We start from the raw sequence: 56859 nt of genomic DNA, 5'->3' as shown, positions 1-56859 counted from the left end.
ACGGGCACACGGGGTGGGGGATCCCGTTGGGCTGACAGGGACGGGTGTGCGCGGAAGAACTTCCGCGCACACCCGTTTTCGGCGCGCGAATTGTGTCATCGGGCTCAGTCGAGGACAAGGGGGGCGCTGGTTTACTCCGTCGGATGGCCGGATCCGGCCACCTTGACCCGTGGGGAAGAAGTCCCAGGTGCGACGGGGTTTCATCTTTCAAACTTATCGAACGTGAGTTCGAAGAAGCCTCTGTTTTCCCCTGGCCTCTTGCGATCTACTCGTGTTCGATGATCATCTGTGGACGTTTGGTGTGAGAGTCGTGGAACGAGGTACGAATTCTGATGGCTGTGGGCCGGGGCGTGACTGACGAGGGCCGGGTGGTCTTCCAGGCCTGTGCTCCTGAGGAGCTGCCGGGGGCGGTGGCCACTGTGGCCGGGGTTGCCGGGCTGGTCGTTCTCGTTCGTGAGGGCGCGCCCGTGGGCGAGGTGATGGCCGACGCCCGACTCCTGTTGGGCGAGGAGCGGCTGGTCGCCCTTCGCGGGTGGCTCGACGGGTTCAGGGCGGGGGCGGTCAAGCGGGGCGAGTGCTCGAAGTCATAGAACGCAAACTTTGGCAAAGTTGTAGTCATTGGGGTCGATCGGTGGTTCTTCGATCTTCCCTAGCCATCGGAATTTGGTTGATGTTTTCCGGCCTTTTTCGGGGGTCCCCAATGGGGCAATTTTGCCAAACTATGCATCAATTGGGCCAAGTTTCGCTTATGGTTGGGGTATGTCGAAGGAAACCCCACTCACCGATCTTCACTACGACCTTCTCGACCGTGCCATGGACGAGCGGCGGCTGGCCCTGGGTATGCGATGGCGCGACCTCGCTGACAGGACGGGCCTTTCCGGGCAGGCGCTGCGCGACATCAGGCGAGGGCGCAGCGTGCCCCGGGACCTCACCGCTCGCAACCTGGAAGACGCCCTCGGCTGGGATCGCGGCTCCATCCAGCGTGTGCTCCAGGGTGACGAGCCCGAGGTGGTGGCCGCATCGCCCCCTTCGGGAGCGGCGGACGGGCTCACCTGGTGGGCCGACGGGGACGCGACGTGTTACGAACTCACGCGGACCATCGGCGGCAACCCCTTCTCCGCGCGTCTGGTGGTGCGGGACGGCCGGTCCCGGGAACAGGTGGAGAAAGAGCTGCGCAAGGTGGTGGAACTGGCACGGATCCAGCTGGAGAACTGACCCCCGTGACTCGGTGCCAGTGGGGTCCATCCTGCTTGGTGCTCGGATTCGGCCACCGGGACTCAGTTCCGGATCGTCCCAGGTGTGCCGGGGCCCGAGTGGTGATTCAGGTGGAAAACTGAACGGTTCGCCGATGGTTGTGGGCTTGTCCCTTGCGGATTGTCTCTGCCCGATGGTCATCTATGAGCATTTGGTCAAGCGAATGAAGAACGGGGGACGGGTCCTGATGGCCGTGGGTCAGGGTGTCACTGATGAGGCACGGGTGGTTTTCCGTGCCTGTACTCCGGAGGAGCTTCCGGGGGTCGTGGCCACCTTGTCGAGCACCTCCGAGACGGTGGTCCTGGTGCGTGAGGGTGTTCCGGCACCCCTGGTTCTGGCCGACGCCGAACTGCTGCTCGGCGCGGAGGCCGTCGCGGCGCTCCGGGGATGGCTGTCGTCCGCGCCCTCTGGGCATGACGGCGCTCAGGCGGCCGGGGAGTCCAGGTAGGCGTTCAGGACGTCGCCCAGCGAGTACAGCGGCCGGTTGGCCGACCCGCGCTGCTTCACGGTGATCCTGCCCCGGCGGGCGTAACCGCGTACGGCCGCGGCGCTCACGTCGTGACCGAGCACGCGCAGGGAGCGGGCGCCCTCGGCGGCGGTGACGAGCCGGTCCCCGGCGGCGCGCAGCAGGCGTTCACGGCCTTCGGCGACCGTGATCTCGGTCCCGCAGTCACGGCAGCGGGTGCGGTCGGCCCCGGCGCGGGCGTAGCAGGGTGTGCCGCAGCCCTCGCACACACCGGCCAGGACGCGTTCCGTGGGCAGGTCCACGGAACGCTCCGCCTGGGCCACGGCGGAGACGATCTCGTCGACGCATTCCGCGCCGATGTCGGAGCGGCGCAGCCACTCCACGAAGCGGCTCAGCCACCGGGCCATGGGGGCGAGATCGTCCTGGGGGAGTCGGCCGCCGATCTCCTCGTGCAGGAGTCGGCACCAGGTGGAGAGCGTGTTGCGCAGGACCGAGGCAGCCTCGGACGCCCGGGGATCATAGGCCAGCGGGGTCTCGGTTGAGCGGCGCCCCAGGTTTCCCGGTCCGGTGCGGTGCTGTCGGGCCAGCGTCAGGTCCAGGTCGACGGCCAGGCCGTCCTCGTCACCGACCTTGAGCAGGGCCAGGCGCAACCCGTTGGCGCAGCCGGCGCACACACGGGCGTCGTCAGCGATCGGGTTGGCGCAGGAGGGGACGTCACAGGGGATGAGCACGGGTCTCCGTTCACAGGCGAGCAGGCAAGCAAGAGCAAGTTAGCCAAACTTTGCAAAAGTTGCAAGGGTGATCGGAGTGTGAGGGCTGTGCTGATTCTCTTTGTGGTTAGGATTTTTCGCGCGTTTTGGCTGCTCTCCCTGGCTCTAGGGTCAGGCAAGTTGTGCAAACTTGGCGCCAGTTTTGTGGTGCGTGTCTCGCCGACGGCGCGGGCGTGTGACCTGTGATTCACGCGTGGCGCACGTGCGCTGGTGCGGCCGAGCGGCCGCATGTGGTCACCGGTACGGTTTCGGGCTCCCGGGGGCAACCGGGCCGGGTGTGTCGGCGTCTTGGGGGTGTCAGTGGAAGCACGGATCGGGGCTCTGCCGGGTCCCGGTGCCACCCGTTGCTCCGCACACCCCCATCAGCAAGGAAAACCGCATGTCCGATTCCCCCACCCCCTCCGGTTTCGCGGGCAGGCCCGTCTCCGCCCCCGGGGCCGGTCGGCCCGAGCCCTCCGCCGCGCCGCTCACGTATCTGGTCTGGGCGGTGGTGATCATCGGCGTGATCACCACTGTCACCGCGCTCGTCGCCTACAACGACATGAACAGGAGCTTCCTGCGTTTGGACGCGGAGATTCAGATCCAGGAGGCGCAGCTACGGGCCATCTTCGGTTGGTGGGTGCTGTTCACCGCGGCCTACGCCAGTCTCGGGGTCCGTCTCGTCCGGCTGGGCGCCACCACCCGTCCGGGGGAGCCGCGTGCTCTCTACTGGACGCTGGTCGCCGTGGCTGGTTTCCACGTGGTGGTCTCCGGATGGCTGCTCAACGGCGTCTGGGGCAACTGGATGGATGTGGTGTCCTTCCTGCTACCCGCCCTGATCCTCGGTGTCCTGGCCTCGGTCGGAACCCGGGCAGCGCTGCTCGGGTCGGCGGACCGGAGCTGATCCCGGTCGGAGGCCGGTAGACGAAGGGCGCCGCGCGTAGGGTTCCACGCGCGGCGCCCGGAGACTGCCGGGGGTGGTCAGCCCTTGAGGTCGACCGTCGCGCTCTCGCCGTCCCCGAACAGGCTGTCGCCGAGCTCGATGTGGTCGAACTCGGCGTCGGCCGGGATGTCGAAGACCACGGTGAAGTCACCGCTCTGGCCGGGGTTGAGCTCGCCCATCATGGGGCCGTCGTCCATGGCGATGGTCGCTTCGGTGTCGTGGCCGAACTGACGGCCCTCGGTGTCGTACAGCTTCTGGCCGTTGTTCTCGAAGTAGGTCGGCTCGTTGCCGATGTTCTCCGCGGTGATGGACACGGCGACGTACTGGCCGTCCGCGGTGTAGTCGTCCAGAACACTGCTGGCCTCGGCGATGCCGCCCTCCACACCGGTGACGGTGAAGGCCAGGTCGCCGAGCTCGATGCGCTCGTTGAGGCCGGCCATGTCACTGGCGGCCTCGTCCGCGTCACCCGAGTCGTCCGCGGTGTCGGCCGAGGCCGCGCCGTCGTCGGAGCGGCCGCTGTCACCGTCCGAGCCCAGCGCCATGATCCCGACGGCGACGAGGATGACCAGGATCAGTCCGCTGCACCCGAGGCACCCGAAGAGGGCGATGGGGGACTTCTTCTTCGGGGGCTGGGGCTGAGGCCCGGGGTACGGGGGATGAGTCATGGTGACCTTTTCCTTCTCGACTGGCTTGTCCTGCGCGGGAGCGGGGACCGGCGTCGCGAGCGGGGCGCGACCCAACGGGCCTCTGGGGCCCGGGCGGCCGGTGTTCCACGGGGGAACACTGCTCATATTGACGCTTCCAGAGAAGGATCGGATCCGTTCCTTTCAAGAAACTTTCGGAGTCCCTGAAAGTGACCTCGGCTTTCTCGCGGACGCAATGATCATGAAAAGGGTTGCCTGGTTGTCCAAAGCGTGACCTTGGTCGGCAAGCCCCAGGTGGCAGGGTTTTTGGCTTGTTGGTTTGTCTGTTGGCCGCTTGTGGACACGTAATTTTTCACTCCTTGGGACCCAGTTCCAGTGCGTGGTTGAGCGGTGTCGGATCGTCATTTTCACACTGGGCTTGCCGACTTGAGCTCCGGAATCGCATTTCAGAATGCGGACGCCGGGTGCGGGAAACACGAAGGGCGCCGTGCGACCGACTCCGTCGCACGGCGCCCCGACGGAGCGCGGATCCGGTCAGACGGTGGGCTCGCCCTCCCGGTCAGCGGCCTCCCGCTCAGCTGCATCGCTCTCGATCGCCCGCATCCGGCGGTCCGGCAGGAACCGGCCCAGCACCCAGTGCACGGTGAACGCGGCGACCAGGCCGATGACCCAGCCGTAGGAGGCCAGCGGACCGGCCACGGACAGCGCCGCGCCGGTACCGAAGGCGACCAGGGCGCGCCAGTTCCAGCCGCCCGAGTACCAGTACTCGCCTTCCCGGCTGAACAGGGCGGGCAGGTTGATCCGGGTGCGGCGCAGCAGCCAGTAGTCGGCCAGCAGGATGCCCGCCACGGCGCCGAGGATGCCGCCGACGGTCCCCAGCCACACGAAGATGTAGGTGTTCTCGTCCTCCAGGAGCTTCCACGGGAAGATCATGACCCCGAGGAAGGAGGTGATGAGCGCGCCGGTGCGGAAGCTGATCCACTTCGGCTTGAGGTTGGCCAGGTCGTAGGCGGGACCGACCAGGTTGGCCGCCACGTTGGTGGACACCGTCGCCAGCAGCACCACGAAGATCGCGAACAGCAGACCGATGCCGGACTCCATCTCGTTCACCACGTAGATCGGGTTCCAGATCGGCTCCTCGTAGACCGCCGCGGTACCCGCGGTCACCATCACCGCGATCAGGGAGAACAGCGTCATGGTCGTGGGCAGACCCAGGGACTGGCCCAGCACCTGCGCCCGCTGGGTGCCGGCGAAGCGGGTGAAGTCGCTGATGTTGAGGGTCAGCGTCGCCCAGTAGCCGATCACGCCCATCAGGGACGGGAAGAACAGCGCCCAGAAGGCCGGGCCCCAGTCCAGGGGCTGGTCGGATGCGAGCATCGGGCCGAAGCCGCCCGCCTCCACCGCCATCCACACCAGCAGGGCGATACCGCCGATGAGCATCAGCGGAGCGGCCCACACCTGGACCTTGCGCACACCCTCCATGCCCCACAGGATGATCGCCACCTGGATCAGCCAGAACAGGGCGAAGGACAGCCACAGCGTCCACGGGTTCCCGCCGACCTGCCCGGCGTTGATCCACCCGTCCCCGAACAGACGGCCGACCAGGATATACACGCCCTGGCCGCCGATCCACGTCTGGATGCCGAACCACCCGCAGGCGACCGCGCCGCGCAGCAGGGCGGGCAGGTTGGCGCCGCGCAGGCCGAAGGACGACCGCGCGAACACCGGGAACGGGATGCCGTACTTGGCGCCCGCGTGGCCGGTCAGCACCATCGGCACCAGCACGATGAGGTTTCCCAGAACGACCGCGAGCATGGCCTGGCGCCAGTCCAGCCCGGCCGCGATCAGGCCGCTGGCCAGCGTCCACGCGGGGATGCTGACCGACATGCTCACCCACAGGGCGGAGAAGCTGCCGGTGCCCCAGGTCCGCTTGGACATGGGCACGGGCTGGAGGTCGTCGTTGACGAACGGGCTCTCGGGCAGTGTGGTGCCCTCGGGCATCGACACCCGGCCGTCGGGGTGGACGACCTGCGAAGTCGATGCGGGTACGGATGCGGGCGGCTCGGGTCTGGACGGCTCGGGTTCGGACGGCACTGTGGGCAAGGGACACCTGTTTCGGTGGTGCTGACAGGGAGGGGCGTGCGCGGGCGCGGCACCGGGCCCGCGCGGCGAAACCTGAAGGCGAGACTTGTGGAGAAACCCGAAAAGTCTGGAACGGCTTCAGGCCATCGAATATCTTCGCACGTCATCCGGGGTGCACGGACTCCATGCGGTACAGGCCGCGCGGTCGGCCCCGATCGGGGGTCGGGACCGGCCGCGCGGACTCCGCTTCGACGCGGTGATTCTGGTGACTCAGGTGACGCGGTGGACCGACTTAGGTCGGGCTCGCCCCCGACACCGCCGGGATGACGTCACGGCCGTAGGCGCCGATCACCCCGTCGACATCGTCGTGCATCGCGTAGACCGCGAACTGGTCCACCCCCGCCGCGCGCAGCCTCGCCAACTTCGCCACGTGCTGTTCGGCCGTTCCGATCAGGCAGAATCGGTCCACGATGGCGTCGGGCACGAAGTCGGTGTCCGGGTTGTCGACCCGGCCGTGGTGGCTGTAGTCGTAGCCCTGGCGGGCCTTGACGTAGTCCGTGAGCTCCTGCGGAACCATGTCCGAGTGCTCGCCGTACCGGGACACGAGGTCGGCGACGTGGTTGCCCACCATCCCGCCGAACCAGCGGCACTGCTCCCGGCCGTGCGCCAGACCGGCGTCGGTGCCGTCGGTGACGTAGGCGGGGGCCGCCACGCACACCTTCACCTCGTCGGGGTCGCGTCCGGCGTCCGCCGCGGCCGCCCGCACCGCCCGGACCATCCACTCGGTCAGGTACGGGTCGGCGAGCTGGAGGATGAAGCCGTCCGCCTGACGGCCGACCAGGTCCAGCGCCTTGGGCCCGTAGGCGCCCATCCACACCGGAAGGGAGCCGTCACGCACCCACGGGATGTGCATGCTCGCGCCGTCCACGTCCGCCTCGCGGCCCTCCGCCAGGTTCTTGATCGCGGTCATCGCCTTGGACAGCCGGGCCAGGGTGGCGGGTTTGCGGCCCGCGACCCGCATCGCGGAATCACCGCGGCCGATCCCGCAGACCGTCCGGTTCCCGTACATGTCGTTCAGGGTGGCGAACAGAGATGCTGTCACCTCCCACGTGCGGGTGCCCGGGTTGGTCACCATGGGCCCGACCATCAGGTTCTCGGTCCGGTCCAGGATGCGGCTGTAGATGACGAACGGCTCCTGCCACAGCACCACCGAGTCGAAGGTCCACCCGTGGGTGAACCCCTCCCGCTCGGCGCGCACCATCCGCTCCACCAGCAGGTCGGCGGGCGGGTCCGTCTGGAGGACGAGTCCGAAGTCCATGTGCGCTCTCCTCAGACCAGGTACTGGCAGGTGGACCTGGGCACGTACCGGCCGTCACCGGCGCTGCCCAGGTAGGAACCGCGGTCCACGATCACGCGGCCGCGTGAGAGTACGGTGCGGGCCTGGCCCGTCACCTGTTTGCCCTCGTAGGCGGAGTAGTCCACGTTCATGTGGTGCGTCTGGGCGGAGATGATCTGCTCCGCGTTCGGGTCGTAGATCACCAGGTCGGCGTCGGCGCCCGGGGCCACGGTGCCCTTCTTCGGGTACATCCCGAACATGCGCGCCGGGGTGGCGCAGGCCAGTTCGATCCACCGCCTGCGGCTGATGTGCCCCTCCACCACGGCCTGGTGCAGCAGGTCCATCCGGTTCTCCACGCCCGGCATGCCGTTGGGGATCTTCGAGAAGTCTCCCGCGCCCATGTCCTTCTGGCCCACGAAGCAGAACGGGCAGTGGTCGGTGGAGACCACGGACAGGTCGTTGGTGCGCAGCGCCTTCCACAGCTGCGCCTGGTGCTCCTTGGGGCGCAGCGGTGTGGAACACACGTACTTGGCGCCCTCGAAGTCCGGCTCAGCGAGGTTGTCCGTGGACAGGAACAGGTACTGCGGACAGGTCTCGCCGAACACGTTGAGGCCCTTGTCCCGCGCCCGGGCCAGCTCCTCCACCGCCTCGGTCGCGGACACGTGCACCACGTACAGCGGAGCGCCCGCGACCCGGGCGAGCTGGATGGCGCGGTGGGTGGCCTCGGACTCCAGCAGGGCCTTGCGGACCTCGCCGTGGTAGCGCGGGTCCGTCTTGCCCTCGGCCAGGGCCTGCTCGACCAGGACGTCGATGGCGATGCCGTTCTCGGCGTGCATCATGGTGAGCGCGCCGTTGGCGGCGCCGCGCTGCATGGCCCGCAGGATCTGGCCGTCATCGCTGTAGAACACGCCCGGGTAGGCCATGAACAGCTTGAACGAGGTGATGCCCTCGTCCACGAGCACGTCCATCTCCTTGAGGGAGGACTCGTTGACGTCGGACAGGATGGCGTGGAAGGCGTAGTCGATCGCGCAGTTGCTGTCGGCCTTGGCCATCCACGCGTCCACCCCGGAGCGCACGGACTCGCCGGGCCGCTGGATGGCGAAGTCGACGATGGTGGTGGTACCGCCCCAGGCCGCGGCCCGGGTGCCGGTCTCGAAGGTGTCTGCGGAGTAGGTGCCGCCGAACGGCATCTCCATGTGGGTGTGGCCGTCCACCCCGCCCGGGATGACGTAGTGGCCGGTGGCGTCGATGGTCTCGGCGCCGCTGTCCGCCCAGGTCCGGGCCGGTTCGCTGCCGCGCAGGGCGAGGGCGGCGACCTTGCCGTCCTCGACGAGGACCTCGGCCTCCAGCTCCTCGGCCGCGGTGACGACCAGCCCGCCGCTGATCAGGGTTCGGGTCATGGCCTTACCCCTCCACCAGCGGGCCGTAGGCGTCCGGCCTGCGGTCCCGGTAGAACGCCCACTGCTGGCGGACCTCGTCGATCAGGTCGAAGTCCAGGTCGCGTACGACCAGCTCGGCCTCGGTGTCGGAGGCGACGTCGCCGACGAACTGGCCGCGCGGGTCCACGAAGTAGCTGGTGCCGTAGAAGTCGTTGTCGCCGTACTCCTCGGTGCCGACCCGGTTGATCGCCGCGATGTAGTAGGCGTTGGCCACCGCGGAGGCGGGCTGCTCCAGCTTCCACAGGTAGGCGGACAGGCCGCGGTGGGTGGCGGACGGGTTGTAGACCAGCTGGGCCCCGGCCAGGCCGAGCGCGCGCCAGCCCTCGGGGAAGTGCCGGTCGTAGCAGATGTAGACGCCGATCCGGCCGACCGCGGTGTCGAACACCGGCCAGCCGAGGTTGCCGGGGCGGAAGTAAAACTTCTCCCAGAAGCCCTTGACCTGCGGGATGTGGTGCTTGCGGTACTTGCCGAGGTAGCTGCCGTCGGCGTCGATCACGGCGGCGGTGTTGTAGTAGAAGCCGGGCTTGTCGATCTCGAAGACCGGCAGCACCATCACCATGTTCAGCTCCCGGGCCAGGGCCTGGAAGCGGGTGACGGTGGGACCGTCGGGGACGGCCTCGGCCCAGCGGTAATGCTCGGGCTCCTGCACCTGACAGAAATAGGGGGCGTTGAAGACTTCCTGGAATCCGATGACCTGTGCGCCCTGCGCGGCGGCGTCCCGCGCGTACTTCTCGTGGGCAGCCATCATGGATTCGGAGTCTCCGGTCCACTCGGTCTGTACGAGTGCGGCCCGGACGGTGTGCGGCATGGTTCCCTCGCTCCTCTTTGAGCGCCGCCCGGTTCAGGGGCGGCAAAGAACGCTTGGTGCATCCGCGTATGGCCTGTTCGCACCGGTGCGGACGGGGTTGTCGCCTGACCTGGGCCACCGTGTGCGAGCGGGTTGGCGCGCTGTAGAGGTCGCACCCTAGGTAAGAGAAGAATGGCGGGTCAATGTCCGACATCCCTACGGTGCCGATACGAATGAGTTACCCACATTCGCATTTGTGACTCCTGAGGATCAATGTCCTTTGTAGGGCGATATGGATTTGGTGGAACCGACAGGTTTCAGCGCCCTCAGGGGGCAGATTTCGTGTCTCAGCACACATGACGGAGGGCCACCGGACGGCTGCCCCGCGGCCCTCGGGGAGCAGGCAGGCTGTGCGGCGGCTGCATGCCGTCCTTCCCCGGGGATACGGGAGCACCGGTGGGATGCGCCGGCCGCCGCCGGAGGTTCGCAGGTCAGCCGGTGACGTCCACGTAGACCTCGTTGCCGCCCAGGAACTCGGCGCTCAGACCCATGTGGGAGATCTCCGAGGGGTCCCGCACGTCGAAGACGATGGTCACCACCTGGGGCTCGCCCGGGGAGATCTCCACGCCCAGGGGGACGCCGTCCTCGTGGTCCCGGGTGGCGTTGTAGTCCTCGGGGATCTGGCGGCCGGAGTAGGTGTACAGGTGCTGTTCGTCGCGCCAGAACTCGACGTCCTGGCTCCCGGCCGGTTCCACCTCGACGTGCATGACGACGTACTCGTTCCTGGGGGAGTGGTACTCGACCGAGGTGACGCCGGTCTCCACTTCCACGATGGTGAAGAGCATGCCCGCATGCTCGACCTGCTCGTCCAGCCCCGGCATGTCCGGGTTCGAACGCTCCTCGTTGCCGAGCCCGCTGCTGGTCCCGCCATCGGTCTCGCTGTCGGAAGTGGAACCGGGCCCGGAGCTGTCGTCGTCGTTGTCGGCGACGACGAAGAGGAGTACCCCGACCAGGAGGATGCCGACCATGAAGAGCCCGCCACAGCCCAGGCTGATCCACACCCAGGCGGAGGTTCTCCTGGCCGTCGGGTGAGGGGGATAGCCGACGTACGGACCACCCGGCGGCGGAGGCCCCGTCGGAGGCCGGCCACCGGTCGGCGGCATGCCGTACGGCGGCCTCTGATAGGGCCCGGGCCCGTTCGGCGGCGGCTGGTTCATCGGTTCCTTCTACTGTGGTGGCATGGCACGACTTCTCATCGTTCACCACACGGTCTCGCCCGCCACGCAGGAACTGCTGGACGCGGTGTCGGACGGTGCTCGTACCGACGATATCGAAGGCGTCCAGGTCCGCACGGAAGCGGCGCTCTCCGCCACCGCCGCGGATCTTTTGGCAGCCGACGCGGTGGTACTCGGCACCCCGGCCAACATCGGCTACATGTCCGGCGCCCTGAAGCACTTCTTCGACACGGTGTACTACCCCGCCCAGACCAGTGCCCAGGGGCTGCCGTACACGCTGTACGTGCACGGCGACAACGACACCTCGGGCGCGGTGCGCTCGGTGGAGGCGATCGCCAAGGGGATGGGCTGGAACCGGCACCGGCCCCCGGTCACCGTCACGGGCCGCCCCGGAGCTGAGGCTCGGGAGTCCTGCTGGGAACTGGGCGCGGTCACCGCCCTGGCAGCTCTGGAGCGCGCGCAGGAGAGCGCCTGACATCGGTGCGGGCGGGCTCCCTCAGGGGAGGTTCTCACCGACGGGAACCGCCCAGCGCAGGTTGAGGGTGCGCTGGCAGTTCCGGCACTTCTGGTTGACGCCGCCGTTCCAGCTTCCGCAGTAGTTGCAGTACACGGGAAACCTTTCGTGTCGTGTCTGCCCTTGAGGTTAAAGGGGAAACAAGCGCTTCACGTGGTGTTTTGCCGTGTACATGGTCCGAGTGCGGGTCCGGGCCGGTGGAGTGTGACGACCGGACCGGCCGTCACGCTCCGTGGAGGGGAAAATTCCATGCACATACCATTCTCTGACCACTTATGGGAGAGTGGGGACAGCCTCGCTGTAGGAGGATTGGTCGGCGATCTCCCGTTTTCTTCGCCTTTTCGGTCCTGTAGTCAGCGGAGTGAACTGGACACCCGGCATTCCGGTTGTACATAAGAGGAGTTCTGGTGAGTCCCCACCCCCCGTCACCCGCTCAACTGACCTACGTGACCGAGGAATCGGTTGCCCCGCCCCGGCCCATTCGTGTTCTCGTGGTGGACGACCACGCGCTGTTTCGGCGCGGACTGGTCTCGGTCCTCAACGACGAGGACGACATCGACGTGGTCGACGAGGCCGGGGACGGTGACGAGGCGGTGGTGCTGGCCACCGAGCTGCGGCCCGACGTGGTGCTGATGGACGTGATGATGCCGAACTCCACCGGTATCGAGGCCTGCCCCCGCATCCGCGCGGCGGTGCCCGAGGTCAAGTTCGTCATGCTGACGATGAGCGAGGACGAGGCCGACCTGTTCGAGGCGCTCAAGGCGGGTGCCACCGGTTACCTGCTCAAGGAGATCGCCGTCACCGACATCGCCCGTGCGGTCCGGGCGATCGCCGAGGGGCAGTCCTTCATCAACCCGGCGATGGCGATCAAGCTCATCGGTGAGTTCGCGGAACTGGCCAAACAGGAGAAGACTCCGAAGGCCGCCCCCGCCATCCCCGAGCTGACCCCCCGGGAGACCGAGGTGCTCAAGCTGCTGGCGCGGTCCCTGAACAACCGGGAGATCGGCGAACGCCTGTTCATCACCGAGAACACCGTGAAGAACCACGTCCGCAACATCCTGGAGAAGCTCCAGGTCCACTCGCGCACCGAGGCCGCCATCTACGCGGTCCGGGCCGAGTACATCACCTGATCCGGCGGGCTCCGAATCCCTGAACCCCGTGAACGCCGAGCGGGCCCGCCGCCCCGAACCCCTTGGTTCGCGGTGACGGGCCCGCCCGGCGTCCGACCAGGTTCCCGGTCGTCCCCGGCCCAGAGGCCTTCGCGTGAGGCTAGAGCTTGGCCCAGGCCTCGGTGAGGACCTTGCGCAGGATCCGCTCGATCTCGTCGAAGTGCTCGGGACCGCAGGTCAGTGGCGGTGACAGCTGGATCACCGGCTCGCCGCGGTCGTCGGCGCGGCAGATCAGCCCCGCCTCGAACAGGGCCGAGGAGATGAAGCCCTTGAGGAGGGTCTTCGACTCCTCGGCGGAGAAGCTCTCCTTGGTCTCCTTGTCGCGGACCAGCTCGATGCCGTAGAAGAAGCCGTCGCCGCGCACGTCGCCGACGATCGGCAGGTCGAGCAGCTTCTCCAGGGTCGCCCGGAAGACGGGGCCGTTGGTGCGGACGTTGTCCAGCAGGCCCTCGCTCTCGAACAGGTCGAGGTTGGCCAGCGCCGCGGCGGCCGCTACGGGGTGCCCGGCGAAGGTGATGCCGTGCAGGAACGCCTCGCCCTCCCGCTGGAACGGCTCCATGAGCCTGTCGCGCGCGATCACCCCGCCCAGCGGCACGTAACCACTGGTGGCGCCCTTGGCGAAGGTGATCATGTCCGGCAGGTAGTCGTACTTGGTCGCCCCGAAGTACTCGCCGAGCCGCCCGAAGGCGCAGATGACCTCGTCCGAGACCATCAGGACGCCGTAGCGGTCGCAGATCTCGCGGACGCGCTGGAGGTAGCCGGGCGGCGGCGGGAAGCAACCGCCGGAGTTCTGCACCGGCTCGACGTACACGGCCGCGATGGTCGCGGGGTCGTTCTGGAGGATGGCCTCCTCGATCTGGTTCGCGGCCCAGCGGCCGAAGGCCTCGACGTCGTCGCCGTGCACGGGCGCTCGGTAGTGGTTGGTGTTGGGCACCTGGATGGTGCTGGGCACCAGCGGTTCGAAGGGGCTCTTGATGGCCTGGAGGCCGGTGATGGACAGCGCGCCCATGCTGGTCCCGTGGTAGGCGATGTTGCGGCTGATCACCTTGTGCCGGGTGGGTTCGCCGACCGCCTTGAAGTACTGGCGGGCCAGCTTCCAGGCCGACTCCACCGCCTCGGAACCGCTGCCGGTGAAGAACACCCGGTTCAGGTCGCCCGGCGCCAGGTCGGCCAGTCGGTCGGCGAGCTCCACGGCGCGCGGGTGGGCGTACGTCCAGATCGGGAAGTAGGCCAGTTCGCGGGCTTGTTCGGCGATGGCGTCGGCGATCTCGGCGCGCCCGTGGCCCACCTGGGAGACGAACAAACCAGACAAACCGTCCAAATAGCGGTTTCCGTGGTCATCGTAGACGTATTCGCCCTCGCCGCGGGCGATCACCGGGACCTCGGCGTCGTTGTAGGCGGCCATTTCCGTGAAGTGCATCCACAGGTGGTCCTTGGCGGCCCGTTGCAGGTCTTCCGAGTTCAGACGCGGTTCCACTTCGACTCTCCGAGTTCTCTGGGCGGTGCGGGAGGCAGGCGTGGGACCGGGGACGGTCGCCACGTACCCTACGCGCCCCACTCAATAGAAATAGTCGCATCTGCATAGCTTCTGTCAAGTATCCGTCGAGTAACCCAAACTTCACAACGGAATCCCTTGAAGTCTTCGGAAAGGGGTGGCAGTGTGACCACACACACAGACAGCCGTGCGCGCTCCTGGCGCGCCGACTCAAGGGGAGCCGGCCGTGACCCAAGGGCCCGAAACCGAACACCTGCGCAACTTCGTGAACGGCGAGTACGCCGACACCGCGCAGGGCCGCCGGAGCGAACTGATCGACCCCGCCACCGGGCAGGTCTTCGCCACCGCCCCGGTCTCCGACGCCCAGGACGTCGACGCCGCCTTTCAGGCCGCCCGTAAGGCCTTTGAGGAGGGTTGGCGCGACTGGACTCCGGCCGAACGGCAGATCGCGCTGAACAGGTTCGCCGACGCCGTCGAGGCCCGCGCCGACGAACTGGTCGCCGCCGAGGTTCGCAACTGCGGCAAGCCGGTCGGCCTCACCCGGTCCGAGGAGATCGGCCAGGTCCTGGACGCCCTGCGCTTCTTCGCCGGGGCCACCCGGAACCTGGAGGGCCGCGCCGCCGGGGAGTACCTGCGCGACCACACCTCCTGGATCCGCCGCGAACCCCTCGGCGTGGTCGGCCAGATCACCCCTTGGAACTACCCGATGGCCATGGCCGCCTGGAAGATCGGCCCCGCCCTGGCCGCCGGGAACACCATCGTCCTCAAGCCCTCGGACACCACCCCGGTCTCCACGCTCCTGCTCGCCGAGATCGCCGCCGAGTTCCTCCCGCCCGGCGTGTTCAACGTCGTCTGCGGCGACCGCGACACCGGCCGCGCCCTCGTCGACCACCCGATCCCCGCCCTGATCTCCCTCACCGGCTCCACCCGGGCCGGGTTCGAGGTCGCCCAGGCCGGATCCCGCGACCTCAAGCGCCTGCACCTCGAACTCGGCGGCAAGGCGCCCGTGATCGTCTTCGACGACGCCGACGTCGAGAAGGCCGCCGCCGGGATCGCCGAGGCCGGGTACTTCAACGCGGGCCAGGACTGCACCGCCGCCACCCGCATCCTCGCCGCCCCCGGCATCCACGACGACCTCGCCGCCGCCCTGGCCGAACAGGCCCGCGGCACCGTCACCGCCGGACCGGACAACCCCGACGCCGCCTACGGCCCGGTCAACAACGCCAACCAGCTGGCCCGCGTCACCGGCTTCCTGGAGCGCACCCCCGACCACGCCGAAATCCTCACCGGCGGCGCGCGGGTCGGCGACCAGGGTTACTTCTACGCGCCCACGGTCGTCTCCGGGCTGCGCCAGGGCGACGAACTGGTCACCGACGAGATCTTCGGCCCGGTCCTGACCGTCCAGCGCTTCACCGACGAGGACACCGCCGTGGCCTGGGCCAACGCGGTGGAGTACGGCCTGGCCTCCAGTGTGTGGACCAAGGACCACGCCCGCGCCCTGCGGGTCTCGCGCCGTCTGGACTTCGGCTGCGTATGGATCAACACCCACATCCCCATCACGGCCGAGATGCCGCACGGCGGATTCAAGCACTCCGGCTACGGCAAGGACCTGTCGACGTACTCCTTCGAGGAGTACACCCGGGTCAAACACGTCATGAGCTACTTCGGCGACTGACCCCGCACCGTCGCTCCGCACCGGGGCTCCCACCAGAACCGACAGGAACACCCCCATGGTCACCACCGCAGACAGCAGTACGGAGGAGCCCGCCGTGACGGTTCAGCACTCCTCGGCCTCCGCGGCCGCATCCTCCCCGCCCGGCCACGAACCGGCGATCAGCCTGGAGCGCGTCGTCAAGGCCTACCGCTCCGGTTCGGAGACCGTGCGGGCGGTCGGCGGCGTCGACCTGGAGATCGCCCGCGGCGAGTTCTTCTCGCTGCTGGGCCCCTCCGGCTGCGGCAAGACCACCACCATGCGGATGATCGCTGGGTTCGAGGAGCCCACCGAGGGGGTCGTGCGCCTGTCCGGCCGGGACGTCACCGGGGTCCCGGCCAACCACCGCGACGTCAACATGGTCTTCCAGAGCTACGCCCTCTTCCCGCACATGACCGTCGCCGCCAACGTCGCCTTCGGCCTGGAGCGCAAGCGGGTCCCGAAGAAGGAGATCCGCCGCCGGGTCGGCGAGATGCTCGAACTCGTCGAACTGGGCCACCGCGCCAAGCACCGCCCGGCCCAGCTCTCCGGCGGCCAGCAGCAGCGGGTCGCCCTGGCCCGCGCCCTGGTCAACGAGCCCGGCGCCCTCCTGCTCGACGAACCCCTCGGCGCCCTGGACCTCAAACTCCGCCAGTCCATGCAGGTCGAGCTCAAGCGCATCCAGCGCGAGGTCGGCATCACCTTCGTCTACGTCACCCACGACCAGGGCGAGGCCCTGACCATGTCGGACCGGGTCGCGGTGATGAACAACGGCCTGGTGGAGCAGCTGGGCGCGCCCGCCGAGATCTACGAGCGCCCGGCCACCCGTTTCGTCGCCGACTTCATCGGCACCAGCAACCTGCTCAGCGGCACCGTCGGTTCCGCCGACGCCGACGGGCACCACCGGGTCGACCTGGGCGAAGGGCTGACCGCCCTGGTCGCCGAACTCCCCAAGGGGATCTCGGCCGGCTCCCAAACCCACCTGACCATCCGCCCGGAGAAGGTGCGGATCGGTACCGAACGGCCCGAGGGCGACCTCAGCATCCTGCCCGGCACCGTCACCGAGACCGTCTACCTGGGCTCGGCCACGCACTACCAGGTTTCCCTGGCCAACGGGTCCGAGGTGACCGTGTACCAGCAGAACTCCTCGGACTCCGCCCTGGTCGCCGGGCGCGGCGACGCCGTCTGGCTTTCGTGGGCTCCGCGGCACTCGTACGCGCTGCCCGTCTGAGCCCGTCCCGCGCCCGGCCACCGCCCCTTGGCCCTTCCGACCCCGACGTCCCTGACCTCAACGCTCTCCTATCCGCCCCGGCTACCGGCAGACTTCCAGATCCGAAGTAGGGAACGACGACCATGAAGCACCCCTCCCGCGCTCAGCTGAACCCCGCTCTCCTGCGCGGACTCACCCGGGCCCGGCGCACCGGCGCCTTCGCGCTGCCCGGCCTGACCCGTCGCCGCACCCTCCAGGCCGGTGGCGCCGCCGCCGCTGCGCTCGCCCTGTCCGCCTGCGGCGTCGGCGGCCAGCAGCGCGATACCGCGGACGACGCCGACTACTGGGCGGACAAGGAGGAGACGGGCTCCCTGCGCTGGGCCAACTGGCCGCTGTACATGGACCCGGACCGCACCCAGATCGAGCAGTTCACCGAGGCCACCGGGGTCGACGTGGCCTACCGCGAGGACGTCCAGGAGGCGGCGTCGTTCTTCGGTCAGATCCAGCCCAAGCTCGCCAACGGGGACGACATCGGCTACGACCTGATCACCCTTCCCAACGGCTTCGAGTTCAGCAAGCTGGTCGAGCTCGGCTACCTGGTCCCGCTGGACCACACCCAGCTGCCCAACTTCGCCAACTACGCGGGCGAGATCTACAAGAACAGCGCCTACGACCCCGGCAACCGCTACAGCGTCCCCTACACCTCGGGCGTCACCGGCATCGCCTACAACCCGGACTACATCGATCGGGAGATCACCAGCATCGCCGACCTGTGGGACCCCGAGTTCGAGGGCAAGGTCGGCATGTTCGCCGACCCGCAGGAGATCGCCAACTTCGGTCTGCTGCTCAACGGCGTCAACCCGGCCGACTCCACCAAGGAGGACTGGGAGGCCGCCGCCGAGAAGCTCAAGGAGCAGCGCGACTCCGGCGTGGTGCGCGCCTACTACGACCAGGACTTCATCCAGCCGCTCACCAACGGCGACCTGTGGATCACCATGGCCTGGTCCGGTGACATCTACCAGCAGAACGCCGAAGAGGGCACCAACCTCAAGTTCGTCATCCCCGAGGAGGGAGCCACCCTCTGGACGGACAACCTGCTGATCCCCTTCACCTCGAAGGCCCCGGTCGACGCCCTCAAGCTCATGGACTTCCTCTACGAGCCCGAGATCGCCACCGGGTTGACCGAGTACATCAGCTACATCCCGCCGGTCCCGCACGTCCAGGAGGTCATGGCCGAGTGGGCCGAGGCCGAGGACGGCACCGAGCGCGGCGAAGCCCTCGCGGAGATGGTGGAGAGCCCCCTGGTCTTCCCGTCGGACGGCGACTACCAGAACCTCCACAACTACGTGGCGCTGGAGACCGACCAACAGGACGAGTTCTCCTCGATCTTCCAGGCGATCACGCAGAGCTGATCCGTCCGAGCCGACCCCCGAGCCGATCCCGAGCTGATCCCATGAGAAACCGCAAGGCGACGCCCTACGTCCTGGTCCTCCCGGCGTGGATCTGGCTGGCGCTGTTCTTCGTGGTCCCCATCGGCGGGATGCTGTCGCTGTCTCTGACCACGGGCAACGTGGTCAGCGGCTTCCAGCAGACCTTCGAGGTGGGTAACTACGTCACCGCCGTCAGCACCTACTGGGAGCAGATCCTGCGCTCCCTGTTCTACGGCGCCTGCGCCACGCTGGTCTGCATCGTCGTGGGCTACCCCATGGCGTACTGGATCGCGTTCAAGGCCGGACCGCACAAGTCCACCTACCTGCTGCTGATCCTGCTGCCGTTCTTCGTGTCGTTCGTGCTGCGGACCATTTCCTGGCGGTTCCTGCTGGCCGACAACGGCGTCGTCCTGGGGCCGCTGAAGTCGATCGGGCTCGTCCCGGCCGACCTCCAACTGCTCAACTCCGCCCCGGCGGTGATCCTGGGCCTGGCCTACAACTTCCTGCCGTTCATGGTGCTGCCGATCTACGCGGTCCTCGAACGTATGGACTCCCGCCTGGTGGAGGCCGCGCACGACCTCTACGCGGGCCGGTTCCAGGCGTTCGTCCGGGTGATCCTGCCCGTCTCCCTGCCTGGGGTGTTCGCCGGCGTGCTGATGACCTTCATCCCCACCAGCGCCGACTACGTCAACGCCTCGGTGCTGGGCGGCGCCCACAACACGATGATCGGCAACATCATCCAGAGCCAGTACCTGGTCAACAACAACTACCCGATCGCCGCGTCGATCACCTTCGTCCTCATGGGGCTGCTGCTGGTGGGCATCTTCAGCTACGCGCGGGCCCTGGGCACGGAACGGGTCATGGAGGTGCACACCTGATGAGTGTTCATCTGGACACGGCGGCTCCCTCCGCGCCCCCGCCCCCTCCGGCCCATGTCGGCGGGAGCGGGCGTTCTCCCAGGCCCCGCCGCCGGATCGACTGGGGTCGCTACTACACCTGGCTGGTCCTGGCCTGGTTGTTCACGCCCATCCTGTTCATGGTGGCGTTCAGCTTCAACGACCCGGCGGGCAAGCACAACATCACCTGGCAGGGCTTCACCCTCAAGTGGTACGCGAACGCCTTCGCGCACCCCACGCTCAACGAGGCGATGTTCAACTCCGTGAGCATCGCCCTGCTGACCATGGTGATCGCGGGCGCGATCGGCAGCCTGCTCGGGCTGGCGCTGGGCCGGTTCTCGTTCCGCGGCAAGCAGCTCACCAACCTGGTGATGTTCTCCGCCATCAGCGCCCCCGAGGTAGTCCTGGGCGCGGCGCTGCTGTCCACGTTCCTGATGATGAACGTGACCACCGGCTACTGGACCACCGTGGTCGCGCACGTGATGTTCTGCGTGTCCTTCGTGGCTATCACCGTGCGGGCGCGGGTGATCACCCTGGACCCGGCGCTGGAGGAGGCCGCCCGGGACCTGGGCGCTGGTTCGTTCACCACGTTCCGGCTGGTCACCCTGCCGATGCTGTTCCCCGCGATCATGGCGGGCGGGCTGCTGGCCTTCGCCCTGTCCATCGACGACTACATCATCACGACCTTCGTCAGCGGCGAGGTCACCACGTTCCCGCTCTGGGTGTGGGGATCCACGCGCGTCGGTATTCCGCCGCAGGTCAACGTCATGGGCACACTGCTGTTCGGGGTCGGCCTGATCATGGCGGTGGTCAACATCGTGATGGCCCACCGCCGCAGGTGAACTCCGGCGGGGTTTTCGGACTCCGATGAGGGAAGCACCGAAGCACCGGCCGCCGAACCCCGGCGGCCGGTTCATCGACGAGAAACGAGTGAGAGCCATGGCCGACACCACGCGCGCCGAGGCGGCACGGGCACTGGAGGGAGCACGACCGCAGGTCTTCTGGCTGGACCCGGACGTCCCCGGACACGACGTACCCGAACCCGCTCCCGCGCTGGTCGGTGACGTGCACGCCGACCTGGTCGTCGTCGGGGCCGGGTTCAGCGGGCTGTGGACGGCACTGATCGCCAAGGAGCGCGACCCCGACCGGAACGTGGTCCTGGTGGAGGCCCGCACCACCGGCTGGGCGGCCTCGGGGCGTAACGGCGGCTTCTGCGCGGCCAGCCTCACCCACGGCTACGAGAACGGGGCCGAGCGCTGGCCCGAGGAGATCGCCGAACTCGAACGCCAGGGCATGGCCAACCTCGACGCCATCGAGGAGACCGTGCGCAAGTACGGCATCGATTGCGAGTTCGAGCGCACCGGCGAGACCCTGGTGGCCACCGAACCCTGGCAGGCCGAATGGTTCGAGAAGGCGGCCGCGGAAGGGCAGGCCAAGGGCGAGAGGGTTCAGGCCTGGAACGCCGAGGAGGTGCGCCAGCAGATCAACTCGCCCACCTACGTGGCCGGTTTCCACGAGTCCGACGGCGTCGCCATGCTCCACCCGGCCAAGCTGGCCTGGGGCCTGCGCGCGGTCTGTGAGCGGCTGGGCGTGCGGATCTTCGAGAACAGCCCGGTGCGTGACATCCGCTCGGTCCCCCTAGGCCTGCGCCTGGAGACCCGCGGGGGAGCCCTGCACGCACCCAAGGTCGCCTGGGGCGGCGGCGCCTTCCCCGGCCCGCTGCGACGGCTCAAGCACTACCTGGCCCCGGTCTACGACTACGCGCTGATGACCGAGCCGCTCACCAACGAGCAGATGGCCGCCATCGGCTGGGAGGGGCGCCAGGGAGTTTCGGACTCGGCCAACTTCTTCCACTACTACCGGCTCACCGCGGACAACCGCATCCTGTGGGGCGGCTACGACATCGTGCACCACTACGGCGGCAAGGTGCGGCCCGAGTACGACCAGCGGCCGGAGACCTTCCAGAAGCTGGCCGAGCACTTCCTGGAGACCTTCCCGCAGCTGCGCGGCATCCGCTTCGGCCACACCTGGGGCGGGGTCATCGACACGTGCAGCCGCTTCTCGGTGTTCTTCGGTGATGCTTACGGCGGCCGCCTGGCCTACGCCGCCGGATACACCGGCCTCGGCGTGGGAGCGACCCGCTTCGGTGCCCAGGTCATGCTGGACAAGCTCGACGGCCTGGACACCGAACGCACCCGGCTCCGCATGGTCAAGGAGAAGCCGCTGCCGTTCCCGCCGGAGCCGGTCCGGTCCCTGGGCATCGAACTCACCCTGAGGGCGACTGCCGCCGCCGACCGCAACGGCGGTCGCCGCAACCTCTGGCTGCGCGGCCTGGACGCAGCGGGCATGGGCTTCGACAGCTGAACCAGTCAGTCAGGCACACCCGACCGGAAACCATCCGTTTCCGGCAAGGATCGGTAAGCCTGTGCCAAGGGTTGTCATGTGGGGCGATGCGGACGGCGTGGCGTGCGTTCCCACCACCCGCCGAGGGTGAGTATGGGCAACGGGCCGCGGGGGAGTTTTCGCAGGTGACCTAGCTCCTCCCGCGGGCCGACCCTCCTTACCGAACCCACCGCGTGGCCGCCCACTGGCCCAAGATTCCAGGCCGCGCGGTGTTTGCCCCGAACGGCGCCCGTGCCCCGGCACGGGCGCCCTTCGCGCTCACTCGCCAGATTTCACGCTGATCCCGGTAGCCCCGCGTACGCGCCAGGGTTGAGGGATGGTGTTCTTCGGTGCCTTCTTTTTCTTAGCGGGAGAGCAGTAGGTTGGGGTGGATGGTTGCTGGAGGGTGGGCTTTTTGAGTGATTTGTCTTCGGTGTCCAAGTGCCAACAACTTGCAGATTTTGGCCTCTTGACGCTCTAAATCCGCAGGTCACCGAGTCTGCTCCCCGCGCACGCGGGGATGGTCCCATCACCTACGAGGCCGAAGGGCTCATCAGTGTCTGCTCCCCGCGCACGCGGGGATGGTCCCGTCGATGGTCATGCCATGAACTCCTCGTCGTGCTGCTCCCTGCGCACGCGGGGATGGTCCCGCCGCGTGCCCGACGTACCAGGTCACCGCCGGCTGCTCCCCGCGCACGCGGGGATGGTCCCCAGCAGGCTCTGCAGGGAATGGGTGCCCCCGACTGCTCCCCGCGCACGCAGGGACAGCCCCGGTTTTACGAGCTGATGGAGCTTTTCGGATCGGCCCCTGCTAAGTTCTTTTTGACCATTTCGATGGGGTTTGAGGAAGCCGGTGTGACTCCGGCGCGGTACCGCCACTGTGAACAGCGCCCAGCAGGCGCTGTGAGCCAGATACTCGCCCCACTCGTACCTTTCGAACACGGGGCGGCATACCCCCAGAAAGGCCCGGCGGAGCCGTGCATTCCTTTTCTGTCCTCTCTTCCGAACCCAGGCCGACCGGCCCTCTGATGACGGCGTCCGTCCTGGCCACCGCCGCCGTCCTTCTCACCGGCTGTACGGCCGGGGGAGGCTCCGAGACGGCCGCGGAGGACGGCACCACCACCGTCGAGAACTGCGGGATCGACGTCACTGTCGAAGGACCGCCCGAGCGGGTGTACGCCGCCTACCAGCCCGCGATCGAGATCGCCCACGCACTCGGTATCGCCGACCGTCTGGTGGAGACCGCGTTCCTCGACTCCCAGGTGCTGCCGGAGTACGTCGAGGCGCAGGAGGCGGCGGAGTACGTCGAGAGCCTGCCCAGCCGCGAGGCTCTGCTGACCGAGGAACCGGACTTCGTCCTCTCCGGCTTCAACGGTGTCTTCGTCAGTGACGGGGCGGGCGACGCGAGCTTCGGCACCCGCGGCAGCCTCGCGGAACTCGGGGTCCAGTCGTGGATCCTCAGCCCGCTGTGCCCCAGCGCGGACGGGCTCTCCGACGAGGCGATCGACCCGGCGACGGTCCGGGTCGAGACCATCCACGACGACCTGCGCGCCCTCGGCGACCTCTTCGACGCCCAGGAGCGCGCCGAGGAGGTCATCGCCGACCAGAACGACCGGATCGAGGCCGTGGCGGAGGCCGTCGCTGACGCCGACCGGCCGACGGTCGCCTTCGTCACCCTGCGGGAGGACGGCACGGTCTCCGTCGCCGGAGGCATCGACTTCGGAACCCAGGTCATCGAGCACGCCGGGGGTGAGAACGCCTTCGGCGACCTGACCGAGACACGCAACGTCCAGATCGACCTCGAGGAGCTGATCCGGCGCGACCCGGACGTCATCCTCACCAGCACCTGCTGCGACGCCTCTTACACTCGCGAGGACGCCGCGGACGACGTCGCCGCCATCGCCGAGCACCCGGCCCTGTCCGGGGTGACCGCCGTGGAGCAGGACCAGGTGCACCCGTTCCTGTTCGCGGACCGCAGCGCCGGGGTCCGGGCCGCCCACGCCATCGAGGTGCTCGCCTCGCTGCTCCACCCCGACAGCGTCAGCTCCGACCAGGCCGGCTCCGTCTCCGAGTGAGGCCGCGATGACGACGGTCACGCCCGCAGGAGAACGAACCGCGGGGGGTGCGGGCCGCTCCGGCCCGACGCCCTCCGCCCGCTCCGGTGTGCTCAAAGGCGGTTGGAGCCGCGGCCTGGGCCTTGTCGTGGCCACGGCGGCGCTGGTGGCCGCCGTGTTCGGCTCCGTGCTGATCGGCAACTACTCGGCCACCCTCGCCGACGTGGTCGCCGCCCTCAGCGGCACCCCTGAGAGCGACGTGGAGCGGATCATCCTGCACATCCGCGTCCCGCGCACCGTCACCGGACTGCTCGCCGGGATCGCGCTCGGTGTCGCCGGAACGGTCATGCAGGGTCTGACTCGCAACCCGCTGGCCGAACCCGGGCTGCTCGGCATCAACTCCGGCGCCGCCCTGGCGGTGGTGCTGGCGATGGCCGGTTTCGGGATCACCGCCACCGCCGGCTACCTGTGGTTCGCCTTCGCCGGGGCCGCCGTCGCCGCGGTCCTCGTCTACACCCTCGGCTCGCTCGGCCTCGGCGGTGCCACCCCGGTGAAGCTGGCCCTGGCCGGTGCCGCCTTCACCGCGCTGTTCGGGGCGGTCACGTCGATGATCACCCTCCAGGACTCCTCCACGATGGACGACTACCGGTACTGGGTGGTCGGGTCGCTCACCCGGTCCGACGGCACGGACCTGAGCGTCGTGGCACCGTTCCTCCTCGTCGGGGTCGTCCTCGCCGTGGCGCTGACCCGGACGCTCAACGCCCTGGCGCTGGGGGACGACCTGGCACGCAGCCTCGGTACCCGTCTGTGGACCAACCGTGCCGTCGCGGCCCTGGCCGTCGTCCTGCTCGCCGGGGGCGCCACCGCCATCGCGGGCCCGATCGGGTTCGTCGGCCTGGTCGTGCCGCACGTCGCCCGGATGATCACCGGCCCGGACTACCGCTGGGTGATGGCGTGGACGGTGGTGCTCTCACCGACACTCCTGCTGATCGCCGACACGCTCGGCCGGATCCTGCTCCAACCCCAGCAGCTCCAGGTCGGGATCATCACCGCCATCGCCGGGGCACCGTTCTTCCTCTACCTGGTCCGCAACCGAAGGGTGATCGGCGTATGACCGGCCTGCTCCGCCGCGGCCCGACCCGTGACACCCTCCTGCTGTCCCCGGGCCGGGGAGCGGTGGCCTTCCGGATCAGCCGTTCCTCGGCGCTGCTCACCGCCGCGGCCGGTACCGCCGCCCTGGCGGTGGCCACCGTTTCCCTCACCCTAGGGGTGTTCCCGATCGGGGTCGGCGACGTCATCACCGTCCTCGGCGGCGGGGGGACCCTCATCGAACGGGACATCGTCCTGAACGACCGCCTGCCCCGGGCGCTCACCGGACTCGGTGTCGGTGCGGCGTTCGCCCTCTCCGGCGCCCTCCTGCAACGGATCGCCGCCAACCCGCTGGTGAGCCCCGACGTCATCGGGATCAACTCCGGTGCCGCCATGGGGGCGTTGGTCGTACTCCTCATCCTGGGCGGCAGCGGCCTGCAACTGGTCCTGGGTGCGCTGTCCGGGGCCCTGCTCGCGGCGGTGCTGATCCTGCTCATCGCCTACAAGCGCGGACTGCACGGGTTCCGGCTGGTCCTGGTGGGGATCGGTGTTGCCGCGATGCTCTCCTCGGCCACCTCCTACCTGCTCACCCGGGCCGACATCAACCGTGCTATGAGCGCCGCGGCCTGGCTGACCGGCAGCCTCGCCAACCGCGGCGGCCTGCACGTGGCGATCATCGTGACCGCCCTGGCGGTGACGGTCCCGGTCCTGATCGTCGGATCACGGCACCTGCGGTTGCTTGAGCTCGGCGACGACCTCACCCGAACCCTCACCGGTGCGGGCCAGGGCCGCAAGGTGGTGCTGCTGTTGGTGGCGGTGGTCCTCGCCGCACTGGCGACCGCGGCGGCCGGTCCGATCGGCTTCGTCGCGCTGGTGGCGCCGCAGATCACCCGCCGGATCCTCGCCGAGCGACAGGTCGGTCTCGCACCGTCCGCCGCCGTCGGCGCCCTGCTGGTGGTCAGCGCCGACCTGGCTGGTCGGCTGCTCTTCGCGCCGACGGAGATGCCGGTCGGTGTCCTGACCGCCGTTTTCGGAGCCCCTGTCCTGCTCTACCTACTGGCCCGCGCACACCGGATTGGAGCCGCCGGATGACCGATGCCGCCGCGTCCACCCAGAACCCCGACCTCAACCCCGCGCCCGGTCCCGGCCCGGATCCGGGCCACCCGATCTCGATCGCCGCCGAGGGGCTGAGCCTCGGCTACGCCTCCTCGGTGGTCGTCGACCGGGTCACCACCGAGCTCCCGGCCGGCCGGATCACCGCCATCGTCGGGCCCAACGGCTGCGGCAAGTCCACGCTGCTGCGCGGTCTGGCTCGGCTGCTGGGACCCCAGCGGGGCCGGGTGCTCCTGGACGGCGACGAGCTCGCCTCGATGTCCGCGCGCACCCTCTCCCGCCGCCTCGGCCTGCTGCCGCAGCAACCGATCGCACCCGACGGGATCACCGTCGCGGACCTGGTCGGCCGCGGCCGCCACCCGCACCAGCGCTGGTTCCGGCAGTGGGGCGCCGCAGACGAGGAGGCGGTGGCCGCCGCGATGGCGGCGACGGGCGTCGACCAGTTCGCCGAGACCCCGATCGACCAGCTCTCCGGCGGCCAGCGCCAGCGGGTGTGGATCGCCCTGGCCCTGGCCCAGGAGCCCGAGGTCATGCTGCTCGACGAACCGACGACCTACCTCGACCTCGCGCACCAGCTCGACGTCCTCAACCTGCTTGCCGCACTCAACCGCCGCCTCGGGCGCACCATCGTGCTGGTGCTGCACGACCTCAACATGGCCAGCCGCTTCGCCCACCACCTGGTGGCGATGCGGGACGGGGGCCTGGTCACCCAGGGAACCCCCGCCGAGGTCGTCACACCGCGCACGGTCCGCGAGGTCTTCGGGGTGGCGGCCACCGTCATCACCGACCCGGTGGCCGGCACACCCCTGATCCTGCCGCACCTGTCCGCCGACGCAGAGGAGGCCCGATGACCGCCCGGGTCCTGGTGGGGATGTCGATCCGTGAGGCCAATGCCGCCGATGAACTGGGGGCCGCGGCGAAGGCCGCCGACGCCCGGCTGGCGTTTCTCCAGGTCGCCGACCCCGCCCTGTCGACGGTGCTGACCGAGCTGGCCGACGCCGGCGCCGGGCGGATCGAACTGGTCGGCGTCGCTCTGGGGCGCCTCGCCCCCGGACACTCCTGGCTGCGCCGGGTCGCCGGACACTGGTGGCGTGAACGCGGGACCGGCGCGCCCGAGGTCGTGGTGGCCGCCCGCCTGGTCGGCCCGGACGTCGCCGTCCCCGGTGCCGTCGCCTCCGCTCTGGAGACGGTCCGCCCGATCTCGGGTACCGAGGCGCCGGTCACCTCGACCGCGTGGGAGGAGGTCCCGGGGTACCGGCGCCATCTGCTGGTCTGCCGCGGGCCGCGGTGCAGCGCCCGCGGCGCCGAGGAGACCTGGGGCGCCCTCGCCGCGGGCCTGTCACAGCGGGACCTGGGTGACGACGACGTCCTGATGACCGCCACCGGCTGTATGTTCCCCTGCAACCAGGCCCCTGTGGTCGCGGTCCAGCCCGACGACGTCTGGTACGGCGGCATCGGCCCCGGCCACGCCGATGAGATCATCGACAGCCACCTGGTGGCAGGCGAACCCGTGGAGGGCACCCGGATCCGGTGACCGGAACCGCCCCGCGGCTCACCCCCGCTGACCTGGGGGTGAGACCGGCGCACGCGGGGAGGGGCCGTCGCACGGCGACATGCTGTTCACGCGCCACGGGCCCGAGTGAGGCTTTCACCAGGGCCCGCGTTTTCGGTCAGAACGGTTTGTCATCACCTTCGGGACTGTGTGTGGGGGTGGACCACAGGGGGTTGTCGGGATGGTGCAGCCACACGGTCTGGGTGTGGTGGTGGAGGTCGACGGTCAGGCCGAAGTCCGACACTGCTGGCTCCTCCCAGACCTGCCACCTCTGCCAAGCTTGGTCGGCCTCGTCGGCCAGGTGCCGTCCTCCGGCCTGTTCGACGCGGCCGTCGGCGTGCACGCGGGCCCAGGAGGGGCAGGTGGTGGAGGCGATCCACACGTGCGGCTCGGTGGCGCCGGGTTCCATCCGGAAGCCGAATGACCAGTCGGGCATGAGCAGGGAGAGCAGTAGGGCGGCCTCTGCGTCGAGCCATCGCTGGCGGGGGTCGTCGGGTGCTGCTCGGGTGGACTCGGGTGCGGCGCCCGGCGCGGGGGCGGGTTGTGCGGGCCTGCGTTGGCCGCGTGCCCACATGAAACTCAGTGCTCCCTCGAAGCGGCCCTGGACCCGGCCGGGGCCCGGGGGGCAAGGACGGCGAGCACCCCGGCGGGCAGCCCCGGGGAGGGCGCCCACGGGGTGATGATGCGCCCCTGCTCGGGTAGCTGGCGTATCCACGTGGCCGGGATCTGGGACACGGCGCAGGTGGAGATCACCCCGTCGAAGGAAGGCGCGCCTCGGGGTGGAAACCGGCTGAGTGCAATGCGGCTTGGGCGGACTGGGCCAGGGTCTGGTCGATCTCCACCGTGGTGACCTGGTCCGACCCTCCTTACCCGAACCCACCGCGTGGCCGCCCACTGGCCCAAGGTTCCAGGCCGCGCGGTGTTTGCCCCGAACGGCGCCCGTGCCCCGGCACGGGCGCCCTTCGCGCTCCCTCGCCAGGTCTGGGGAATGGTGTTCTTCGGCGCCTTCTTTTCCCTGACTGGAGAGCAGTAGGTTGGTGTGGATGGTTGCTGGAGGGTGGGCTTTTTGAGTGATTTGTCTTCGGTGTCCAAGTGCCAACAACTTGCAGATTTGGGCCCCTTGGTGCTCTAAACCTGCAGGTCACCGAGACTGCTCCCCGCGCACGCGGGGATGGACCCGTCGCCGTGGTGGTGGAACTCGGCACCCGCGGCTGCTCCCCGCGCACGTGGGGATGGACCCGGCAAAAGTCGCAAAGGTGATGATCCTTCCCCCTGCTCCCCGCGCACGCGGGGATGGACCCAGGTACGCCCACACGAGGTTGATGGCGTCCTGCTGCTCCCCGCGCACGCGGGGATGGACCCCTGGAGCGCATCTGCGCGTGTCCGGCCAGGGGCTGCTCCCCGCGCACGCGGGGATGGACCAGGGACTCCAGTGTGGAGAGGGTCTCCTCCCGGCTGCTCCCCGCGCACGCGGGGATGGACCCACGCGGTCGGCGGTGTCCCAAAGGGCCCGCGGCTGCTCCCCGCGCACGCGGGGATGGACCCACAGCGGCTGCGACGTCCCAGGACGCAGCCGCCTGCTCCCCGCGCACGCGGGGATGGACCCAGGTCCCGACGCCGCCGGTCGGCGGAGGTCAGCTGCTCCCCGCGCACGCGGGGATGGACCCGCTCGGAGACGTTCCGGGACGTGGTCACCAGCCTGCTCCCCGCGCACGCGGGGATGGACCCCCACCGACCCGTGGGCGGACGCGCCCGACCACCTGCTCCCCGCGCACGCGGGGATGGACCCCACACAACAAGAGACCCGTCCCCAAGGGGTTACTGCTCCCCGCGCACGCGGGGATGGACCCGGAGTCGGCGGCCCCCGAACAACTCCACGCCCCTGCTCCCCGCGCACGCGGGGATGGACCCAGTCTCACCAGAGTCCAGACGGAAAACGAGCACTGCTCCCCGCGCACGCGGGGATGGACCCGTGTCCACGACGGTGCGCATGTCGGCGCGGGACTGCTCCCCGCGCACGCGGGGATGGACCCGGTGTCCTCCAAGGCGGCGGCACGGTCGACGTCTGCTCCCCGCGCACGCGGGGATGGACCCCGCACCTGACCGACCGGGACCTTCCCGGCGTCCTGCTCCCCGCGCACGCGGGGATGGACCCAGTTCCGAGGTGATGCGGAGGAGAGCCAGCTCCTGCTCCCCGCGCACGCGGGGATGGACCCACGAGTCTACGCATGGAACTCCGGCAACGGCTCTGCTCCCCGCGCACGCGGGGATGGACCCGTGTCCACGACGGTGCGCATGTCGGCGCGGGACTGCTCCCCGCGCACGCGGGGATGGACCCGCCAAGGGTTCCGTACGTACCGGAGCCACCGACTGCTCCCCGCGCACGCGGGGATGGACCCTCGGGTGAAACGCCCCGGGCGGGGCGGGCGGGCTGCTCCCCGCGCACGCGGGGATGAACCCGTTCATCGCAGGAAATGCGGAGAGAAGTCCGTCTGCTCCCCGCGCACGCGGGGATGGACCCCGCGGTGCGCTCGGGCAGCCAGTACAGCGCCACTGCTCCCCGCGCACGCGGGGATGGACCCGGCTGCACCTACGTCCCCTAACGCTGAGAGGCCTGCTCCCCGCGCACGCGGGGATGGACCCGTCATGCGGCGCACGCGCTCAGCGGGCTCGGGCTGCTCCCCGCGCACGCGGGGATAGACCCAGCTCGGGATCGACCAGGCGCTCGACCCGGGTGCTGCTCCCCGCGCATGCGGGGATAGGCCCGGCGTAATGTACGCCAGGCCCCCCTTCTTGACCGCTGTGCTGTGGCTGTGGTGGTCAGTGCGGCGGGAGCCCGGACTGGAAGACGGCCTGGCCGAGGACTTGGGCGGTGCCCTGGGCCAAGAGCAAGGTCGTGCTGATGGCCACAGCGGGCCAGCCCCACCAAGAGCGCGGCGCCCGGTGACGACCCCGGGCAGGCGTCGCGGGGGCGTCGGTCAAGGCCGCGAAAGCCTCTTCCAGCTGCTGGGCTTCGCGCTCGGCCTGTTCGCGGCGCTGCCGGTCGACCTCGAACCAGTGCGGAGTCGGGCCGTGCCGGAGCATGTGGGCCACCCGGGGGTTGCCTTCCATCTGCCGCAGCAGCCGCGCCTGGCGCTCGGAGTGGGTTTCCGGTGTGCTGAAGTACGGGCCCAAGCGGCGGTGTTCCTGGGGCTCGGGCGGAGTAACCAGCTGGCGGTTGCTGCCGGGGCGGGAGAAGCGGTGGCCCCGGGGTGCGGCCAGGCGCTGGCGCACCCCGGAGCTCACCTGCTGCGAGCCGGTCACCGGTGGGCCTCGGGGAGGGTGAACTCGGCCCAGGTCACGGTGCCCAACCCTTCACAGAAGGGGAAGTCCAGCACTGAGCGGGTGCCCCAGCGGTCGGCCAGGTGGCTGATGAGCAGCAGACCCCGGCCGCGCTCCACCTCGGCCCATTCCTCCACCGAGTGGTCCGGGGTCTGCGGGGCCTGGAACTCGGCGCGGTCGGTGCGCTGGCCGTCGTCGACGATCGCGACCTGAATCGTGCGGGTGGTGGGCATGTGCAGGGTGCGGATCACCCGGCCCTCGACGTCTTCTCCCGAAAGGCTGTGGGCGCACGCGTTGGCGAACATCTCGCTGGCGCACAGCACCATGTTCTCGACCGTCTCGGCGGGGAGCCCGGACAACCGGTGCAGGTCGGCGGCCAGGTCCGCGCGCACCCAGCGGGTCTGGGCCAGCTCGCCCGGGTAGAGACGGGAGGGCCATCGGCGTCCGGTGAACGGGGCTGTGGGGGTGTGGAACGGGGTGCGTACGTGCGGCAGACTGGTCATGTCGGCAACTCGCTTTCGTTGAAATCGGTTGGTGGTTGTCGGCCTGCTCTGGGGGTGTTGGCGCACCCGCCAGAGCTTTTTTGTGAGTGCTGAGGGTTGCGGGGGCCTCAGCAGGTGCACGGGGTCTCTAGGAGTCGGGCGAGGAGCTGAGGCCCAGGAGGCGGTGGCCGAGCAGGCGCAGGAGTTCGTGGCGGGTGGGGGCGGTGATCCGTTCGAAGGGGTCGCCTTCACCCGTCCAGCCGATCGGGCGCCGGGCCACGTAGACCTCGCAAGGCTGCTGGCCCTCGATGGTCAGGTTCCACTGCTTGTAGAGCAGCGGGCACAGGACGTGTTCCGGGACGGGCAGCTCACCGCCATCAGGCGGGTTGGCCTGCAAGGGCAGGGGCAGGCGGGCCCCGTCACCACCGACCGCCCGGGGCGCGCAGGGCGGGTTGGGGTGGTCGGCGATGGCCTGGTCGACCAACAGGGTGGCCAGCTCGGCGTCGGCCTCCTCACGAGCGATCCGCAGCGCCTCTCGGATCAGGGGAAGGCGGTTCCGGAGAGTGCTGGAATGCCATTCCGCCAGTTCGGGCGGGGTCAGGTGTACGGGCGGTTGCAGGGCCTCGTCGATGACGGTGAGCAGGTCCCTGGTGTAGATGTCGCGCATCAGAACGCCACTCCCAACCGCTGAAGCCCGGCGAGCACGGCCTGGAGCACGGCCATAGGCGCGGAGTCCAGTGGCCGCCGGGGCGCCGGGACCCTCGGTGGGCGGGGCGAACATAGGGGCTGCCCCAAAGCCAGAGTTCGGGGAACCGGGGCGTAGCTGCGCACACGCCGGGCCCGGCGGGGACGGTGGCGACGCATCGCTTCGGTAGCCAACCAGCGCACATGCGCCAGCTCGGACAGGTTCAGGTAACGCGGCATAGCGCGGCTCCTGGTGTGCAAGTGCTGGGCGGTAGGCCCAGCTCGGGAATGAGTAAGCTTAGAAAATCATGAAATCCTCAGGGTTTCAATGAATATAGAATTTTAGATTCACAGGGTGTGAGGATTTCATCCTGTCTGTAACTGGATGCCCGAATCGCCGACCAGCCGTAACATCCTGAGAGACACCACCCCCAGGAGAGAGCCCATGCCTGATCCATCACGCCCGAGCGTCCGCAGGCGCCGACTCTCGGAGGAGCTTCGCCGCTACCGGATCGCGGCGGGTATGACTCTGGACGATGCGGCAGCAGCCACCGAATGGAGCGTCGGCAAGGTCTCCAACATCGAGACAGGTGTCAGGCTTCGCCCCAGCGTGGTCGAGGTGAGGGCCCTGCTCGATGTCTACGAGGTGACCGATGAACAGCGCCGCCAGGCCCTGTTCGCGATCACCCGTCAGGCAGGCAAGAAGGGCTGGTGGACGAAATACAGCGACGTCTTCCCAGATGAGTTCCCGGTGCTGGAGTCCGACGCCACGGCGATCAGCACTTACGAACCAATGATCATCCCGGGACTGCTACAGACACCGGGCTACGTGGAGCTTCTGACGCGCTCAGGGAACCTGGTCCGAGATCCGGTCGACATTCTGCGCGTGGTCGATGCGCGACGCCGTCGACAGGAAATCCTCGCCCGCACGGACGGGCCTGACCTGTGGGCGGTCATCGACGCGGGCGCCGTCGAGCGGCTGCGCGCCGTACCTGAGGTATGCCGTGAACAGGTGAGCCATCTAGCTGATGTGGCAGACAACGGCGACGGGGTCACGGTCCAGGTAGTCCCGTTCAGCGCGGGGATCCACGCTGGAGCCAAGGGCAGCTTCGTCCTGATGGACTTCGCCGCCGCTGACCCTGTGGTGTATCTCGAAATGGACCAGGACGGCCTCTTCCTGGAGGAGGCAGACGAAGTCACTCGCTACCGAAACCTTTTCAACCACCTCGTGAGCAGGGCACTCAACGTCGACGAGAGCGTCGCCTACCTGCGCGAGATAGCCAAAGCACCCTGAGAGAGCACCCGTGAAACTCATTCCCAACCTCGACGCCCTCAACTTCCGCACGTCCAGCTACAGCGACCGCAGTAACTGTGTCGCCGTCGCCGACGTTCCCGGGGGCGCTGTGGTCCGCGACTCCAAGCACCCTGAGCGCGGCTACCTGCCGTTCTCCGGCCCGGAGTGGATCGCACTGCTGCGTACCACGCGATCGTAGGCACTGAAGAAGGGAGCCCTCACACCGGTGAGGGCTCCCTTCGCTCATTCCCGCGGGCGCTGTACCCCGCCTCCTCGGAGGCCGGAAGCAGGCTTTTCCAGCCTTAGCTGGTCGGGGCGGCGGGACGTCTTCTTCGACGTTTCCGCCCGGGTCAGTACCCCCGCCAGGCCTGGCGGTCCTGGTGGTAGCCGATGATCCTGGGGTGCATCATCGTGGAGGCCTCCACTTCGCCCTCCTGGCGGTCGATGGGGAAGACCAGCGCTGCCCGCAACAGGTCATCGTCCAGGAAGCGCAGTTCGGGGGCGTCGTCCGCCAGAGTCAGTTCGGGGGCTCCATCTCCCTCACTGGTGGAGGCGCCCAGGTAGAACCCCCAGTTGCCGAAGGTCGGCACGTCCACGTTGTACGGGGTGACCGAGATACCGGCCTCCTCCAGCGAGTGGCGCACGCTCCAGTACGCGTTCGGGGCGAAGAACGGTGAACCGGCCTGCACGACCACCCGCCCCTCGGGCTCCAGGGCCTGTTCCAACAGCGCGTAGAACTCGACGGTGTACAGCTTCGACGTACCCACGTCGGTGCCGTCCGGGAGGTCGGCGATGATCACGTCGAAATCGTCCGGGTTGTCACGCAGCCACTGAAACGCGTCGGTGTTGACCACCTCCACCCGCGGATCCTGGAAGGAGTCCTCGTTGAGCTCGCGGATCACCGGGTCGGTGGAGGCCAGCTCGATGACGGCCGGGTCCAGGTCCACCAGGGTCACCGACTCGACGTCGTCGTAACGCAGCAGCTCCCGCAGGGCCAGGCCGTCGCCGCCGCCGAGAACCAACACGTCCTCGCGGGGGCCGTCCATCGCCGGGTGGATGAGCGCCTCGTGGTAGCGGTACTCGTCGAGGGTGGAGAACTGGAGATCCCCGTTGAGGAACATGCGCACGTCTCGGCCGTCCAGGGATCTGGTGAGCACGATCTCCTGGTACTCGCTGCGCTCGGCGTACGAGATCGGGTCCCGGTACATGGCCTGCCGGGCGTCCACCTCGAACTCCTCGGCGAAGTAGTAGGCGAGCCCGAGCACGGCCACGATGAACATCAGGCCGAGGCCGAGACCCGCGTAGGCCAGCCGGGTCAGGTCCGAGCGGAACAGCCACAGCACCACGGCCACACCGATGACGGCGTTCAGCACACCCACCATCAGTGCGCCCTTGGGCAGGCCCAGCAGCGGAAGCAGCAGGAACGGGAAGGCCAGACCGCCGATCAGGCCGCCCACGTAGTCGGCGGCGAACAGGTCCGCGACGGCCTCGGAGGCCTCCTGCTTGCGGATGCGCTGGATGAGCGTCATCAGCAGGGGGATCTCAATACCGATGAGCGTGCCGATGATGAACGCCAGCAGCACCAGCGTGGGCTGGTAGGCGGCGGCCGACAGCCAGGCGAACGACCCGTACAGCAGCAGGACCGACAGGCCGCCGACCAGCGACAGCAGGCCCTCCACCACCGCGAAGGACAGTGCGGGCCGGGCCTGGTACCGCTTGGACAGCAGCGAGCCCACACCCATGGCGAACACCATCACGGACAGGACCACGGAGGCCTGCGTGATGGTGTCGCCGAGTAGGTAGCTGCCGATCGCGACCAGCGCGAGTTCGTACACCAGGCCGCAGGCGGCGCAGATGAACACCGCCAGCAGAACGAAGAACCGGGCCGCGCGCGGCGGAACCGGGAGTCGGGGCCGCGCGTGGGCCGTGGTCTCGCTCAAGGTACTGCTTTCTCAAGGAAGGAAGGGCTGGCCCCGGCTCCGCCCCGATCGGAGGGCAAAGCTCCTGATGGGAGGACAACGCCCCCGGTGAGGAGCGCCCCCGCTAGGAGATGGCGGCGGCCACGACCAGGGCGATGGAGACGTGTGCGGTCGCGCTGACCCACGTCGCCGGGTGCCATTCGGTGTTGCTGATCATGTGGCTGACCTTGCCCGGGGTCATCAGGTCGATCAGCAGGAAGGACAGGGCCATTACGACCAGGCCGATGAGGCCGAAGATCGTCGCGGACAGCAGGCCGGGGCCCAGACCCAGCTCCGAGTAGCTGGACAGGATCGCGGAGACGACCACGATCGCCGCCCCCAGGGTGTTGGCCGACACCAGCAGGATCGCGTTCGGGTTGCGCTCCTCCCAGATCAGCTTGTGCAGCTTGCCGGGGGTGAGCAGGTCGGTGATCAGGTAGCCGAGCAGCATGATGACCGTGCCGACCACGCCGTAACCCAGGGCGTAAAGGGAGCTGGTGAGGATCTCGTTCATGGCCTTGTCCGTAGTGAGGGTACTTCGGGAATCGGGGGGTTGAACTGCGCGAACAGTTCAGCCCCCGACTCGGCAGACTACTTGCCGAAACCCGAACCCCCGCCACGACTGTCGCTCCCGCTGCCGCCGCTGTTGGAGTTGTTGCCTCCGCCACCGCCACCGAAGCCGCCGAAGAAGAAGAACCCGCCGCCGCCCCCGCCGCTGCGGCCGTTCTCACAGTCGTCGTTCGGGGTCGGACTCGGGGTGGTACCGGACGCCGAGTTGGTGCCGGTCGAGGTCGACGTGCTGGACGTCGCGCTGTCACTGGGCTCGCAGTCGGCGCTGTTGCCGCCGCCGGAACAGGCGGACAGCAGGAGCAGCAGCGCGGTAGCCCCGCCGATCGCGGCCACCTTGTGTCTTGGAGCGTTCGCTCCTCTGATGTCGGTCGTGGCCATTGCGGCCTCCTCTTAGAGGGTCAGGGTTGTGGTCGTCGTCACCAGTTCGTCGCTCTGCGGGTAGGCGTGCCAGGTACGCCAGTGCAGTGACGGCCCGCTGCCAGAGGTCAGGTGCAGCGCGGTGATCGCGAGTGGATCACCGGGGAAGGCGACGAGTAGCCCGCCGGGAGAGTCGGAGGTCTCATCGTGGATCTCCGCCACCCGACGGGTGAGTTCGGCGCGAGGCAGCGACTCGACGATCGAGTCGAAGCGGTAGCCGCCCACCCCAGGCAGAGGGTGCTCGGCGTTGCCGGGTAGCCCGCCGGGAACCCCCGGCAGACAGGCGACCGTCTCCACCAGCTCCCCGCCGTCGGACGCGGGCCGCAGGACGACCTGGTGGGAGGCGCCGAGCACCCGGAGTTCGATCTCCAGGCCCGACACCGTGACGGTACGGGCGGCGAGGGGTTCGACCAACGGGTGGTTCAGGGTCCAGACCAGGTCGTCGGCCTTGGTGTCGACGAAGGGGGCGCTGATGCTCGCGCGCATGTGGGCATCAGCTCCCGGGGAAGATCGTGAAGGTTCCGGCGTGGATCTTCTCGCCGGTGCTGACTTCCCAGCTGCCGTGGTCGAAGCGCTCGAAAGCCAGCAGCTTGCCGTCCTCGGACTCGTAGTCGGCGTAGTCCATGCCGCCCTCGGCCTTGAGGCCGGTGGTGCCCTCGGAGCGGTAGGAGCCGGAGCCCTTCTCCTCGAGCTTGTAGGTGACGCCCTCAAGCTCGATGGTCTTGCCCTGGGGGACCATGGTCAGGTCCGGGCGGCCGGTCCACAGGGCCAGCTCGACGTCCGGGTCCTCCTCGACGGAGAGCCAGCGCTTGCCGCCCTCGACCTCGAGGAAGTGCTCGGACCAGACGTAGCCGCCCTCGGACAGGCGCAGGGTGCCGCGGATCCAGGTCCGCTCGTTGCCCCAGTCGATCATGTCGCCCGCCTTGATGTTGCGCGGGTCACCGGCGGTGTCCGTGGTGGACGAGGCGGCGAAGGGGTCCTGGGGCGGCGGGGGCGGGGTGTCCTGCTTCTGGGAGCTCGAGCGCTGCTTGTAAATCAGGTATCCGATCACGATCGCGGCGATGAGAATCAGTAGCAGCAGGAGTTCGATCACCAGTGTTCCTCGTTTCGCGGTGAAGCACGTCTTTTGTTCCCGGAGCCGGGCAATCCTACTGCTCGGTCTGACGCCGGCTCGGGCGTTATGGTTCCGGATCCGGCCGGATCCGGACAGGGAAGAAAGTGGCGGTGAGGGAACTTCTCGCGGGGGCAGGGTGTTGAAGGACCCGCACAAACCCGGATCTTTCGGACTGATGTCCTGCTACCCAGCCTAGGTGGTTTTCCGGACCCTGTGTGGGATGGCCGAGTATGCGCCCGAAAACGGACGGAGCCCGTGCGCGCGGCACGGGCTCCGTGAGTTTTGGGGTAGCTGTTGCGGCTGCTGTGGCGCTTGTGTTCCCGGCCCTCCCGGCCCCCTGCGTTCCTCGCGGCCCTTGTGGACCTCGCGGTCGTAAGGCTGTGGCTGTGCGGGGACCGGTTTCAGGCCAGGGGGTCGCCGCTCTCCAGCGGGAGGGAGTCGTCCCCGCCCCACCGGCTCCACGAGCCCGGGTACAGGCGGGTGTTGGCGAACCCGGCGTGCTCCAGGGCCAGGAGGTCGTGGCAGGCGGTCACCCCGGAACCGCAGTAGGCGGTGACCGTGCGAGCGGAGTCCGCGCCCAGGGCGGCGAAGCGCTCGCGCAGTACCTCCGGGGCGGCGAGCAGGCCGTCCGGGGCCAGGTTGGCGGGCCACTCGGCGCTGCGCGCCCCGGGGATGTGCCCGGCGCGGGCGTCGACCGGCGCGGGCTGTTCGCCGGTGAAGCGGCCGTACACCCGGGCGTCCAGGAGGAGGCGGTCCGGGGCGGCGAGCTCCCGTTGCAGCTCCTCGGTGCTGACCAGCCGGTCTGCGGGCCAGGGGAGCGCGGTTCGGTGCACGGGTTCGGCGGTGACCTCGCCCTTCTCCAGGTCACCGGTCCAGGTCTGGAGGCCGCCGTCGAGGAAGGCGGCGGAGGTGCCCAGGGCCCGCAGCATCCATACCAGGCGGGCGGCGACCGAGCCGCCGGCGTCGTCGTAGACCACCACGGGGGAGTGGTCGCCGATGCCGAGATGGCCCAGCGTGCGCGCGAAGTCGGCGGCGGCGGGCAGCGGGTGGCGGCCGCCTTCGGCGCTGGAGGGCGCGGCGAGGTCGGCGTCCACGTCGGCGTGCACGGCCCCGGGGATGTGGCCGTTCAGGTAGGCCTCGTGGCCGGAGCGGCCGTCGAGGTACCAACGGGAGTCGACGAGGACGACCTCGTCGCGGTGCTCACGGAGCCAGGCGGCCGAAACGGCCACCGGCAGGGACAGCGTCTGATCGGACATGGCGACAGCCTAGTGAACGCGGCTTCCGGAGCGTTGCCGAGCCCCGACGCTCAGTGGTGGAGCCCTGTGTTCAGGGCCGGTGACGAAACTCAGCGGCGAAACTCAGCGGTGGAACTCAGTGGCGAAACGCTGTGTGGCCCGGCTCCTGGCCGTGGTGCTGGCCGTGATCGGGGGAGTGACGGTAGGCCGAGGGGTGGAAGGCGGCCACGGCCAGGCCGGTCAGCAACGGGACCGAGAGCCACAGCTGGTACCAGAACACCGAACCCAGGTCGGACCAGGGCATGGTGGCCACGGCGGCGGCAGCCACCACACCGATTCCGAACGTCATCGCGCCCCGGGGCACGTACAGGGGTGAGCCGGGCAGGCCGTTCAGGAACAGCCGGGCCGCGAGGAGGGCGGCGCCCACCAGCCACAGGGAGAGGAAGATCTGGTGTCGTGCGGGGTCGGGCACGACGGAATCCCAGGCGGAGAGGGTCAGACTCACGCCGATGACGAGCATCACGGCCCCGCCCACCACTGAGGGGGTGACGGCGGGCCGACTGAGGGCTGGGGTTCGGGTTGGTGCCTCCATAGACACAACCCATGCCCGGAAGATGCTGATCTATGTCTTCCTGGACCAGATCGTGTCCTACCGCTGCTGATTTTGCAGTCAAACATCAGCATCCCGAACATTTCTGCCCGGAAGGTCCGTGCTGGTGTCACCACAACCTCGATTGGGTGCCCCAACGACGGTCTCCCGCTTCCTTCCGCTTGCGCGGTGTCGCGCCACCAGCCCGCCCCGCCCCGGCCTTGTGACCAGGGCGGGTGGTGCGGGTCCTACGGTCGGCTCCACGGGGCTTTGGAGCTTGCGCTCCTCGGTCTCCAGCCACTCCGGTACCGGTCATACTCATACTCTGCGCCAGTTTGGCGAGGTTGCGTGCGGCGTTGACGTCCCGGTCCAACACCAGGGGACACGCGTCACAGTCGAACACCCGGACATGCAGGCCCAGCTTGGCTTTCACCGCGCCGCACCCCGAGCAGGTCTTGCTACTGGCGAACCACCGGTCCGCCACGATCATCCGCCCACCACTCCAGGTGGTCTTGTAGCCCAGCTGGCGGCGGATCCGCCCGAACCCGGCGTCGGCGATGTGGCGGGCCAGGCGCCGGTTCTTGACTATCCCGGCCACGTTCAGATCCTCCACCACCACCGTCCCGTACTCCCGGGCCAGGGACGTGGTGAGCTGGTGGATAGCGTCCTCGCGCAGGTTCGCCACCCGATGGTGCACCCGGTTGCGCTCAGTATTGGCCTTGACCCACCGCCTGGACGGAGCCTGTCCGGTGCGTCGGTCAGGGCCCCGGCGGCGGGAGACCCGACGGGAGGCCTGGCGCAGATGCTTCAGCTCACCGTTCAGATGACGGGGGTTGGCAACGTGCCGCACCCCACCCTCGGAATCAGCCACCACCGCCAGGGATTTGATGCCCAGATCCACCCCGGCCACCGTCTGTGGGCGGGACGGGGTGCGGGTGGTGCGTGCGATCTCGACCTGGAAGGAGACCTGCCACCGCCCCCTCCGATGGGAGACGGTGGCTGACAGGATTCGGGCTGTGCCGTTGGCCAGACGGCGGTGGAGCTTGCGGGTGTTCTCATGGGTGCGGATGCGCCCTACCACGGGCAGCACTACGTGGCGGCGGTCCTCCTCCACCCGGATCGCCCCGGTGGTGAACCGGCAGGCCAGCCGGGAGCGGTGCTTGGACTTACGGCGTGGTTGACCCATCCGAGGGCCCTGGCGTTCGCCCCGTTTGGACTGGGTGTAGGCATCGAACGCCGCGGCCGCATGGGCCAGGCCGGTGTTGTAGGCCTCCTTGGAGTTGTCCGCCCACCACCCGGCGAACCGGGGGTCGGTGTGCTTGGTCGCGTTGAACGCCTTACGCAGAGAGGGCAATGACCAGGACCGCCAGGGGGTGAGGTCGTCCTCAGCGATGCCGTAGGAAGTCTCAGCCTTGCGCTGCTCCCAAGAGGCGAGCACGTGGGAGATGGCCCAGTTGTAGGCCGCCCGGGCGGCCCCGCAGTGCGACCTGAGCCGCTGCTCGGTTCGGGCTCCGGGGTCCAGAGCGAACACGAACGCCTGGACCACGTGCCCGGGGCGGGGCTCGAACCCCCGCTTGACCCGCTTCTTCTGCTTCTCCTCACGCTCCGGCCCGGTCTGCGGCCCGGTGTGTGGTTCGATGGCCGTGTTCACAGGGTTCACCCCCTCCCCAGCGCTGGTCGTTCAGGTGTTCGATGTCAAACGCTAGCGGGCCGGGTCGGGTCGTGTACGCCGAATGCGACAACTCGCCGATCTTTTTCCCGGGGAGGAAGGCCCACGCCCCAGACCCTGGTCTCGGCGGGCTCGCACGGCAGTGATCTGTGATGGCAGAAGTAGATGTTTACCCATGGATCACGGAACAGCTCGCACCCCCTCGTCACCGAGTGGCTACGGGGTGGTCTCCTGGGAGGCCTGTGACTCGCGGTCCATCCGGTGGACGTGCAGGATCCACCACAGGCCCAGGACCGGCAGCACCAACGGGATGAACATGTAGCCGCTGCCGAAGTTGGACCACACGGTGTCGTCCGGGAACACCCCGGAGGCGAACACGCTCAGCGCGCCCACCACGAGTACCCCGGCCATCTCCACGGAGACCGAGACCAGCGCCACCAGCCGCGAGGTGCGTCCGGCGCGGGCGAGGCCGACCGCGGCGACCAGGTAGATGATCCCGGCGAGCACGGACAGCCCGTACGCCAGCGGGGCCTCGTCGAAGCGGGTCACCAGCTGGTAGGTGCCGCGTGCGGTCGCGGCGAGCGCGAACACCGCGTAGACGGCGACCAGCAGGCGGCCGGGGCCGGTGCGCAGAGTGCGGTCGCCGACAGGGCCGCCGGAGGCGGACGAAGTCGACGGATCGGATGCGGGTGTGGGTGCGGGTGCGTCAGACAACGGGGCTCCACATCTGCTCGATGCGGACCAGTAGGACGGGGAGGATCAGGCAGGCGAAGGCGATCACGGCCGGACCCCACTTGCTGCGCTCCATGAACCCCCAGACGGCGCAGGCGGGCGGCAGCAGCGCGATGGTCGCGAGGTAGGAGACGAACATGACCGTCTCGTCGGGGCGTTCGCCGCCGACCATCGCCACGGTGATCGCACCGACCTGTCCGAGGACCAGCAGCCACAGGACGCCCATGCCGACCAGGTGCGGGACGAGCATCGGCTGGTCGCGGAAGGTAGAGATGAGGCACCACACGGCCATTGCCAACGACACCATCTGAATGGTCATGGTCAGCCAGTCGACCACGCCGCCTCCACTCGGTACTCCGCATGTCCGCCCATGTCAGCGGACCGCACAATCTACGACGAACTGTAGTCGTACGTGGGCACTGACGCGTACCGGGTCCCGTTGTCGGGGAACCGGCGGAAGCAAGGGGGAACACCGGAGAAGCGCGGGGGACGCTGTTAGGTTTCGGGTTGCTGTGCTGTCCCACAGCTCCTGCTCCGCTGTTCCCTCACTCGCGGAACAGCGATGACCCATCCCACACAGCCCTTGGAACCCACCCCGGAACCCGTCGGGCGGCCCGGAACCGAGTCCTCGGCGGGCCTGGATCTGACCGTCCGAATCTCACCGGCCCCGGGGCAGGTCCTCCCGAGAGCAGGGCCTCAGCGCGGCCAGTAGAAGACGTCAGCGGTCGCCGACGTCACGTGTGCCTCCACCTCGCCGAACTGCGCCACCCGGATCCGCACTCGGCGACCGGCGGCCAGGTTGCCCTTCCACGAATACGTGAAGTGGGCCCCGCCGCCCGCGTGCACGGGGCTGTCGAGCGGCCGGTTCCGGGCGATCTTCCAGCCGCCGTCCCCGCTCCGCTCGTACTCGGTGGCCCGGATCTGCACCTCGGAGCCGGGGGTGACCCCCTCCAGGACCACCCCGACCGAGACGTCGTAGTACGCGCCGTCGGTCTCGTCGACCCCAACCAGCGAGTAGAACTCCCCGGTCTCGCCGTCGTGCCGCCGGTCGAAGGCCAGGCTCACCCACGTACGGGGATCGATGGCCTGGGCGTTGTCCTTCTCGAACCTGCGGTGTCGGGGCATGTCGTCTCCTTCGGTGCCGCCGGGCGGTTGGGTGAACGTGCCGTCCCGGACGAGCCGGTAGGCCCGGTCGCCGGGACAGGACGTGGCGATGAAGTCGCGGTGACCCAGGACGGTCCCGGCGATGGAGGTGTCCGGTTCCATGAGCCACTGCCGCAGCACGCGGACCGCGTTGATCTGCTCGGGCGTGACGGCGTCGGTGGGTCCGGTCGCCAGCGTGCAGGAGTAGTGCGAGGAGTTTCCGCCGGGCTGGGCGGCCTGGGCGCGGTACAGCCCGCGCCCCTCGATCACGTAGCCGTGCGCGCAGGCCATGAAGGAGTTGCCGGTGAAGTACACCGTTCCCCGACGCCGGGCCAGCCAGGTCCCGTTCGGGGTGGTGGGGCACCAGATGTGTCCGCCGTAGGTCTCCTCGCGCCGGCTCAGCCCGCCGGGGCCGACCGGGAGCAGCTGGTGCCGGCCGAAGGCCACGGACCAGCCGCCGCCCCGGTCCGTGCCCGGGTCCGCGCACAGGTGGGCGGGCTTTCCCGCCAGAACGGCGGCGAACTGGAGGGCTTCGGCTGAGCTCCGGCTCAGCCCTTCGCACGCTCCGTCCGCCGCGAACTCCCCGAGGAGCAGCCGGAGCTGCGGCGCGGTGAGGGAACGCAGGAAGGCATGGCCGGGCACCCCTCCCGGGGCGTGCTCGCGCAGTCGGGCCGCCATGGCCGCACGGGCGGACCAGGTGCGGGCCACCTCCGTGACCAGTGCGTCCGGCCACTTGGGTTCGTCCGGCAGGTGGTCGCAGGGCGCGGCGACACGGATCCGGTCCCGGCCGGTGAGCGACGCGGTGGTCGCCCAGCGCTCCCCTGAAACCCGGTGTTCCTCGGCGGTGGGACCCGCGTGCGTGCTGTGATCCGTGCGCGCCACGGGCCAGCGGTGGTTCGCGGTCGTCAGCGAGGAATGGGATCGGCCCGCCATGCGGATCAGGGTGCGTTCGGTGGCCGGGAAGACGTTAACCGCCTGCACCGGCTGCCACCGGGATGTTCCGGAGCCGTGGTCGAGGGTGAGGACGGTGTCGCCCGCGCGGAGCTCGCGGAAGGACCGCCAGCCGTCCTCGGTGAGGATTTCCGTCTCCTCGTCCGCGCAGTACCCGATGTCCGCCCAGCCACGGGAGGGGCCGGTGTGGAAGTTGCGGGTGTTGCGCCAGTAGGTGAGGCAGGCGGAGTGGTCCTTGCCGGCGAGGCCCTGGTTCACGCTGTCGTAGTGGATCACGAGACCGGAGCGGGGGTTGGCTCGGGAGGCTGGGGAGGTGCCCCAGCCCAGATCGGACCTGGACACGTATTTGCTCGGTCGAGGCATACACCCATTGTCTCCAGCGGAGACTCCTCTGCGTGGTGATCCCATGACAGCGTGCTATATGTGCCGAAAGTGAGTTCTGTTCCTGAAGGCGCCTCGGGGCGGCTCATTCCGGCTGGTGGTCTTGGCGAAGCGGTGATCACCGGGTGTCGGGGGACTGGCCGCTCTCTTCCTCCGCTTCTTGCTCTTCGCTTCTGGTGCCCTTGTCGGCCGTACCCGCGGCAAAAGTAATCGAGTCCTCACCTTCGTGCGCGTGGCGGTGCGGGTGCGCCCCGAGCGGGGTGCGCCACGATGGGAGGCCCGACCCCGCCCCTCGGAGGTGACCGGTGCGCTCCGCCCACGTCGTCAGTGTCGTTCGCGACGCCGAACAGGCCCTCATGGACCGACTCCCCGAAGGCGCGCTCATGCGCCGCGCCGCCACCGGCCTGGCCGTCCACTGCGCCCGCATGCTGCCCCGCGTCTACGGCTCCCGCGTCACCCTGATGGTCGGCGGCGGCGACAACGGCGGCGACGCGCTCTACGCCGGGGCGAGCCTGGCCGCGCGCGGTGCCTTCGTGCGCGCGGTACTCGCCGCCAAACGCGTCCACCCAGGTGGGCTGGCGGCGCTGCGGGCCGCGGGCGGCCGGGTGGTCGAGGCGGCGGAAGGGGTTCAGGGCGCCGACGAGGTGGAGTCGGCGCTCTTCGACACCGACCTCGTCGTCGACGGCCTGCTCGGCATCGGCGGCCGTGGCGGGCTCCGTGAACCCTTCGCCGCGCTCGCCGCCCTCGCCTCGAACTCACCCGCCCCGGTGGTCGCGGTCGACCTCCCCAGCGGGGTGGACGCCGACACCGGCGCGGTCGCCGGGCACGCGGTCCGCGCGGACGCCACGGTCACCTTCGGCACCTACAAACCCGGGCTGTTCGTCGACCCGGCCGCCGAGCGGGCGGGGCGGCTGCACTTCGTGGACATCGGGCTGGCCCCGGAGCTGCCCGGTGCCGACCTGCTCTGTCCACAGGCTGTGGACATCGCCCGGCTCCTACCCGCCCCCGGGGCCGAGTCCGACAAGTACCGCCGGGGCGTGCTCGCCGTGCGCGCCGGGTCCGACCAGTACCGGGGCGCCGCCGTCCTGTGCGTGGGCGGCGCGCTCCGGACCGGAGTCGGGATGGTCCGCTACGGGGGTGGCGAGGATGTCCTCGCGCAGGTGCTCTCTCGCTGGCCGGAGACGGTCGGGCTGCACCTGGACCCGCTGGACGGCACGGACCCGGGGCCTGGCCGGGTCTCGGCGGTGGTGGTCGGGTCGGGGCGCGGCACGCACCCCGCCAACGCGGACGAGCTGCGTGCGCTGCTGGAGAGCGAGTGCCCGGTGCTGCTCGACGCCGACGCGCTCACCCTGGTGGCGGGCAGTGACCCCCTCACCGAACTGGTGCAGCGGCGCGAGGCGCAGACGCTGCTGACCCCGCACGCGGGTGAGCTGTCCCGGCTGCTCCCGGACACCGACCGCGCCGAGATCGAGGCGCACCGGCTCGAACACGCCGTCCGCGCGGCGGAGCTGTACCGGTCGTCGGTACTGCTCAAGGGGTCGACGACGGTGATCGCGCACCCCGGGGCCCCGACCGTGGTCAACCCGACCGGAACGCCGCTGCTGGCCACGGCGGGTTCGGGTGACGTGCTGTCCGGGGTAGCCGGGGCGCTGCTGGCCGCCGGTCTGCCCGCCCAGGACGCCGCGATGTGCGCCGCCTACCTGCACGGGCGGGCGGCGGAGCTGGCCCGGGACGGAGCGCCGATCAGCGCCTCGGATCTGCTGGACGGCCTGCCGCTGGCGATCGCGGAGGTCCTGGCAGCATGAGGGGGTTGCGCTCGGCAACCGGATCGTGACGTGTGAACAGCTGCGATTCAGGTATTAAACGGACATTTGTTTCCGCTGATCGCCGCTACTGAGTAAGGACGAAGATGTCCGCTGACGTGACCGAGAGACCCCCGAGCCCACCCGGCCTGTGGCGCCGCTACCTGGACTTCCCGCTGATCTGGAAGATGGCGATCGCTCTCGCCGCCGGTGCCGCCGTCGGTCTGGCGATCTCGGCCGCCGGTGGTCCGGCCTGGACCCTGCCGGTCCTGAGCACCCTGGGTGAGATCTTCCTGCGGCTGCTCCAGATGCTGGTGTTCCCGCTGATCATCACGACCCTGATCGCGGGCGTGGTGTCGATCTCCCCGCAACGCCTGGGGCGGATCGGGCTGAAGGTGTTCGCCTTCTACCTCGTGACCTCGGCGCTGGCCATCACGATCGGTCTCTCCGTGGCGCTGGCGATCTCCCCGGGGAGCGGGCTGGCCATGCCCGAGGACGGCGCCGCGGAGGCGTCCGAGGTCCCGGCGATCTCCGAGACCCTGCTCAACATCGTACCCGCCAACCCCTTCCAGGCGCTGGTCGAGGGCAACGTCCTCGGGATCATGTTCGCCGCCATCGCCTTCGGCCTGGCGCTGACCTTCATGGTCAACAGCAGCGAACACCGCACCCGTGAACTCGGGATCTTCCTCCGACGCGGTGTGGACGGTGCCGTGGAGCTGGTCTTCAAGGTGGTCAAGGGTGTCCTGGAGTACGCCCCGATCGGTGTGTTCGCGCTGATCGCGGTGGTCCTGGCGGAGACCGGCGTAGAGGCCGTGGGGCCGCTGCTCCAGCTCACCGGGGCGGTGTACGGCTCCATCATCGTCATGATCCTCGTGTACACGGTCCTGCTGCTGCTCTTCCGCGCCGGTGTCGCCCGGTTCTTCGCGGCCGCGAAGGAACCGATGCTCACGGCCTTCGTGACGCGCTCCAGCAGCGGCACCCTGCCGGTCTCCACCCGGGCGGCGGAGAAGATGGGCGTCAAGGAGGGCGTGTACGGCTTCACCCTCCCGCTGGGCGCGACCGTCAACATGGACGGCACCGCCATCTACGTCGGCGCGGCCACCGTGTTCGTCGCCAACGTCGCCGGTGTCGAGCTGACGGTCGCACAGATCGCCACGGTGGTGCTCACCGGTGTGCTGGCCTCGATCGGCACGGCGGGGGTCCCGGGGGCGGGGCTCATCATGCTGACCATGGCGGTGACCTCGGTGGGCCTGCCGATGGCGCCGGTCGCCCTGGTGGCCGGTATCGACGCCATCCTCGACATGGCCAGGACCATGTGCAACGTCACCGGTGACCTGACCGGTACCCGGATCATCGCCGGAACCGAAGAGGGCATGTTCAGCGAACCGGACGGCTCGGACACGGGGACTCCGGAGGATGCGGGCCGCGAACCCGACGACGGCACCGACGAACCTGGGGCCGAGGAGTCGCCGTCAGGAGCCCGGGACGTGACCTGACCCTTCTAGGGTGAATGCCTGAATATCGGACCACCCCCGTCCCCGGTCAGAAGGCATCCCCCATGCTCCTGAAGAATCACGGCGCGCCGTCACCCACCGGGTGGCGGCGCGCTTCGTACTGCCCGTGCCCGGCCTTGGCCCCGGCGCTGGGCTCATGAGCCGTGGGCGCAAGAGACACCACCTGAGACGCCACCCCGGGGCCGACCCCGCCCGAAGGGCCCAGACCCCGGATCGCTCGCCACGGGCTCTGCTGGGCAGAGCCCGTGAACGCTGGGCGAAGGACGGTGACCTGATCCTCGCCGGGGCGGGTGCGCTCGGCGGGATCGCCCTGGTCGTGGTCTTCATGGGCATGATCGGCGGGATCGCGCTCGGCCTGGCCAGCGAACCCCTGGTCCGCGATTCCGTGTTCCGCTCGGGCGGACCGAGCGTCGAGGTCCAGGCACAGGTCATCGAGACCGTCGAGGGACGGGCCCTGGTCGCCTTCGTCCCCGACGACGACCCGACGGAGCAGGTGGAGACCGTCGCCAGCGGGTCTTACAACCCTCTGGCGGACACCGAGACGGTCACGGTCCGCCACCTGCCCGACGCCCCGCACGAGGCTCAGCTGCGCCCCTCCGGCCCTTCGCCCTGGCTACTGTTTCCGGCCCTGCTACTCGTGGGCGCGGTGGCCTGGTGCGCGGACGCCTGGTACCGGGGCGGTCTGCCGGAGCGCGAACGCCGACGCCTGGTCGGAAAGGCCGCGCGGCTACCGGTCGCCCGCTGGGCAATGCCCGCCGTGCTGTGCCTCGGCGCCGCTGCCGCCCTGTACGCCGGGCCCTTCCTGAACACCGCCCCGGCCGATGCGCTGCGCCTCGACCCGGGGCCCTCATGGTTCGCGGTCGCCACGATGGCGCTGCTCACCGCCGTGGTCCTGGCCCGCACCGCTCTGGCCCGGCACGCCGCCCGCACCCGCGCCCCACGCGCCTACTCGGAGCTGTCGACCCCGGTGGTGGTAGTCGGCCTGGCCCTGGTCTGCCTTCCGGTGCTCCTCGTGCCCGGGTACGGGGCCGTGCGCTATGCCCTGCAGGAGCGCGAGATCGCCGCGGGCGGCACCGTTCAGGCCACCGTGCACGAGGTGACCAGGGACAGCGGGCGCGGCTGCCGGTACCTGATGCGGGTGTCCTACGAGGCCGCCGGGATGCCGCATGAGCGCAGCCTTCGTCTGCACTGCTCCGAGGCGGGCGACTTCAGCCCCGGGATGATCGTGATCCTGGGGATCAGTGACGCCGACCCCACCCTGGTGGGCGCGCCCGCATGAGCGCCGCCCGGCCGTCACCACTGCTTCCGGTTCCCGAACGGAACCGGAACGCCGTCCCCGACGTCTCTTTGAGCACCTGTCAGGTCCCTGCCCCCTTCCCTCCGAGCAGACAGGCGCATCCCCGTGAGCCGCATCCCCCTGCCCCCAGGCTTCAACGACTTCGCCCGTGAACTGGAGTCCCACCGGCGTTCCCTGTCGCCCCGGCCACCGGCGCTGGACCGGTATCCGACCTTCGTCCGCGTGTGCGTGGTGTTCTTCGGGCTGCTGGTCGGCTGGGGAGCCTTCCATGCCACCGAGCTGCTGGCTGAGCAGGCGGTCCTCGCTGAGAACGGGGTGGTGGCCCAGGCTGAGGTGGTCGAGGTCGACCACGGGGCGCCGGTGGTGCGGTTCACCGCCGCTGACGGTACCGAGGTGACCGCCCCCGCGCACGGCGAGCACACGGCGGACTCCTCGCTCAGCCCGAACATCGTCTATCTGCCCGATGCCCCCGAGCAGGTTGCTCTGACCGAGTACCGCTGGCCGCTGTGGCCCTGGGCGATCCCGTTCGGGCTTCTCTTGGTCGGTGTCCTGGTGGTCCAACACCGGGGCGGGGTCCGCGCGGGCTGGTTTCGGAGGCGGGTCCGGGTCCTGCGCTGGGGACCCCCGGGGGAGGGGCCAGCGTGGCGGAAGTCGCTTCCTTGGACCACGGCCGCAGCCGCGCTCCTGGTGACCGGGGCGGTACTCTACGCCCTCCCGCTGCTCGGCCTCGGGAACGGCGCCGTGCCGCTGTGGCTGTGCGGGGTCGGGGCCGCGCTCGGGGTGTACGGGCTGGCCCTCGGGGTGCGGGCGCTGTATCTCCACGCCGAACACGCACCCGTGCACCGCGCCCCGCGCATGTTCTGGCCGCTGCCGCGCTGGCCCGTCTACCTGGCGCTGGTCGCGGGCGTACTGGTCCCCGGAGCCCTCTTCTTTCTCTTCATCCTGTTTTCCCCGCTTCTTCCGGACGGAGAGCGCGGACACGGCACCGCCGAGATCGTGGACTACGAGTGCGTCCGCAGCGAGCGGACCTGCAGCTTCCGCCTCACCGTGGAGTACGAGGCGGAAGGGCTACCGTACCGGGGCACGGTCCGAGTCTTCGAGCGCGTGGTCGCGGAGGGCCTGATCCGCGAGGCCGAAGTCCCGGTGAGCTGGGACCGCTCCGACCCCTCCGACGTCCGCTGGGAGAAGCGATGAGCCGCGACCTACCACCCGGCTTCGTGGAGTTCACGAACGAGCTGGCCCAGGCCCAGACCAAGGAGAGGGACACTGTCAGCACGGGTTGCCTCGGCGGGTTCCTCGTCGGAATGGCTGCTTTTCTGGTCACCGCCTTCCTTGCCTTTCCCACGGGGCCCTGCTGCGCCAGGTCGTGTTTGACGCCGGGTCGCCCCGCACCGTCGAGGCCGAGGCTCTCCGGCTCGGCAACGGAAGCCTGGAGGTCCGGTTCACTACCGAGGACGGCGAACTCGTCTACAGCTGGTTGCCCTATGACCCCCGTGCCGACGCTTCCCGGGCCCTGGAGGTGACCTACCGGGTGAACCACGCGCAGGAGGCGCTCGCGGCCGATCACCCGCGGACCTTCGCGGGGCCGGTGTTCATCGTGCTTGTGGCGGCATGGTTGCTGTTCGAGCTGTTCCACCGGCGCGGTCTGCGCGCCGGATGGTTCTGGCGCCGGGCCCGGACCCTGGCGAAGGGGCCGCTGACCCGCGAAGAAGAGACGAAGAGGCGGATGCGGACCGCGGGGCAGTCACCAGAAGTGCTCCCTGCCAGGCGTACGTGGTGCTGGAGTACCGGGCAGACGGTACGGACTACCTGGAGCGGGTGGCCGTCGACCTCCCGGGCCTGGATGATCTGGTCGCCCGGGAGACGGTCGCTGTCGCCTGGGATGTGGACGACCCCCGCCAGGTCAGGCTGGTGAGCCCGTGAACAGGCTGTATCGACTGATAGACCGCCGCGCCTGGCAACTGGTCATCCCTCCCATGCTTCCCGGCGGCCATCGCCGCAACGTGGTCCGCTTGGTGCCGCTCGATGAGGCTGGTGGCCTCGGTCAGCGGGGCGGCGCGGTCAGCGGAGTTCGCGGGCGGCTGCCAGGCCCATCTGGACGATCTCGGTGATGAAGTAGTCGCCCGGGTCGCGGGCATCGCGCAGCAGGTGCAGGCGGGAGTCATCCACCCACATGAACTCGGTGTGCTTACCAACTTCCAGGGCCGGGTCGGCCAGGTCGCCGTCCACCCGGACCAGGTAGTCCACCTCGCGGCGGGTCCTGCCGTCGCCCGGGTCCCAGTCCAGCCGGTACAGCTCGGCGACCACGGCGGACAGGGTCCAGCCGGTCTCCTCCGTGATCTCGCGGGCCAGCGCCTGGAGCATGCTCTCGCCCTCCTCGACGTGCCCGCCGACAATGTCCCAGCAGTGCGGGAACACCTTGCGAGTGGCCGACCGGCGCTGGGCGAACGCGTTGCCCCGCTCGTCGATGACCACGGCCCCGGCGACCCAGAGGCGGCCGTCGGAGGTGTCGGGGAACTCGATCCCCTCGGCGACCTCGACGTTCCCGGTCTCCACGTTCACGGTGTTCTCCTCCACGGGCTTCCTCCACAGGTCCACAGGATCGGGTCGGGCACGGGCTCAGGACGTCTCGGGGGCTTCCTTGGCGGTGTTCCCGCGGCGGGGCAGGCGCAGGGTGAGCAGTTTGGCGCGCGGGGCGAGGGCACCGGCGAGGTCGAAGACGCCCTCGGTGCGGCTCTGGTCCTCGTCCAGCACCGAGAACAGGTTGACCCCCAGGTAGAAAGTGATCGCCGCGTAGGCGACCTCGCGGGCGGGCAGCAGTCTGGCCAGCGGCGACCCCCCGAGTACACGGTCCCATTCCCCGGCGATGAAGTCGATCCACGGCTGTGAGCGCTGGTTGATCTCCGTGCGCAGCTCGGGTTTGGTGACCGCGGCCGCGACCAGCTCGGAGAACTCCGCGATGTACCCGCGTTCCAGGTCGATTCGGTAGATGCGGGTGGCTACCTCCACGAGCTCCTCCAGGGTTCTGGCCTGCCCGGCCAGTTCCCGGTACATCTCCATGCGCTCGGCGCTGGAGCGGTCCAGTGCCGCGAGCAGCAGCTGGTCGACCCCGCCGAAGTGGTAGAAGACCAGCGCCGAATTGGCTTCCGCGCGGGTGGCGATCGCCCGGGCCGAGGCTCCGGCGTACCCCTCCTCACGCAGAACCTCGGTCGCCGCACTGAGCAGGCGTTCCTTGGTCTCGGCGCTGTTCCTGCGGCCTGTGCCGCCGCTCTTGGCCATGGTCCTCCCTCGGGTCGTTCTTCATCATAGGGTTTAATCGAGTGATTAAATCGTATGCTTTAATCATCGCATCAAAGATGTTCGCGGGATCGTGCGACAGCAAGGAGCCCCCCACCGTGACGCAGCCACCCGAACCCACCGATCCGCCCGGGTCCCAGGAACCGACCGAACCGACCAGGCCGACCGGGAATCCCGAGCCAGCCGCACCTCCCGAGCCGGGCAAGCCGTCCGAAGCCGACCGCCGCGCCGACCACGAGACCGCCGAGCGCTACGCCCCCGGGTACGCCGCCCACGAGGAGTCCGCTCTCCCCAGGCCCTCCAGGGCCCGGTGGATCCTGGCCGGGGTGGTGCTCGCCGCTTTCGCCGCCCTGCTCGCCGTCCGGGTGACCCGGTTCGGCGGCCTGGACCAGACCGCCCTGTTCTACGTGGGGCTGCCCGCGGTCCTGGCCCTGCTCGTCGTGCTCTGCTGCCGGGCGCGCAGCGCGGTCGGCGTCGCCATGGCCGTCACCACGGTGGCCCTGCTGCTGGCCGGGCCGGTGCTGGGCGAGGGGATGGTCTGCCTGATCATCACCGCCCCGCTCGTCTACGGTGTGGTGTCCTTGGTGACCTGGCTCAGCGTCCTGATCGCGCGCGGCGGACAGGGGTCCCCGAACGCGCTGGTCGCGGTGCCGATTCTGTTCGCGCTCGCCCTGGAGGGAGTCGGCGGATTCTCCCTGCTGCCGCGTGAGGACGCCGCAACGGGTTCGAGGCTGGTCAGCGCCGCCCCCGTCGACGTCGCGGATGCCCTGGCCGCAGCCCCCGAGTACGCCTCCCCGGCCGCCCTCTTCCTGCGCGCCGTCCCCTTCCCCGAGCCGGTCGAGGCGGTCGGCGAGGGCCTGGCGGTCGGTGACACCCGCGTCATCCACTTCACCCCGCGCCGGACCCTGGCCCCAGGCTCCGAGTCCACGCCGCGCCGTATGGAGCTGGAGATCATGGAGAGCCACGTGCACTCCGACGGCGGCCGGGTGGTCTTCGACGTCACCGAGGACACGGCCTTCGCCAACTGGATGGAGATGGAACGGGCGGTGGCTACCTGGGAGGCGGAGATCGTCGAAGGGGAGGTCGAGAAGACGCGCCTGACCTGGGAGATCGAATACCAGCGCACCTACGACCCCTCCTGGTACTTCGGCCCGGTGCAGTCCTACGCCACCGGCCTGGCCGCCGGTTACCTCGCGGACACCTTCGCTACCCTCGCACAGCGCCCGCCGGAGGCCCCCGAACCCGTCGACGTCACCAAGCCCGAGCCCTCGCCGTTCAACGCCGACGAGGCCCTCGTGCCCGAGGGTTCCGGCAGGCCCGACCGTCCGGGTGAGCCCCGGGCGGACACCTCGTACGGGAAGCCCGGAGCGGAACCCAGCGAGGGGGCCCGGCCGTGATCCCGGAAATCCCGGCTCTCCTCGTCCGCGGGATCGGTCTGCTCCTGCCCCTGCTGGGGATCGTGGCGCTGTGCCTGTGGCGGGCGCCGAGGCAACGGGAGGTCGCGGCGGTGATCGTGGCCTCCGGCTGGGCGCTGCTCACCCTGATTCCGCTGAACCTGGTCGCGTTGCGGGCGGGCTGGTGGTCCTTCCACGCCGAGGGTGCGGTCTGGCTGGGGATACCGGTGGACCTGATGCTCGCTTGGGTGCTGCTGTGGGGCGCCCTGCCCGCGCTGATGCTCCGGCTGCTGCCGGTTCCGCTGGTCACCGGGCTGCTGGTGTGGCTGGACGTGATCCTCATGCCGCTGGGCGAACCGGTGGTGGTGCTGGGGGAGCTGTGGCTGGTGGGGGAGATGCTGGGCGCCGCGTTCTGCCTGATCCCCGCGCTGATGCTGGCTTTCTGGACCCGGCGCCGTCAACTGGTGCACGCCCGGATGTGGGCGCAGGCCGTGCTGTCCTTCGGGCTGATGGTCGCCTTGCCGGTGTGCGTGCTGGCCACCGCACCGCCTCCGCGGCTTCGGGCGGCGCCGGAATCCCTGTCGGCGGCGCTGCCGTTCGAGCCGCCCGGACCGGAACTGTGGGTCGGCTGGATCAGCTGGTCCGCTTGGTCCGCCTCGCCCGAGGCCCTCACCATCGGCCTCCAGCTCCTCGCCCTGGTCTGCCTGCCCGGGCTGGCGGCGGCGCGCGAGTTCGCGGCGGTCGGCAACGGCACCCCGCTGCCCTACGACCCGCCCACTCGCCTGGTCACCAGCGGCCCCTACGCCTACGTGCGCAATCCGATGCAGCTCACGATGGTGCTGGTCTACCTGGTGCTCGGTGTTCTGTACCCGCCGCTGCTGCTGGGCGCGTTGGTGGCCCTCGCCTACGGCGCCGGGTTCGCCTCCTGGCACGAGGGCGGGCAGCTGCGCGCGGAGTTCGGTAAGGACTGGGACGCCTACCGCTCCGGGGTGCGCGCCTGGCTGCCCCGTTGGCGGCCCTGGTCCGGGCGGGCCCGGGGCACCCTGTACGTGGCGATGGACTGCGGCATGTGTCGGGGGGTGGGGAGTTGGGTGGCGGTGCGCGGTCCCACGGCGCTCACCTTTCGCCCGGCCGCCGAGCATCCCGAGGTGCTCTACCGGCTCACCTACGAGAACGAGGAAGGCGTCCGCTGGAGCGGAGTGGCGGCCCTGGCCAGGGCCATGGACCACCTCCACCTGGGCTGGGCGGTGACCGGTTGGGCGCTGTCGCTGCCGGTGCTGCGCCACTTCGTCCAGCTGTGCGGGGACGCCTTCGGAGCCGGTCCCCGGCCCTCCAGAAAGGCGCACGAAACTGATGCACCAGCCGTTTCGGCCGCCAATATCTGACAGAAAATCATAAAAGCCACAAAAGCCCCATAGCCGCATGTTCTGTTGGACTCCTTCGCCGTTATGCTCGTGCGGGGCCGCCCCGCATGCCGGACGACTCCGGCACACCGGCCCCGAGCCCCCAGCCCCCCGGCACGAGGAAGTCCATGGAAGAACAGGCGATGCTCGCGCGCGACCTCGTGCTGCGCGTCTGTGCCGGCGCCACCGAGTTCGACCCCCAGTGGATCCAGGCCAGGGGCAAGGTCACCACCCCCTTCGTGGTGCCGCGCGACCGCAACCTGATCCGGGGCATCGTCGAGGCCGGGCGGGCCATGGGCGTCGACCGGCTCCTGGTCTGCCGCACCCGGGCCGAGTTCTCCTACGACCCAGTCACCGAGGTCCCCCTCGACACCGAAACGCTCATTGACCTCATCCGCGGCTGGGGGGCCAAGCCGACCGACTTCCTCGTCTGCGTCGAGGACTTCTCCGCCGCGGTCCTGGTCACGGCGGACGAACTCACCGTCGCCGCGGGCCCGGTCGACTTCATCCGGGAGATCGTCGGCCCCGACATCCCCGGCACCCGCGCGCGGTTCGCCGAGCGGGCCCTGGACACCAACCGCCCCGACCTGGTGCGGGCCGCCCAGCACTACAACTGCGTCGAACCCGGCGCCCGGCACGCCCGCGTCCCCCGCGGACCCGGCCCCGACCTGGCCGAACGCCTCACCCGCAGAGCCGAACGCGCCCGCGAGCGCTTGCCCGGCCCAGTCCGGGTCCTGCGCGGACTGCGCGGCCTGTGGGGTTGGCTCATGATCGCCGCCCTGCTCCTGGTCCCCCTGGCGGTTCCGGTGCTCGGCACGGCCCTGCCGACCCTGTTCCTCACGTACCTGCTGCTGTTCCAGCTGGCCCTGCTGGCGCGCTCCCGGACCGTCTCGTTCGCGACCCTGCTCCGCGTGACCGCCCTCGGAGCCCTCCTGCTCTGGCCGATCGCCCTGCTGTCCGCACTGGTCAGCGGGGTTCTCGGGCTGGAGATCGGGCACGTGATGAGCCAGACCTACATCGCGGTCACCGTCGAGGAGATCGGCAAGCTCCTCCCGCTGTTGCTCTTCCTGCTCCTGGCCCGGCGCCGGGTGCGCCGCCTGTCCGCCGTCGACTTCCTGCTCCTCGCGGCCGCTTCAGGCGCCGGGTTCCAGCTGGCCGAGGACCTGCTCAACGGAATCGCCGCCCCCCTCGTGGACCCGGTCACCGGGCTGGTGAGCGGGGCCCCCGAAGGGTTCTCCGGGCACGCGGTGGCCACTGGCCTGATCGGTGCCACCCTCGGCCTGGCCGTCGTCGGCCGCCGCTACGGGGGCTGGCTGTGGCTGCTGCCGGTCCTGGCCACCGGGCTGGTGTTCCTGGACCACATCCACGTCAACGCCCAGGCCGCCGGGGCCCGCCTGGACCCGGTCTCCGCCTTCGTGCACGGCATGTTCGGCGGCGGCGCGCTCACCCCGTGGCTGCTGCTGATCGCCCTGCTGTTCGCGGTCGCCATGGACTACCGGGTGATCGGGACGGCCGCCGAGACCACGCCCCCGCTGCCCGGTCGGACCCCGCTGCCGGGGCTGCGCCGCTGGGCGCACGGCAGGTCGGTGGCCATGCGGGTGCGCATCCCCGCGGACATCGCTCCGACGTTCCGCCGGATCGCGCTGTCTTGGGTGAACCTGCCGGTCACCCTCGCCACCGCGTTCACCACCATCGTGCACGAGCTGGCCACCGCCACCATGGCGGCTAAACAGGGCCCGGGAGCGCTGTGCGACGCCCTTCGGTTCCTGCGCCGGCGCCGCGCCAACGCCATGGGCGAGGCCCGCTCCCGGGGCCGGAGCTGGCGCCGCTACCCCTCCCAGGAGGAGCTCGCTGACAACGCCCACGAGCTGGCCCGCCGCATCGGCCTGGCCGGAACCGGCGGCATCGTGGTGACCGCCGCCGCACTGCTCACCCTGGGCGGTACGGCCGCTGCTGCGGGCCTCTTCCCGGCCCCGACCGCCGAGGGAACCCCGGCCTACGCGGCCCGGGCGCTCGAGCAGTTCTACGCCTGGACCGCCGCGGCCGACACCGCAGCCTTGGTGTGGACCGCGCTCACCGGCCT

General features: G+C 69.6%; 53 protein-coding genes, 1 pseudogene, 1 CRISPR repeat array and 1 riboswitch (2 of these 56 running past the window's edge). Of the genes and pseudogenes, 28 read left to right on the top strand and 26 right to left on the bottom strand.

Features of this window, described 5'->3' with window-relative positions:
- The 4 genes from D457_RS0123375 to D457_RS0123360 all read left to right on the top strand — a co-directional run.
- Window positions 1-35, top strand: partial view of a peptidoglycan-binding domain-containing protein gene (locus D457_RS0123375; protein ID WP_017583104.1) — the 3' portion only. Its footprint begins 805 nt before the window's first position; 35 of the gene's 840 nt are visible here — the last part of the coding sequence; the start codon falls outside the window, past its left edge; the stop codon is at window positions 33-35.
- A gap of 297 nt (window positions 36-332) precedes the next feature.
- Window positions 333-590: a hypothetical protein gene (locus D457_RS0123370; RefSeq protein ID WP_017583103.1), complete on the top strand. Its 258-nt coding sequence runs from the start codon at window positions 333-335 to the stop codon at window positions 588-590.
- A gap of 169 nt (window positions 591-759) precedes the next feature.
- Window positions 760-1215 carry a helix-turn-helix domain-containing protein gene (locus D457_RS0123365; protein ID WP_017583102.1) on the top strand — a complete coding sequence of 152 codons (456 nt, stop codon included), beginning with the start codon at window positions 760-762 and terminating at the stop codon, window positions 1213-1215.
- A 202-nt stretch (window positions 1216-1417) separates the two neighbouring features.
- Window positions 1418-1702, top strand: a complete 285-nt coding sequence (locus D457_RS0123360; protein ID WP_152514333.1) for a hypothetical protein — start codon at window positions 1418-1420, stop codon at window positions 1700-1702.
- Here D457_RS0123360 and D457_RS35425 read toward each other — a convergent pair.
- A complete protein-coding gene (locus D457_RS35425; RefSeq protein ID WP_017583100.1) occupies window positions 1678-2451 on the bottom strand; it encodes a hypothetical protein in 774 nt (257 codons plus the stop codon). The two genes, D457_RS0123360 and D457_RS35425, sit on opposite strands and share 25 nt — an antisense overlap.
- Before the next feature lie 418 nt (window positions 2452-2869).
- On the opposite strand from D457_RS35425, the gene D457_RS0123350 reads away from it, so the two are divergent.
- Window positions 2870-3373, top strand: a complete 504-nt coding sequence (locus D457_RS0123350) for a hypothetical protein (RefSeq protein WP_017583099.1) — start codon at window positions 2870-2872, stop codon at window positions 3371-3373.
- A 77-nt stretch (window positions 3374-3450) separates the two neighbouring features.
- Here D457_RS0123350 and D457_RS33195 read toward each other — a convergent pair whose 3' ends face one another.
- From D457_RS33195 to D457_RS35420, 6 genes are all read right to left on the bottom strand, one after another.
- Window positions 3451-4077: a DUF4352 domain-containing protein gene (locus D457_RS33195; protein ID WP_017583098.1), complete on the bottom strand. Its 627-nt coding sequence runs from the start codon at window positions 4075-4077 to the stop codon at window positions 3451-3453.
- Window positions 4078-4590: 513 nt separating this feature from the next.
- Complete coding sequence (locus D457_RS0123340; RefSeq protein WP_083926841.1) at window positions 4591-6057, bottom strand: NCS1 family nucleobase:cation symporter-1; 1467 nt, start codon at window positions 6055-6057, stop codon at window positions 4591-4593.
- A gap of 373 nt (window positions 6058-6430) precedes the next feature.
- Window positions 6431-7456, bottom strand: a complete 1026-nt coding sequence (locus D457_RS0123335) for a TIGR03842 family LLM class F420-dependent oxidoreductase (RefSeq protein ID WP_017583096.1) — start codon at window positions 7454-7456, stop codon at window positions 6431-6433.
- Window positions 7457-7467: 11 nt separating this feature from the next.
- Window positions 7468-8874, bottom strand: a complete 1407-nt coding sequence (gene hydA / locus D457_RS0123330; RefSeq protein WP_017583095.1) for a dihydropyrimidinase — start codon at window positions 8872-8874, stop codon at window positions 7468-7470.
- A 4-nt stretch (window positions 8875-8878) separates the two neighbouring features.
- Window positions 8879-9721, bottom strand: coding sequence for a nitrilase-related carbon-nitrogen hydrolase (locus D457_RS0123325; protein WP_017583094.1), 843 nt, complete (start codon window positions 9719-9721; stop codon window positions 8879-8881).
- Window positions 9722-10191: 470 nt separating this feature from the next.
- A complete protein-coding gene (locus D457_RS35420; protein WP_017583093.1) occupies window positions 10192-10761 on the bottom strand; it encodes a DUF4352 domain-containing protein in 570 nt (189 codons plus the stop codon).
- Between the two features lie 178 nt (window positions 10762-10939).
- Between D457_RS35420 and D457_RS0123315 the strand changes: the two genes are divergently transcribed.
- Window positions 10940-11410: an NAD(P)H-dependent oxidoreductase gene (locus tag D457_RS0123315; RefSeq protein WP_017583092.1), complete on the top strand. Its 471-nt coding sequence runs from the start codon at window positions 10940-10942 to the stop codon at window positions 11408-11410.
- 446 nt (window positions 11411-11856) lie between these two features.
- On the top strand, window positions 11857-12579 hold the full coding sequence (locus D457_RS0123305) for a response regulator (RefSeq protein ID WP_026116944.1): 723 nt from the start codon (window positions 11857-11859) through the stop codon (window positions 12577-12579).
- 139 nt (window positions 12580-12718) lie between these two features.
- Here the strand turns inward: D457_RS0123305 and D457_RS0123300 are convergent, their stop codons facing one another.
- The gene (locus D457_RS0123300; protein ID WP_017583089.1) at window positions 12719-14095 is read right to left on the bottom strand and encodes an aspartate aminotransferase family protein; all 1377 of its coding nucleotides are present in this window, start codon (window positions 14093-14095) and stop codon (window positions 12719-12721) included.
- 244 nt (window positions 14096-14339) lie between these two features.
- Between D457_RS0123300 and D457_RS0123295 the strand changes: the two genes are divergently transcribed.
- The 11 genes from D457_RS0123295 to D457_RS0123245 all read left to right on the top strand — a co-directional run bounded on the left by D457_RS0123295 (window position 14340) and on the right by D457_RS0123245 (window position 27511).
- The gene (locus tag D457_RS0123295; RefSeq protein WP_017583088.1) at window positions 14340-15788 is read left to right on the top strand and encodes a gamma-aminobutyraldehyde dehydrogenase; all 1449 of its coding nucleotides are present in this window, start codon (window positions 14340-14342) and stop codon (window positions 15786-15788) included.
- Between the two features lie 55 nt (window positions 15789-15843).
- The gene (locus D457_RS0123290) at window positions 15844-17034 is read left to right on the top strand and encodes an ABC transporter ATP-binding protein (protein ID WP_017583087.1); all 1191 of its coding nucleotides are present in this window, start codon (window positions 15844-15846) and stop codon (window positions 17032-17034) included.
- Between the two features lie 122 nt (window positions 17035-17156).
- Window positions 17157-18425: an ABC transporter substrate-binding protein gene (locus tag D457_RS0123285; protein ID WP_017583086.1), complete on the top strand. Its 1269-nt coding sequence runs from the start codon at window positions 17157-17159 to the stop codon at window positions 18423-18425.
- A 41-nt stretch (window positions 18426-18466) separates the two neighbouring features.
- A complete protein-coding gene (locus tag D457_RS0123280; protein WP_017583085.1) occupies window positions 18467-19321 on the top strand; it encodes an ABC transporter permease in 855 nt (284 codons plus the stop codon).
- Window positions 19321-20181: an ABC transporter permease gene (locus D457_RS0123275; RefSeq protein ID WP_017583084.1), complete on the top strand. Its 861-nt coding sequence runs from the start codon at window positions 19321-19323 to the stop codon at window positions 20179-20181. The genes D457_RS0123280 and D457_RS0123275 overlap by 1 nt, the downstream gene beginning before the upstream one ends.
- 97 nt (window positions 20182-20278) lie before the next feature.
- Window positions 20279-21703: an NAD(P)/FAD-dependent oxidoreductase gene (locus tag D457_RS0123270; protein ID WP_017583083.1), complete on the top strand. Its 1425-nt coding sequence runs from the start codon at window positions 20279-20281 to the stop codon at window positions 21701-21703.
- An 838-nt stretch (window positions 21704-22541) separates the two neighbouring features.
- A riboswitch (cobalamin riboswitch) is annotated at window positions 22542-22659 on the top strand.
- 90 nt (window positions 22660-22749) lie between these two features.
- Entirely contained in the window at window positions 22750-23796 is a 1047-nt protein-coding gene (locus tag D457_RS0123265; RefSeq protein ID WP_017583082.1) for an ABC transporter substrate-binding protein, read from the top strand.
- Window positions 23797-23803: 7 nt separating this feature from the next.
- Entirely contained in the window at window positions 23804-24889 is a 1086-nt protein-coding gene (locus D457_RS0123260; protein ID WP_026116942.1) for a FecCD family ABC transporter permease, read from the top strand.
- A complete protein-coding gene (locus D457_RS0123255; RefSeq protein WP_017583080.1) occupies window positions 24886-25956 on the top strand; it encodes a FecCD family ABC transporter permease in 1071 nt (356 codons plus the stop codon). Before D457_RS0123260 ends, D457_RS0123255 begins: the two co-directional genes overlap by 4 nt.
- Window positions 25953-26828 (top strand): ABC transporter ATP-binding protein, encoded by an 876-nt coding sequence (locus tag D457_RS0123250; protein WP_017583079.1) that lies wholly within the window; start codon window positions 25953-25955, stop codon window positions 26826-26828. The genes D457_RS0123255 and D457_RS0123250 overlap by 4 nt, the downstream gene beginning before the upstream one ends.
- Window positions 26825-27511 carry a (2Fe-2S) ferredoxin domain-containing protein gene (locus D457_RS0123245; protein WP_017583078.1) on the top strand — a complete coding sequence of 229 codons (687 nt, stop codon included), beginning with the start codon at window positions 26825-26827 and terminating at the stop codon, window positions 27509-27511. The genes D457_RS0123250 and D457_RS0123245 overlap by 4 nt, the downstream gene beginning before the upstream one ends.
- Window positions 27512-27647: 136 nt before the next feature.
- Here D457_RS0123245 and D457_RS0123240 read toward each other — a convergent pair whose 3' ends face one another.
- From D457_RS0123240 to D457_RS0123220, 5 genes are all read right to left on the bottom strand, one after another.
- Window positions 27648-28103, bottom strand: coding sequence for a hypothetical protein (locus D457_RS0123240; RefSeq protein WP_017583077.1), 456 nt, complete (start codon window positions 28101-28103; stop codon window positions 27648-27650).
- Window positions 28104-28108: 5 nt separating this feature from the next.
- The gene (locus D457_RS36260; protein ID WP_017583076.1) at window positions 28109-28282 is read right to left on the bottom strand and encodes a hypothetical protein; all 174 of its coding nucleotides are present in this window, start codon (window positions 28280-28282) and stop codon (window positions 28109-28111) included.
- A 397-nt stretch (window positions 28283-28679) separates the two neighbouring features.
- Window positions 28680-30295: direct repeats of the CRISPR family, unit length 29 nt; unit sequence CTGCTCCCCGCGCACGCGGGGATGGACCC.
- A 54-nt stretch (window positions 30296-30349) separates the two neighbouring features.
- Complete coding sequence (locus tag D457_RS37245) at window positions 30350-30832, bottom strand: hypothetical protein (protein ID WP_017583075.1); 483 nt, start codon at window positions 30830-30832, stop codon at window positions 30350-30352.
- Entirely contained in the window at window positions 30829-31353 is a 525-nt protein-coding gene (locus D457_RS0123225) for an ATP-binding protein (RefSeq protein ID WP_017583074.1), read from the bottom strand. The genes D457_RS37245 and D457_RS0123225 overlap by 4 nt, the downstream gene beginning before the upstream one ends.
- A 127-nt stretch (window positions 31354-31480) precedes the next feature.
- Window positions 31481-31999, bottom strand: a complete 519-nt coding sequence (locus D457_RS0123220; RefSeq protein ID WP_017583073.1) for a hypothetical protein — start codon at window positions 31997-31999, stop codon at window positions 31481-31483.
- Between the two features lie 462 nt (window positions 32000-32461).
- Between D457_RS0123220 and D457_RS0123215 the strand changes: the two genes are divergently transcribed.
- Together D457_RS0123215 and D457_RS0123210 are read left to right on the top strand one after the other, a co-directional pair.
- Window positions 32462-33310, top strand: a complete 849-nt coding sequence (locus D457_RS0123215; protein WP_026116939.1) for a helix-turn-helix domain-containing protein — start codon at window positions 32462-32464, stop codon at window positions 33308-33310.
- A gap of 10 nt (window positions 33311-33320) precedes the next feature.
- On the top strand, window positions 33321-33509 hold the full coding sequence (locus D457_RS0123210) for a DUF397 domain-containing protein (protein WP_017583071.1): 189 nt from the start codon (window positions 33321-33323) through the stop codon (window positions 33507-33509).
- 151 nt (window positions 33510-33660) lie between these two features.
- Here D457_RS0123210 and D457_RS0123205 read toward each other — a convergent pair whose 3' ends face one another.
- The 11 genes from D457_RS0123205 to D457_RS0123155 all read right to left on the bottom strand — a co-directional run bounded on the left by D457_RS0123205 (window position 33661) and on the right by D457_RS0123155 (window position 44051).
- Window positions 33661-35250, bottom strand: coding sequence for a polyamine aminopropyltransferase (locus D457_RS0123205; RefSeq protein ID WP_017583070.1), 1590 nt, complete (start codon window positions 35248-35250; stop codon window positions 33661-33663).
- A gap of 103 nt (window positions 35251-35353) precedes the next feature.
- Complete coding sequence (locus D457_RS0123200) at window positions 35354-35782, bottom strand: DUF350 domain-containing protein (RefSeq protein ID WP_017583069.1); 429 nt, start codon at window positions 35780-35782, stop codon at window positions 35354-35356.
- Window positions 35783-35859: 77 nt separating this feature from the next.
- A complete protein-coding gene (locus tag D457_RS0123195) occupies window positions 35860-36216 on the bottom strand; it encodes a hypothetical protein (RefSeq protein ID WP_017583068.1) in 357 nt (118 codons plus the stop codon).
- Between the two features lie 12 nt (window positions 36217-36228).
- Entirely contained in the window at window positions 36229-36741 is a 513-nt protein-coding gene (locus tag D457_RS0123190) for a DUF2617 family protein (RefSeq protein ID WP_017583067.1), read from the bottom strand.
- A 7-nt stretch (window positions 36742-36748) separates the two neighbouring features.
- On the bottom strand, window positions 36749-37348 hold the full coding sequence (locus tag D457_RS0123185) for a DUF4178 domain-containing protein (protein ID WP_017583066.1): 600 nt from the start codon (window positions 37346-37348) through the stop codon (window positions 36749-36751).
- Window positions 37349-37770: 422 nt separating this feature from the next.
- Window positions 37771-38625, bottom strand: coding sequence for a sulfurtransferase (locus tag D457_RS0123180; protein WP_017583065.1), 855 nt, complete (start codon window positions 38623-38625; stop codon window positions 37771-37773).
- A gap of 115 nt (window positions 38626-38740) precedes the next feature.
- A complete protein-coding gene (locus tag D457_RS33190; protein ID WP_051073010.1) occupies window positions 38741-39196 on the bottom strand; it encodes a hypothetical protein in 456 nt (151 codons plus the stop codon).
- Window positions 39197-39323: 127 nt separating this feature from the next.
- Window positions 39324-40853 (bottom strand): IS607 family element RNA-guided endonuclease TnpB, encoded by a 1530-nt coding sequence (gene tnpB, locus D457_RS0123170; RefSeq protein ID WP_239646194.1) that lies wholly within the window; start codon window positions 40851-40853, stop codon window positions 39324-39326.
- Window positions 40854-41078: 225 nt separating this feature from the next.
- The gene (locus tag D457_RS0123165; RefSeq protein WP_051073009.1) at window positions 41079-41495 is read right to left on the bottom strand and encodes a hypothetical protein; all 417 of its coding nucleotides are present in this window, start codon (window positions 41493-41495) and stop codon (window positions 41079-41081) included.
- A gap of 73 nt (window positions 41496-41568) precedes the next feature.
- Window positions 41569-41931, bottom strand: coding sequence for a hypothetical protein (locus D457_RS0123160; protein WP_017583060.1), 363 nt, complete (start codon window positions 41929-41931; stop codon window positions 41569-41571).
- Window positions 41932-42290: 359 nt separating this feature from the next.
- The gene (locus tag D457_RS0123155) at window positions 42291-44051 is read right to left on the bottom strand and encodes an N-acetylmuramoyl-L-alanine amidase (RefSeq protein ID WP_239646193.1); all 1761 of its coding nucleotides are present in this window, start codon (window positions 44049-44051) and stop codon (window positions 42291-42293) included.
- Window positions 44052-44374: 323 nt separating this feature from the next.
- Between D457_RS0123155 and D457_RS0123150 the strand changes: the two genes are divergently transcribed.
- The 5 genes from D457_RS0123150 to D457_RS36255 all read left to right on the top strand — a co-directional run bounded on the left by D457_RS0123150 (window position 44375) and on the right by D457_RS36255 (window position 50605).
- Window positions 44375-45874, top strand: a complete 1500-nt coding sequence (locus D457_RS0123150) for a bifunctional ADP-dependent NAD(P)H-hydrate dehydratase/NAD(P)H-hydrate epimerase (RefSeq protein WP_017583058.1) — start codon at window positions 44375-44377, stop codon at window positions 45872-45874.
- Window positions 45875-45978: 104 nt separating this feature from the next.
- Window positions 45979-47367 (top strand): dicarboxylate/amino acid:cation symporter, encoded by a 1389-nt coding sequence (locus tag D457_RS0123145; RefSeq protein WP_017583057.1) that lies wholly within the window; start codon window positions 45979-45981, stop codon window positions 47365-47367.
- Between the two features lie 154 nt (window positions 47368-47521).
- Window positions 47522-48664, top strand: coding sequence for a hypothetical protein (locus D457_RS0123140; RefSeq protein ID WP_239646192.1), 1143 nt, complete (start codon window positions 47522-47524; stop codon window positions 48662-48664).
- A gap of 123 nt (window positions 48665-48787) precedes the next feature.
- A complete protein-coding gene (locus D457_RS0123135; protein WP_017583055.1) occupies window positions 48788-49876 on the top strand; it encodes a hypothetical protein in 1089 nt (362 codons plus the stop codon).
- 582 nt (window positions 49877-50458) lie between these two features.
- On the top strand, window positions 50459-50605 hold the full coding sequence (locus D457_RS36255) for a hypothetical protein (RefSeq protein ID WP_160167414.1): 147 nt from the start codon (window positions 50459-50461) through the stop codon (window positions 50603-50605).
- 138 nt (window positions 50606-50743) lie between these two features.
- On the opposite strand, the gene D457_RS0123125 is transcribed toward D457_RS36255, so the two are convergent.
- Both D457_RS0123125 and D457_RS0123120 read right to left on the bottom strand, forming a co-directional pair.
- The gene (locus tag D457_RS0123125) at window positions 50744-51259 is read right to left on the bottom strand and encodes an NUDIX hydrolase (RefSeq protein WP_017583053.1); all 516 of its coding nucleotides are present in this window, start codon (window positions 51257-51259) and stop codon (window positions 50744-50746) included.
- Between the two features lie 42 nt (window positions 51260-51301).
- The gene (locus D457_RS0123120) at window positions 51302-51961 is read right to left on the bottom strand and encodes a TetR/AcrR family transcriptional regulator (RefSeq protein ID WP_017583052.1); all 660 of its coding nucleotides are present in this window, start codon (window positions 51959-51961) and stop codon (window positions 51302-51304) included.
- A gap of 116 nt (window positions 51962-52077) precedes the next feature.
- Here D457_RS0123120 and D457_RS33185 point away from each other — a divergent pair.
- From D457_RS33185 to D457_RS0123105, 3 genes and pseudogenes are all read left to right on the top strand, one after another.
- Window positions 52078-53196: pseudogene (locus D457_RS33185) on the top strand (hypothetical protein); the annotation flags it as partial.
- A 176-nt stretch (window positions 53197-53372) separates the two neighbouring features.
- Window positions 53373-54758 carry a methyltransferase family protein gene (locus D457_RS0123110; RefSeq protein WP_017583050.1) on the top strand — a complete coding sequence of 462 codons (1386 nt, stop codon included), beginning with the start codon at window positions 53373-53375 and terminating at the stop codon, window positions 54756-54758.
- A gap of 146 nt (window positions 54759-54904) precedes the next feature.
- A protein-coding gene (locus D457_RS0123105) for a PrsW family glutamic-type intramembrane protease (protein ID WP_020480262.1) crosses the window boundary here: on the top strand, window positions 54905-56859 show its 5' portion. Its footprint extends 196 nt past the window's final position; 1955 of the gene's 2151 nt are visible here — the first part of the coding sequence; it begins with the start codon at window positions 54905-54907; its stop codon lies beyond the right edge, outside the window.

The organism is Nocardiopsis valliformis DSM 45023, assembly GCF_000340985.1.
Classification (GTDB): domain Bacteria; phylum Actinomycetota; class Actinomycetes; order Streptosporangiales; family Streptosporangiaceae; genus Nocardiopsis; species Nocardiopsis exhalans.
Note: the sequence above shows the minus strand (reverse complement) of the source record. Positions and strands in the feature narration are given on the sequence as shown.

What these genes read in the sequence shown, in the direction of transcription:
- D457_RS0123315 (WP_017583092.1), top strand. Translation starts at nt 10,940, where the DNA reads ATGGCACGACTTCTCATCGTTCACCACACGGTCTCGCCCGCCACGCAG.
- D457_RS0123335 (WP_017583096.1), bottom strand. Translation starts at nt 7,456, where the DNA reads ATGGACTTCGGACTCGTCCTCCAGACGGACCCGCCCGCCGACCTGCTG.
- D457_RS0123265 (WP_017583082.1), top strand. Translation starts at nt 22,750, where the DNA reads ATGACGGCGTCCGTCCTGGCCACCGCCGCCGTCCTTCTCACCGGCTGT.
- D457_RS0123240 (WP_017583077.1), bottom strand. Translation starts at nt 28,103, where the DNA reads ATGTGGGCACGCGGCCAACGCAGGCCCGCACAACCCGCCCCCGCGCCG.
- D457_RS0123190 (WP_017583067.1), bottom strand. Translation starts at nt 36,741, where the DNA reads ATGCGCGCGAGCATCAGCGCCCCCTTCGTCGACACCAAGGCCGACGAC.
- D457_RS0123260 (WP_026116942.1), top strand. Translation starts at nt 23,804, where the DNA reads ATGACGACGGTCACGCCCGCAGGAGAACGAACCGCGGGGGGTGCGGGC.
- D457_RS0123270 (WP_017583083.1), top strand. Translation starts at nt 20,279, where the DNA reads ATGGCCGACACCACGCGCGCCGAGGCGGCACGGGCACTGGAGGGAGCA.
- D457_RS0123200 (WP_017583069.1), bottom strand. Translation starts at nt 35,782, where the DNA reads ATGAACGAGATCCTCACCAGCTCCCTTTACGCCCTGGGTTACGGCGTG.
- D457_RS0123285 (WP_017583086.1), top strand. Translation starts at nt 17,157, where the DNA reads ATGAAGCACCCCTCCCGCGCTCAGCTGAACCCCGCTCTCCTGCGCGGA.
- D457_RS0123180 (WP_017583065.1), bottom strand. Translation starts at nt 38,625, where the DNA reads ATGTCCGATCAGACGCTGTCCCTGCCGGTGGCCGTTTCGGCCGCCTGG.
- D457_RS0123155 (WP_239646193.1), bottom strand. Translation starts at nt 44,051, where the DNA reads ATGCCTCGACCGAGCAAATACGTGTCCAGGTCCGATCTGGGCTGGGGC.
- D457_RS0123215 (WP_026116939.1), top strand. Translation starts at nt 32,462, where the DNA reads ATGCCTGATCCATCACGCCCGAGCGTCCGCAGGCGCCGACTCTCGGAG.
- D457_RS0123325 (WP_017583094.1), bottom strand. Translation starts at nt 9,721, where the DNA reads ATGCCGCACACCGTCCGGGCCGCACTCGTACAGACCGAGTGGACCGGA.
- hydA (WP_017583095.1), bottom strand. Translation starts at nt 8,874, where the DNA reads ATGACCCGAACCCTGATCAGCGGCGGGCTGGTCGTCACCGCGGCCGAG.
- D457_RS0123140 (WP_239646192.1), top strand. Translation starts at nt 47,522, where the DNA reads ATGAGCCGTGGGCGCAAGAGACACCACCTGAGACGCCACCCCGGGGCC.
- D457_RS0123370 (WP_017583103.1), top strand. Translation starts at nt 333, where the DNA reads ATGGCTGTGGGCCGGGGCGTGACTGACGAGGGCCGGGTGGTCTTCCAG.
- D457_RS0123280 (WP_017583085.1), top strand. Translation starts at nt 18,467, where the DNA reads ATGAGAAACCGCAAGGCGACGCCCTACGTCCTGGTCCTCCCGGCGTGG.
- D457_RS0123120 (WP_017583052.1), bottom strand. Translation starts at nt 51,961, where the DNA reads ATGGCCAAGAGCGGCGGCACAGGCCGCAGGAACAGCGCCGAGACCAAG.
- D457_RS0123220 (WP_017583073.1), bottom strand. Translation starts at nt 31,999, where the DNA reads ATGCGCGACATCTACACCAGGGACCTGCTCACCGTCATCGACGAGGCC.
- D457_RS0123275 (WP_017583084.1), top strand. Translation starts at nt 19,321, where the DNA reads ATGAGTGTTCATCTGGACACGGCGGCTCCCTCCGCGCCCCCGCCCCCT.
- D457_RS33190 (WP_051073010.1), bottom strand. Translation starts at nt 39,196, where the DNA reads ATGGAGGCACCAACCCGAACCCCAGCCCTCAGTCGGCCCGCCGTCACC.
- D457_RS0123365 (WP_017583102.1), top strand. Translation starts at nt 760, where the DNA reads ATGTCGAAGGAAACCCCACTCACCGATCTTCACTACGACCTTCTCGAC.
- D457_RS0123290 (WP_017583087.1), top strand. Translation starts at nt 15,844, where the DNA reads ATGGTCACCACCGCAGACAGCAGTACGGAGGAGCCCGCCGTGACGGTT.
- D457_RS0123350 (WP_017583099.1), top strand. Translation starts at nt 2,870, where the DNA reads ATGTCCGATTCCCCCACCCCCTCCGGTTTCGCGGGCAGGCCCGTCTCC.
- D457_RS0123255 (WP_017583080.1), top strand. Translation starts at nt 24,886, where the DNA reads ATGACCGGCCTGCTCCGCCGCGGCCCGACCCGTGACACCCTCCTGCTG.
- D457_RS0123360 (WP_152514333.1), top strand. Translation starts at nt 1,418, where the DNA reads ATGAAGAACGGGGGACGGGTCCTGATGGCCGTGGGTCAGGGTGTCACT.
- D457_RS33195 (WP_017583098.1), bottom strand. Translation starts at nt 4,077, where the DNA reads ATGACTCATCCCCCGTACCCCGGGCCTCAGCCCCAGCCCCCGAAGAAG.
- D457_RS0123145 (WP_017583057.1), top strand. Translation starts at nt 45,979, where the DNA reads ATGTCCGCTGACGTGACCGAGAGACCCCCGAGCCCACCCGGCCTGTGG.
- D457_RS0123195 (WP_017583068.1), bottom strand. Translation starts at nt 36,216, where the DNA reads ATGGCCACGACCGACATCAGAGGAGCGAACGCTCCAAGACACAAGGTG.
- D457_RS0123340 (WP_083926841.1), bottom strand. Translation starts at nt 6,057, where the DNA reads ATGCCCGAGGGCACCACACTGCCCGAGAGCCCGTTCGTCAACGACGAC.
- D457_RS0123250 (WP_017583079.1), top strand. Translation starts at nt 25,953, where the DNA reads ATGACCGATGCCGCCGCGTCCACCCAGAACCCCGACCTCAACCCCGCG.
- D457_RS0123245 (WP_017583078.1), top strand. Translation starts at nt 26,825, where the DNA reads ATGACCGCCCGGGTCCTGGTGGGGATGTCGATCCGTGAGGCCAATGCC.
- D457_RS0123225 (WP_017583074.1), bottom strand. Translation starts at nt 31,353, where the DNA reads ATGACCAGTCTGCCGCACGTACGCACCCCGTTCCACACCCCCACAGCC.